This window comes from Kitasatospora sp. NPDC043949 (assembly GCF_056435365.1).
The window spans coordinates 1-57,671 of sequence record NZ_JBWKEQ010000042.1 but is presented as its reverse complement, the minus strand read 5'-3'; the positions used below and the strand labels follow the sequence as shown (position 1 = coordinate 57,671).

Annotated in this window: 34 protein-coding genes (1 of these 34 running past the window's edge); 17 read left to right on the top strand and 17 right to left on the bottom strand. The window is 74.9% G+C overall.

The genetic code is table 11. The features are described from left to right. The 11 genes from AC07AL_RS28570 to AC07AL_RS28520 all read left to right on the top strand — a co-directional run. Window positions 1-2,539, top strand: partial view of an amino acid adenylation domain-containing protein gene (locus tag AC07AL_RS28570; RefSeq protein WP_478318712.1) — the 3' portion only. Its footprint begins 2,258 nt before the window's first position; 2,539 of the gene's 4,797 nt are visible here — the last part of the coding sequence; the start codon falls outside the window, past its left edge; it ends in the stop codon at window positions 2,537-2,539. Between the two features lie 32 nt (window positions 2,540-2,571). Continuing rightward, entirely contained in the window at window positions 2,572-7,053 is a 4,482-nt protein-coding gene (locus AC07AL_RS28565; RefSeq protein WP_478318710.1) for an amino acid adenylation domain-containing protein, read from the top strand. Window positions 7,054-7,062: 9 nt separating this feature from the next. Further along, the gene (locus tag AC07AL_RS28560; protein ID WP_478318708.1) at window positions 7,063-8,820 is read left to right on the top strand and encodes a non-ribosomal peptide synthetase; all 1,758 of its coding nucleotides are present in this window, start codon (window positions 7,063-7,065) and stop codon (window positions 8,818-8,820) included. Next, the gene (locus AC07AL_RS28555) at window positions 8,817-9,614 is read left to right on the top strand and encodes a thioesterase II family protein (protein WP_363586025.1); all 798 of its coding nucleotides are present in this window, start codon (window positions 8,817-8,819) and stop codon (window positions 9,612-9,614) included. The genes AC07AL_RS28560 and AC07AL_RS28555 overlap by 4 nt, the downstream gene beginning before the upstream one ends. A 2-nt stretch (window positions 9,615-9,616) precedes the next feature. After that, window positions 9,617-10,801, top strand: coding sequence for a cytochrome P450 (locus AC07AL_RS28550; RefSeq protein WP_363586026.1), 1,185 nt, complete (start codon window positions 9,617-9,619; stop codon window positions 10,799-10,801). A 119-nt stretch (window positions 10,802-10,920) separates the two neighbouring features. Then, on the top strand, window positions 10,921-11,133 hold the full coding sequence (locus tag AC07AL_RS28545; RefSeq protein ID WP_063350320.1) for an MbtH family protein: 213 nt from the start codon (window positions 10,921-10,923) through the stop codon (window positions 11,131-11,133). An 8-nt stretch (window positions 11,134-11,141) separates the two neighbouring features. Further along, complete coding sequence (locus tag AC07AL_RS28540; RefSeq protein WP_363586027.1) at window positions 11,142-12,137, top strand: TauD/TfdA family dioxygenase; 996 nt, start codon at window positions 11,142-11,144, stop codon at window positions 12,135-12,137. A gap of 45 nt (window positions 12,138-12,182) precedes the next feature. Then, on the top strand, window positions 12,183-25,442 hold the full coding sequence (locus AC07AL_RS28535) for a non-ribosomal peptide synthetase (RefSeq protein WP_478318706.1): 13,260 nt from the start codon (window positions 12,183-12,185) through the stop codon (window positions 25,440-25,442). Between the two features lie 6 nt (window positions 25,443-25,448). Then, entirely contained in the window at window positions 25,449-26,771 is a 1,323-nt protein-coding gene (locus tag AC07AL_RS28530; protein ID WP_478318704.1) for an MFS transporter, read from the top strand. Between the two features lie 92 nt (window positions 26,772-26,863). Then, window positions 26,864-27,676, top strand: coding sequence for a dimethylargininase (ddaH, locus tag AC07AL_RS28525; RefSeq protein WP_400985934.1), 813 nt, complete (start codon window positions 26,864-26,866; stop codon window positions 27,674-27,676). Window positions 27,677-27,811: 135 nt separating this feature from the next. Continuing rightward, complete coding sequence (locus tag AC07AL_RS28520) at window positions 27,812-28,048, top strand: hypothetical protein (protein WP_363621049.1); 237 nt, start codon at window positions 27,812-27,814, stop codon at window positions 28,046-28,048. 83 nt (window positions 28,049-28,131) lie between these two features. Here the strand turns inward: AC07AL_RS28520 and AC07AL_RS28515 are convergent, their stop codons facing one another. After that, a complete protein-coding gene (locus AC07AL_RS28515; RefSeq protein ID WP_478318702.1) occupies window positions 28,132-31,308 on the bottom strand; it encodes an AfsR/SARP family transcriptional regulator in 3,177 nt (1,058 codons plus the stop codon). 257 nt (window positions 31,309-31,565) lie between these two features. Here AC07AL_RS28515 and AC07AL_RS28510 point away from each other — a divergent pair, with 257 nt between their 5' ends. After that, entirely contained in the window at window positions 31,566-32,639 is a 1,074-nt protein-coding gene (locus AC07AL_RS28510; RefSeq protein WP_478318700.1) for a hypothetical protein, read from the top strand. 38 nt (window positions 32,640-32,677) lie between these two features. Here the strand turns inward: AC07AL_RS28510 and AC07AL_RS28505 are convergent, their stop codons facing one another. The 5 genes from AC07AL_RS28505 to AC07AL_RS28485 all read right to left on the bottom strand — a co-directional run bounded on the left by AC07AL_RS28505 (window position 32,678) and on the right by AC07AL_RS28485 (window position 38,183). Next, entirely contained in the window at window positions 32,678-33,673 is a 996-nt protein-coding gene (locus AC07AL_RS28505; protein ID WP_478318698.1) for a 2-hydroxyacid dehydrogenase, read from the bottom strand. Window positions 33,674-33,797: 124 nt separating this feature from the next. Further along, on the bottom strand, window positions 33,798-34,823 hold the full coding sequence (locus AC07AL_RS28500; protein WP_350886672.1) for a 6-phosphofructokinase: 1,026 nt from the start codon (window positions 34,821-34,823) through the stop codon (window positions 33,798-33,800). Between the two features lie 355 nt (window positions 34,824-35,178). Then, the gene (locus tag AC07AL_RS28495) at window positions 35,179-35,907 is read right to left on the bottom strand and encodes a type 1 glutamine amidotransferase (protein WP_363589322.1); all 729 of its coding nucleotides are present in this window, start codon (window positions 35,905-35,907) and stop codon (window positions 35,179-35,181) included. A gap of 46 nt (window positions 35,908-35,953) precedes the next feature. Continuing rightward, on the bottom strand, window positions 35,954-37,216 hold the full coding sequence (locus AC07AL_RS28490) for a MurT ligase domain-containing protein (protein ID WP_350886666.1): 1,263 nt from the start codon (window positions 37,214-37,216) through the stop codon (window positions 35,954-35,956). Window positions 37,217-37,478: 262 nt separating this feature from the next. Next, window positions 37,479-38,183: a GNAT family N-acetyltransferase gene (locus AC07AL_RS28485; RefSeq protein WP_363589324.1), complete on the bottom strand. Its 705-nt coding sequence runs from the start codon at window positions 38,181-38,183 to the stop codon at window positions 37,479-37,481. A gap of 273 nt (window positions 38,184-38,456) precedes the next feature. Here AC07AL_RS28485 and AC07AL_RS28480 point away from each other — a divergent pair, with 273 nt between their 5' ends. Next, entirely contained in the window at window positions 38,457-38,699 is a 243-nt protein-coding gene (locus AC07AL_RS28480) for a hypothetical protein (RefSeq protein ID WP_363589325.1), read from the top strand. Between the two features lie 116 nt (window positions 38,700-38,815). On the opposite strand, the gene AC07AL_RS28475 is transcribed toward AC07AL_RS28480, so the two are convergent. The 5 genes from AC07AL_RS28475 to AC07AL_RS28455 form a co-directional block, all read right to left on the bottom strand. After that, entirely contained in the window at window positions 38,816-40,033 is a 1,218-nt protein-coding gene (locus AC07AL_RS28475; protein WP_363589696.1) for a sensor histidine kinase, read from the bottom strand. Continuing rightward, window positions 40,030-40,815, bottom strand: a complete 786-nt coding sequence (cseB, locus tag AC07AL_RS28470) for a two-component system response regulator CseB (RefSeq protein ID WP_478318694.1) — start codon at window positions 40,813-40,815, stop codon at window positions 40,030-40,032. The genes AC07AL_RS28475 and cseB overlap by 4 nt, the downstream gene beginning before the upstream one ends. Further along, window positions 40,812-41,696, bottom strand: coding sequence for a hypothetical protein (locus AC07AL_RS28465; RefSeq protein ID WP_363589698.1), 885 nt, complete (start codon window positions 41,694-41,696; stop codon window positions 40,812-40,814). The genes cseB and AC07AL_RS28465 overlap by 4 nt, the downstream gene beginning before the upstream one ends. A 175-nt stretch (window positions 41,697-41,871) precedes the next feature. Then, the gene (locus AC07AL_RS28460) at window positions 41,872-42,681 is read right to left on the bottom strand and encodes a class F sortase (protein ID WP_363629421.1); all 810 of its coding nucleotides are present in this window, start codon (window positions 42,679-42,681) and stop codon (window positions 41,872-41,874) included. A gap of 79 nt (window positions 42,682-42,760) precedes the next feature. Further along, window positions 42,761-43,252, bottom strand: a complete 492-nt coding sequence (locus AC07AL_RS28455) for a sortase-dependent protein (protein WP_363629420.1) — start codon at window positions 43,250-43,252, stop codon at window positions 42,761-42,763. Window positions 43,253-43,663: 411 nt separating this feature from the next. Here AC07AL_RS28455 and AC07AL_RS28450 point away from each other — a divergent pair, with 411 nt between their 5' ends. Beyond that, window positions 43,664-44,398: a DUF2306 domain-containing protein gene (locus tag AC07AL_RS28450; RefSeq protein ID WP_363629418.1), complete on the top strand. Its 735-nt coding sequence runs from the start codon at window positions 43,664-43,666 to the stop codon at window positions 44,396-44,398. A 96-nt stretch (window positions 44,399-44,494) separates the two neighbouring features. Here the strand turns inward: AC07AL_RS28450 and AC07AL_RS28445 are convergent, their stop codons facing one another. The 4 genes from AC07AL_RS28445 to asnB form a co-directional block, all read right to left on the bottom strand. Then, window positions 44,495-45,016: a hypothetical protein gene (locus AC07AL_RS28445; RefSeq protein ID WP_478318693.1), complete on the bottom strand. Its 522-nt coding sequence runs from the start codon at window positions 45,014-45,016 to the stop codon at window positions 44,495-44,497. A gap of 76 nt (window positions 45,017-45,092) precedes the next feature. Next, window positions 45,093-46,517, bottom strand: coding sequence for a pyridoxal phosphate-dependent decarboxylase family protein (locus AC07AL_RS28440; RefSeq protein WP_478318691.1), 1,425 nt, complete (start codon window positions 46,515-46,517; stop codon window positions 45,093-45,095). A 161-nt stretch (window positions 46,518-46,678) separates the two neighbouring features. Beyond that, entirely contained in the window at window positions 46,679-47,797 is a 1,119-nt protein-coding gene (locus AC07AL_RS28435; RefSeq protein ID WP_400807765.1) for a hypothetical protein, read from the bottom strand. A 239-nt stretch (window positions 47,798-48,036) separates the two neighbouring features. Then, window positions 48,037-49,887, bottom strand: a complete 1,851-nt coding sequence (gene asnB, locus AC07AL_RS28430) for an asparagine synthase (glutamine-hydrolyzing) (RefSeq protein ID WP_363585840.1) — start codon at window positions 49,885-49,887, stop codon at window positions 48,037-48,039. Between the two features lie 204 nt (window positions 49,888-50,091). On the opposite strand from asnB, the gene AC07AL_RS28425 reads away from it, so the two are divergent. Together AC07AL_RS28425 and glmS are read left to right on the top strand one after the other, a co-directional pair. Further along, window positions 50,092-50,367, top strand: a complete 276-nt coding sequence (locus AC07AL_RS28425; RefSeq protein WP_478318690.1) for a hypothetical protein — start codon at window positions 50,092-50,094, stop codon at window positions 50,365-50,367. A gap of 82 nt (window positions 50,368-50,449) precedes the next feature. Next, window positions 50,450-52,276 (top strand): glutamine--fructose-6-phosphate transaminase (isomerizing), encoded by a 1,827-nt coding sequence (gene glmS, locus AC07AL_RS28420; protein ID WP_363629411.1) that lies wholly within the window; start codon window positions 50,450-50,452, stop codon window positions 52,274-52,276. A gap of 74 nt (window positions 52,277-52,350) precedes the next feature. Here the strand turns inward: glmS and AC07AL_RS28415 are convergent, their stop codons facing one another. Together AC07AL_RS28415 and AC07AL_RS28410 are read right to left on the bottom strand one after the other, a co-directional pair. Further along, window positions 52,351-53,709, bottom strand: coding sequence for a lanthionine synthetase LanC family protein (locus AC07AL_RS28415; RefSeq protein WP_478318688.1), 1,359 nt, complete (start codon window positions 53,707-53,709; stop codon window positions 52,351-52,353). Further along, window positions 53,706-57,176, bottom strand: a complete 3,471-nt coding sequence (locus tag AC07AL_RS28410; protein ID WP_478318686.1) for a lantibiotic dehydratase — start codon at window positions 57,174-57,176, stop codon at window positions 53,706-53,708. The genes AC07AL_RS28415 and AC07AL_RS28410 overlap by 4 nt, the downstream gene beginning before the upstream one ends. Window positions 57,177-57,431: 255 nt before the next feature. Between AC07AL_RS28410 and AC07AL_RS28405 the strand changes: the two genes are divergently transcribed. Beyond that, complete coding sequence (locus AC07AL_RS28405; RefSeq protein ID WP_363629406.1) at window positions 57,432-57,563, top strand: hypothetical protein; 132 nt, start codon at window positions 57,432-57,434, stop codon at window positions 57,561-57,563. Window positions 57,564-57,671 lie beyond the last annotated feature (108 nt).

Below are 57,671 nucleotides of genomic sequence, written 5' to 3'. Positions count from 1 at the left end.
GTACGCCGCGGCGGCCGAGGGGCGCCCGGCCGAGCTGCCGGAACTCGCCGTCCAGTACGGCGACTACGCGGCCTGGCAGTACCAGGACGACACCGCCGAGCAGCAACTCGATTACTGGCGCGAGCAGTTGGCCGACGTTCCGGACGTCGACGCGCTGGCGCCGGACCACCCCCGCCCCGAGGAGCAGGCCTTCCGCGGCGCGTTCCACCGCTTCGCGATGCCGGATCCGGTGGCCGGGGCCGTCCGGGCGCTCGCCCGCAGCGAGGACGCCACCCCGTTCATGGTGCTGCTCGCCGGGCTGGCGCTCACCCTGCACCGCCGCTCCGGGCAGCGCGACCTGGTGCTCGGCTCGCCGGTGAACGTCCGTGGCCGGGCCGAACTCGACGGCCTGATCGGCTACTTCGTCAACCTGCTGCCGCTGCGCCTGAAGGTCGAGGAGGGCGTCTCCTTCCGCGAACTGGTCCGGCACGTGCGCGAGGTGTCGATCGGTGGCTACCGGCACCAGGAGGTGCCCTTCGACGACATCGCGAACGCGGTGCTGGAGGAACGCCCCGAGGACCGCAACCCGCTGTGCCAGGTGCTGCTGGAGCTGCACCCGCTGGACACCCGCCCGCTGACCGTCGGCGGGTGCGAGGTCACCCGCGATCTGCACTCCAACCCCGTCTCCCGCTTCGACCTGTCCGTCTCGGTGGACGACCGCGGCACCGGCTTCACCGGCCGCTTCGAGTACGACAGCGACCTCTTCGAGGCCTCCACCATGGCCGGCCTGTGCGAGCAGTGGCTGGGCACCCTGGCCGCCGCCCTGGAGGTGCCGGGGCACGCCCTGTTCGAGGCGCAGGCCGCCCGGGCCCCGCAGGCCACCGCCCTGATCTCCGGTGAACGGACCGTCCCGTACGGCGAGTTGAACGCCGCCGCGAACCGGCTGGCCCGCCACCTGGTGGGCCTCGGCATCGGCCGCGGCGACACCGTCGCCGTACTCGCCGAGCGCGGGCCGGAGATGGTCACCGCGCTGCTGGCCGCACTCAAGACCGGCGCCGCCTACACCCTGCTGGACCCGGACTTCCCGGCCGAGCGGCTGGCCGGCGCGGTCGCCGACACCGGCGCCGCCACGGTGATCACCCACCGCCACGCCACCGTGCCGTTCGCCGTCCGGCGCCAGGTGGACCTGGACGCCGCGGCCGCCGAGCTGGCCCGGTACGCGGCGCACGACCTCGGCCTGCCGGTCGACGGCGCCGATCTCGCCTGCGTGATGTTCACCTCCGGCTCCACCGGCCGCCCCAAGGGCGCGGCCGTCCCGCACCGCGCGCTCACCACCACCTACCTCGGCCAGGACTACGCCCGCTTCGGCCCGGACGAGGTCTGGCTGCAGTGCTCGCCGGTCTCCTGGGACGCCTTCGCGCTGGAGCTCTACGGCGCGCTCTGCTTCGGCGGCGCCTGCGTCCTGCAGCCCGGCCAGCGCCCGGACCCGCAGACCATCGCCGAGCTGACCCGCCGCCACGGCGTCACCGAACTCCAGCTCTCCGCCAGCCTGTTCAACTTCCTGCTGGAGGAGCTCCCGGAGACCTACGACGGCCTCAAACTGGCCATCACGGCCGGCGAGCGGGCCTCCGTCACCCACGTGGCCAAGGCCCTGGAGAACCACCCGGGCCTGGTGGTCGCCAACGGCTACGGCCCGGTCGAGAGCCTCGGCCTGACCACCTGCCACCAGGTCGGCCCGGAGGACGTCACCGGCAGCTCCGTCCCGATCGGCGTCGCGCTGAACGGCAAGGGCATCCTCGTCCTGGACGAGCTGCTGCGCCCCGTCGAGCCCGGCGTGATCGGCGAGTTGTACGCCTCCGGTGGCGGTCTCGCCTACGGTTACCTCGGCCGGCCCGGCCTCACCGCCGAACGCTTCGTCGCCTCCCCGTTCGGTGTCCCCGGCGAGCGCCTCTACCGCACCGGAGACCTCGGCTACGTCAACGCCGGGGGCCTGCTGGAGGTCACCGGCCGGATCGACGACCAGGTCAAGATCCGCGGGTTCCGGGTCGAGCCCGGCGAGATCGAGGACGCGCTCACCCGGCACCCCGCCGTCCAGGAGGCCGCCGTCACCGTCCACGAACCCGCCCCGGGCGACCACCGCCTGGCCGCCTACGTCACCGTCGGGGCCGACGCACCGGACCCGGAGGTGCTCCTCGACCACCTGGCCGGCCTGCTGCCCGAGCACATGGTGCCCGCCACCCTGGACGTCCTGGACGCCCTGCCGCTCAACCACAACGGCAAGGTCGACCGGAAGGCACTGCCCGCCCCCGCCGGGCGCCGGGCCGCCGCCCGCGACCCGCTGACCGAAGCCGAACGGCTGGTCGCCGAGGCCATGTGCGAGGTCCTCGACCTCACCGAGGTCGGCCGGGAGGACAACTTCTTCCGGATCGGCGGCAACTCGCTGGCCGCCGTCCGGGTCGCGATGCGGCTGTCCCGGGAGACCGGCACCCGCGTCCCCCCGCAACTGGTGTTCCGGGCCAGGACCGTGAGTGCCATCGCCGAACGGCTGGCCGCCCGATGACGGGCCGCACCGCACACGAAGGGAACGAGGCCGTGAGCCCGTCCGACCACCCGGCGCGCACCGCGCCCGCCTCGGGGCTGCAACGCGGCCTCTGGTTCCTCGACCGCCTCGATCCGCGGCAGGTCACCTACTGCACGCCCTGGACGGTCGACGTCACCGGCCCGCTCGACCTCCCGCTGCTCCAGCGCGCGCTGGACGCCCTGGTGGCCCGGCACGAGGTGCTGCGCACCACCTTCGCGCTGCACCCCGACGGCCCGCGCCAGCAGGTCCACCACACCCTCGCCGTGCCGCTCGCGGTGACCGACCTGCGCCCGCAGGGCGGCCCCGAGCAGGCCGGACGCCTGGAGGAACTGCTCACCGCCCGCTGCGCCGAACCCTTCGACCTGGCCGCCGGACCGCTGCTGCGCGCCGAGGCCTTCCAACTGGCGGACGAGCGCACCACGCTGCTGTTCACCGTCCACCACATCGTCTGGGACGGCTGGTCCGCCGAGGTCTTCGAGCGCGAACTCGCCGACCTGTACGGCGCCGCGGTGCAGGGCCGGGCCGCCGACCTGCCGGAACTGACCGTGCAGTACGCCGACTACGCGGTGGAGGAGCTCGACACCTCCTTCGAGGAGCACCTGACCTACTGGAAGGAGCAGCTGCACGGCGCACCCGCCCTGCTGGAGCTGCCCACCGACCGGCCCCGTCCCGCCGAGCGCGGCGCGGCGGGACGGACCGAGGAGTTCGGGCTCGCCCCCGGCACGGCGGCGAAGGTGCGCGCCCTGGCCGAGGCGGAGGGCGTCACCCCCTTCACCGTCCAACTGGCCGCCTTCGCCCTGCTGCTGAACCGCTGGACCGGCGCCGACGACCTGGTGATCGGCACTCCCGTCACCACCCGCAACCGGCCCGAACTGGAGCACCTGCTCGGCTACTTCGTCAACCTGCTGCCGCTGCGCCTGCGGCTCGCACCCGGGCTGAGCTTCCGCGCCCTGCTGGAGCACGTCCAGGACGTCGCCTTCGAGGCCTACGGCTACCTCGACGTGCCCTTCGACCAGCTGGTCGACCAGCTCGGCACCGCCCGCACCGCGCAGCACCCGCCGCTGGTCCAGGTGGTGTTCGGCGCCCACGGCGAGGACCGCACCCCGCTCGTGCTCGGCCGGGCCACCGCCGAGAGCCGGGTGCGCTCCAACGGCACCAGCAAGTTCGACCTCACCTGGTCCGTCTTCGACAGCAGCGGGACCGGCAGCGGGACGGGCGGCGACCCCGGCGACCCCGGCGGCGAACTGCGCGGCGAGGCCGAGTACCGCAGCGAGCTGTTCGACGCCGGGACGGTGCGCCGGCTGGCCGCCGACTTCGGCGCCCTGCTCACCGCGGCCCTGGACGAGCCCGACGCCACCGTGCTGCGGCTGACCGGCCGCACCGCCGGGGCCGAGGCCGTCCGGGCCACCGACACCCCCGGCCACTGCCTGCACCGGCTGTTCGAGCAGGCCGCCGACGCCCACCCCGACCGGCCCGCCGTCAGCGACTCCGGCCACACCCTGAGCTACGCCGAACTCGACCGCCGGGCCAACCGCCTGGCCCATGCCCTGCGCGCCCGCGGGGCCGGCCCCGGCGACCGCGTCGGAATGCTGCTGGACCGCACGGCCGACGTCCTGGTCACCGTCCTCGGCGTGCTCAAGACCGGCGCCGCGTACGTGCCCGTCGACCTCGCCGCCCCCGCCGACCGCGCCGCGCTCGTCTTCGCCGACGCCGACGTCACCCTCGTCGTCACCGACCGCCCGGACCGGGCCCCCGAAGGCCCCTGGCAGGCCTACGACCTGACCGCCGAGGCCGCCGACCTGGCCGCCCGGCCGGACCACCGCCCGCCGGCCGCCGGGCGCCCCGGCGACGTCGCCTACATCATCTTCACCTCCGGCTCCACCGGCCGCCCCAAGGGCGTCGCCGTCGCCCACGAGCACGTCAGCCGGCTCATGGCGGACGGCGCGGAGCACTTCGGCTTCGGCCCGGAGGAGACCTGGACGCTCTTCCACAGCTACGCCTTCGACTGGACGGTCTGGGAGATGTGGGGCGCCCTGCTGCACGGTGCCCGCCTGGTCGTCGTCCCCTACGTCACCAGCCGCTCGCCGGAGGAGTTCGCCGAACTGCTGGAGCAGGAGCGGGTCTCCTTCCTCTGCCTCACCCCCTCGGCGCTGCGCCAGCTGGAGCCCGTGCTGCGGCGCGGCCCGCGCGACCTGTCCGCGCTGAAGTGGATCATGCTCGGCGGGGAGGCGCTGGACCCGGGCGTCGTCCAGCGCTGGTTCGAACTCGACCCGCCGCCCCCGGCCCGGCTCTGCAACCTGTACGGCATCACCGAGACCACCGTCCACGTCACCACCCACGACCTGGCCGGCAGCGCCGGCTTCGAGCGCAGCCTGATCGGCGCGCCCATGCCGCACCTCACCGCCCAGGTCCTGGACGACTGGCTGCGTCCGGTGCCACCCGGCGCGGCCGGCGAGCTGTACATCGGCGGCGGCAGCCTCGCCCACGGCTACTGGGGCCGCCCCGGCCTCACCGCGGGCCGCTTCGTCGCCGACCCCTACGGCCCGCCCGGGGCGCGGCTCTACCGCACCGGCGACGTCGCCCGGCGTCTGCCCGGCGGCGGTCTGGAGTACATCGGACGCGCCGACTTCCAGGTCAAGCTGCGCGGCTTCCGGATCGAGCTCGGCGAGATCGAGAACGCGCTCGCCGCCCACCCGGACGTCGACGCCTGCGTCGTCACCGTGCACGACGACCGGCTCGCCGCGTACGTCACCGGGCGCGAGCCCGCCGACGTCCGCGCCTTCCTCGGCCGCTCGCTGCCCCCGTACATGGTCCCGGCCAGCTTCACCGTCCTGGAGTCGCTGCCGCTCACCGTCAACGGCAAGGTGGACCGCGCCGCGCTGCCCGCCCCCGGCCAGCGCAGCACGGCCACCGGAGGCCGCCACGTCGAGCCGCGCACCCCGGAGGAGGAGGCCTTCGCCGCCGTCTGGACGGAGGTCCTCGGGGTGGACGGCATCGGCGTCCACGACGACTTCTTCCACCTCGGCGGCGACTCCATCCGGGCCGTCCAGCTCGCCGGCGCGCTGCACGAGCGCGGCTGGGGGGTGAGCCTGCGGGACGTCTTCAACGCCCCCACGGTCGCCGCCCTGTTGCCGCTGGCCGAGCCCGTCGCCGAAGGCCCGGCCGATCACGAGCCCTTCTCCCTGATCACCCCGGAGGACCGCGACGACCTGCCGCCCGGCCTGGCCGACGCCTACCCGATGGTCTCCATGCAGCTCTCCATGGTCTTCCACATGGAGATCGCCGGCGGCACCGACAGCTACCACAACGTCAACTCCTACCGGATCTCGGGCGACCTCGACGAACAGGCCTTCCGCCGCTCGGTCGCCGAGGCCATGGAGCGCCACGCGGTGCTGCGCACCGGCCTCGACCTGTCCGGCTACGGCGAACCGCTCCAGCTCGTGTACGGGCGGCTGCCCGCGCCCGTCGAGTTCACCGACCTGCGCGGCGAGCCCGACCAGGACACGGCGGTCCGCGAGGTGTTCGACACCCACCGGTGGACGCCCTTCGACCTCACCGCCCCGCCGCTGTTCCGGATCACCGTGCAGCGCCTGGCCGAGGACGCCTTCCAGCTCACCATCTCCGAGCACCACGCCATCCTCGACGGCTGGAGCTTCACCTCGCTGTTCACCGAGATCCTGGAGCGCCACACGGCCCTGGCCGCCGACCCGCTCGGCGCCCCCACCCCGCCGCCGCGCACCGCCTTCCGCGACTTCGTGGCCGTCGAACGGCAGGCCGCCGGGGACGAGCGCTCGCTCGCGTACTGGCGCGACCGGCTGTCCGGCGTCAGCGGCCAGTCCTTCCCCGGCAGCGAGGACGTGCACGAGGCGCCGCGCACTGTCGAGCGGGTGCTGCCCGAGGCGCCCGAGCAGCTGCGGCGGGTCGCCGACGCCCTGGCCGTGCCCCTCAAGTCGGTCGCGCTCGCGGCCCACCTGCACGCCCTCGCCGCCGTCACCGGGCGACGGCGCGTCACCACCGGCCTCGCCGTGAACGGCCGGCTGGAACGGCTCGGCGGTACCGAGGTGTACGGGCTGTTCCTCAACACCGTCCCGCTGAGCTGCGAGCCCACCGACGACCTGCTCGCCCTGGTGCGCGAGGTGCACCGGGAGGAACTGGACATGATGCCGCACCGCCGGGTGCCCTTCGCCCGGCTCGCCCGGCTGATGACCGACACCGCGCTGGACAGCCAGTTCGGCTACCTGCGCTTCCACGCCCTGGGCCGGCTCAGCTCCGCCCGCATCGTGGACGGCCGGATCGGCTGCGAGCCGACCCTGCGCCACGAGCCCAACAGCTTCGCGTTCGGCGCCTCGCTGATCCAGGACCCGGTTTCGCAGCGCGTGCTGCTGGCCGTGGACCACCAGCGCTCCCTGGTCACCGACACCACCGCCGAGCAGTTCATCGACACCTACACGGCAGCCCTGCACGCCATGGCCGCCTCCGTCCGAGAGTCCTGAGGAACCGTCATGACCGACCTCCTGCACCGCCTGCGCGATGCCGTCGCCGCCCACCCCGAGCGCACCGCCGTCCTCGCCGGAGCGGCCCGCCTGGACTTCGCCGAACTCGACCTGCGCACCGCCGCGCTGGCCCGCGCCCTGCGCGCCCACGGCGTCGGCCGCGGCGACCGGGTCGGCGTCCACCTCGCCCGCACCGCCGACCTGCCGGTCGCCCTGCTCGCCGTCTGGCGGGCCGGCGCCGCCTACGTCCCGCTCGACCCGGCCTACCCCGCCGAGCGGCTGGCCTTCATGGCCGCCGACGCGCGGCTCGCGGCCCTGATCAGTACGGGCGGCCTCCCGGCGGCCCAGGGCGTGCCGGTCCTGCGCCCGGACGCCGCCGCCGGCGGGCCTGATCTGCCGGAGGCGGCCGACCCGCTCGACCCCGCCTACGTCATCTACACCTCCGGCTCCACCGGGCTCCCCAAGGGCGTCGAGGTGCCGCGCGGCGCCGTCGCCGCCCTGGTGGAGGCACTGGAGGCCGCCGGCGCCTACCGCGCCGAGCCCGGGGTGGTCGGCTGGAACGCCAGCGTCTCCTTCGACGCCTCCGTCCAGCAGTGGGCCCGGATCTGCCGCGGCGACACCGTCCTGGTCATCGGCGACGAGCACCGCGCCGACCCGGCCCGGGTGGCCGCCCTGCTGGCCGAGCACGCCGTCGCCGACCTCGACCTGACCCCCTCGCACTGGGAGCTGCTGCGCGAGCCGCTCACCGGCGCCCGGGTGCCGCGGCTGTTCATGGGCGGCGAGCCCGTCCCCGAGCACACCTGGCGGGAGCTCGCCGACGGCGGCATCGACGCGCTCAACCTGTACGGGCCCACCGAGTGCACCGTCGACGCCGTCACCACGTCGATCAGCGGCCCCGGTCCGCACCTGGGCGAGCCGCTGCCCGGCGTGCGCCTCCACCTGCTGGACGAGAAGCTCGCCCCGGTCGCCGACGGCGTCGTCGGCGAGCTGTACCTCGCCGGGCCCGGGCTCGCCCACGGCTACCCGGGCCGCCCCGGGCTGACCGCCGGACGCTTCGTCGCCGACCCGACCGCCCCCGGCGAGAGGATGTACCGCACCGGCGACCAGGCCCGGCGCGGCGAGGGCGGCCGGCTGGAGTACGTCGGCCGGGTCGACCGCCAGGTCAAGCTGCGCGGCTACCGGATCGAGCTCGGCGAGGTCGAGCACGCGCTGGCCCGGCTGGACGGCGTCCAGGCCGCCGCCGTCACCGTCCACGAGCCCGCCCCCGGCGACCGCCGGCTCGTCGGCTACGTCACCGGCGCCGCCACCGCCGCCGAACTGACCGAGCGCCTGCGGGCCACCCTGCCCGCGCACCTGGTGCCCTCGGCGATCACCGTGCTGGACGCCATGCCGCTCACCCCGAACGGCAAGGTCGACCACGCGGCCCTGCCCGCCCCCGCGGCGCAGCCCGCCCCCGCGGCCGAGGAGGCGCCCGCCGAGGGCCCCGGCGGGCTGGCGGAGCAGGTCGCCGAGGTCTGGCGCACCGTGCTCGGCCTGACCGGCGTCACGCCCACCGACGACTTCTTCTCGCTCGGCGGCCACTCGCTCGCCGCGCTGCGCGTCGTCCACCTGCTGCGCCGCCGGCTCGGCATCGAGCTCCAGCTGCGCCACCTGCTGGACTCGGCCGACCTGGCCGCCTTCACCGCCACCGTCGGGAAGGCCGTCGAGGCCGGCACCGCCGCCCCCCGGCCCGCCCTGACCGCCCGCGCCCGGGTCAGCGGCGCATGACCACTGCCACGCGGGTGCGCCCCCGCGTCGAGGGGGACTGGCTGCTCGTCCCCGCGCCCCAACCGCACCGCCCGTTCCGGCTGTTCTGCTTCCCGCACGCCGGGGGCGACGCCACCGCCTACACCCCGCTCGCCCGCGCCCTCGCCCCGACCGCCGAGGTCTGGGCGGTGCGCCCGCCCGCCCGCGGCGGTCGCCTCGGCCACCCGATGCCCGCGAGCTTCGACCTGCTGGTCGACGCCGTCGTGGACGCCCTCACCCCGCACCTGACGGGCCGGTTCGGCTTCTACGGGCAGAGCTTCGGCGCCCTGCTCGGCTACGAGGTCGCCCGGGCGCTGCCCGCCGAGCGGCGGCCCGAACTGGTGGTCGCCGCCTCCGCATCGCCGCCTGCCACCTGGGCCGGCCGGGACCGCCCGCAGCACACCGCAGACGACCTGCTGCGCCTGGCCGGCATGGGTGAACTCATCGAGGGCGACTCGGAGTTGAAGGAGCACGCGCTTCAGGGCATCCGTACCGACCTGGCCGTGGTCGCCACCTACCGCCCCCGCCCGCACCCGCCGATCGGCTCCGACCTGCACACCGTCGCCGGCGCCGACGACCCGATGCTCGGCTCCGCCGGACTCCAGGGCTGGGCCGTCCACACCCGTGGTGCCAGCGGCCACCACATCGTCCCCGGCGGCCACCTGCTCGCCACCGTCGACGGGCCCGGCCCGGTCGACCTGCTGACCTCCCTCATCGAGCGACCGGGCCCGGGCCACCGGGCCGGCGCCGCCGCCGACCAGTCCACGACGGAGTAGCCATGCTGACCACCACCGCGGTCGACCTCACCGACCCGGGCCTGTGGGCCCGCCCCGACACCCCCGCCCTGGTCGCGGAACTGCGCCGGGAGGCCTCCGTCCACCGCACCGACACCGTCGACGACGGGCCGATCTGGTCGGTGCTCTCCTACCGGCACTCCGCGGAGGTGCTGCGCAACGCCACGCTCTACAGCTCCGAGCAGGGCTCGCTGCTCGGCGCCGGCGAGGGCAACGTCCCGGTCGGCTCCGGCCGGATGATGGCCCTCACCGACCCGCCCCGGCACCGCGAACTCCGCGCGCCCGCCAACCCGTTCTTCGCCCCCGGCCCGGTGCGCGGAGCGTCCCGCGGCATCACCGAACTCGCCGCCTCGATCGTCGACCGGGCCGTCGAGCTGGGCGAGGTCGACCTCGTCGACGCCGTCTCCGCCCTGCCGCTGTCCGTCATGTGCGACCTCCTGGACGTCCCCGAGAAGGACCGCGAGATGGTCGAGCGGGTCTGCGACGTCGCCTTCCTCGGCCGCACCCCCGAGGAGCGCCGGGCCGGCCACCAGCAGCTCATCCCCTACCTGCTGCACCAGGTGATGCTGCGCCGCACCGACCCGCGCGACGACCTGATCAGCAAGATGGCCACCTACCGGGTCGGCGGCAAGCTGCTGCCGATCGAGGACGTCGTCCTCAACCTGGACAACATCGTGGTCGGCGGTGTCCAGACCGTCCGTCACACCGCGGCCATGGGCCTGCACACCCTCGTCCAGCACCCGGAACTGTGGCGGCAGTTGCAGCGGGGTGAGGTCGGCATGGACTCGGCGCTGGACGAACTCCTGCGCTGGACGTCCGTCGGGCTGCACACCCTGCGCACCGCGAGCCGGGACACCGAGCTCGACGGCCGCACCATCCGGCGCGGCGACCGGGTCGCGGTCTGGGTGTGGTCCGCCAACCGGGACCCGGAGGCCTTCGACCGGCCCGAGGAGATCCTGCTCGACCGCGCCCCCAACAAGCACCTCGCCCTCGGCCTCGGCGCCCACTACTGCATCGGCGCGCCGCTGGCCAAGGCCGAACTCGGCGCCCTGTTCGCGGCGATGCTGGAGCGCGTCGCCGTGATCGAACCGACCGGGCCGGTCGTCCACAACCGCTCGATCATCAACTTCGGCCTGGACCACTTCCCGGTGCGCCTCACCCCGCGCTGAACCGGCCCGCCGCGGACCGCCGACGGGCGCCCGAGCCGAACTGCCGCGTTCCTGCCGCGACTCCTGCCGTTGCGCCCCCCGGCCCGCCCCTACCTTCGAAGCAACCCAAGGAGGACACCATGAGCAACCCGTTCGAGGACGACAACGCCGGCTACCTGGTGCTGGTCAACGACGAGAACCAGCACTCGCTGTGGCCGGTCTGGATCGACGTGCCGGCCGGCTGGACCACCGTCCACGGCGAGGACACCCGCCAGGGCTGCCTCGACCACATCGAGGCCAACTGGACCGACATCCGGCCCGCCAGCCTGACCGCCTCCCTCGCCCGGCAGTGAGCGCGACCATGCTGACCTGGGAACTGAACCCCGGCCGTCCGGCCCTCGCGCACGCCCCGCGCACCGCCGACATCGGCGAGGCCCGCGCATGGCTGCGCGAGAACGAGGCCGAGCTCACCGAAGCCCTGCACCGGCACGGCACGATCTTCCTGCGCGGCCTGCCGGTCGCGAGCACCGAGGACGTCGCCGCCGTGCGCGACGTCCTCATCCCCGAGCGCACCCCCTACCGGGAGAAGGCCACCCCGCGCAGCGACTACGGCAACGGCGTCTTCTCCTCCACCGACCTGCCGTCGCCCCAGCCGATCCGGATGCACAACGAGAACAGCTACACCCTCACCTTCCCGGGCCGGCTGCTCTTCGCCTGCCTGACCGCCCCCGAGGAGGGCGGCGCCACCCCGACCGCCGACTGCCGCCAGGTGCTCGACCACCTGCCCGCGCACCTGGTCGAGCGGATGCGGACGTCCGGCTGGACGCTCACCCGCAACTACTCGGACTACGTCTCCCTGGGCTGGCGCACCGCCTTCGCCACCGAGGACCGGGCCGAGGTCGAGGCCTACTGCCGGGAGAACGGCATCACCTGGGAGTGGCTGCCGGACGGCAACCTGCGCACCGGCCAGCTGCGCCCCGGCACCATCCACCACCCGGCGACCGGCGAGGAGGTCTGGTTCAACCACCTCGCCTTCTGGAGCGAGTGGTCGCTCGACCCGGACATCCGCGAGGCGATGACCGACGAGTTCGGCCCGGACGGCTTCCCGTTCAACACCGGCTTCGGGGACGGCGAACCCCTGGAGCGCGCCGACGTCGACGCCCTCAACGAGGCGTACCACGCCGCGACCGTGCGCGAGCGCTGGCAGGTCGGCGACGTGATGCTGGTCGACAACGTGCTGTGCGCGCACGGCCGGGACCCGTACCGCGGCGACCGCAGGATCGCCGTCGCGATGGGGCAGCCCCTCGACGTCCTGGACTGCCGGCCCAGCGTCCGGCCCACCCTGGCCGTCGCCTGACCGTCCCAGACCACCCCGTGCCGTGACGTGAGTAGAGGAAGCACCGTGATCCCGGTTTCGTACGCACAGCAGCGTCTCTGGCTGATCGACCAGATCGAGGGGCCGACCGCGCTGTACAACCTTCCGTTCGCCCTGCGCCTGCGCGGCGAGCTCGACACCGCCGCGCTGCGCGCCGCGACGGTGGACGTGGTCGCCCGGCACGAGGCCCTGCGTACGGTGTTCCCGGTGGCCGGGGGAGTCCCGGTGCAGCAGATCCTGCCGGCCGAGGAGGCGCAGCCGCGCTTCCTGGTCGTGGACTGCGCACCGGACGACTACCCCGCCCGCCGGGACGCGGCCGCCGCCGAGACCTTCGAGCTGAGCCGCGAACTGCCCATCCGGGTCACGGTGTTCACCCTCGCTCCGACCGAGCACGTGCTGCTCGTCGTCCTGCACCACATCGCCGGCGACGGCTGGTCGCTCGGCCCGCTGCTGCGCGACCTCGCCACCGCCTACCGGGCCCGGCTCGTCGGCCGCGCCCCCCACTGGGAGCCGCTGCCCGTCCAGTACGCCGACTACGCGCTCTGGCAGCGCGACCTGCTCGGCGACGAGCGCGACCCCGAGAGCCTGCTCGCCCGCCAACTCGACCACTGGCGAACCGCGCTGGCCGGCCTCCCGGAGGAACTGGAGCTGCCGACGGACCGCCCCCGGCCGCCCGCCCCCACCGGCGCCGCCGACTCCGTCGACCTCACCTGGGGCGCCGACCTGCACAGCGCCCTGCTCGACCTCGCCCGCGCGCACCGCACCACCCTGTTCACCGTCCTCCAGGCCGGCCTGGCCGCACTGTTCACCAGGCTCGGCGCCGGCACCGACGTCCCGCTCGGCACCGGCCTCGCCGGCCGCGCCGACGAGGCCCTGGACGACCTGGTCGGCTTCTTCGTCAACTCCCTCGTGCTGCGCGCCGACACGTCCGGCGACCCGAGCTTCGCCGAGCTGCTCGGCCGCGTCCGGGAGGCCCAGCTCGACGCCTTCGCCCACCAGGACATCCCCTTCGAGCGCCTCGTCGAGGAGCTCAACCCGACCCGCGCCCTCGGCCGCCACCCGCTGTTCCAGACCCTGCTGGTGCTCCAGAACCACGGACAGGACGCCGAACTCGACCTGCCCGGGCTGGAGTCCGCACCCGAACCGATCGGCCTGCGGGTCGCCAAGTTCGACCTCAACATCGGCATCGCCGAACGCCACGGCCCCGACGGCGCCCCCGCCGGGCTCACCGGCTCGATCGAGTACGCCGCCGACCTCTACGACCACACCACCGTCGCCGCCCTGGCCGACCGGCTCGGCCTGCTGCTGACCGGTGCCGCCGCCGACCCGCACGCCCCCATCGCCACCCTCGACGTCCTCGCCCCCGAGGAGCGCACCCGCATCCTCACCGAGTGGAACGCCACCGGCGCCCCGGGCCGGCCCGGGACCCTCGCCGAGTCCTTCGAGCGCCAGGCCGACCGCACCCCGCACGCCACCGCCCTCGCCCACGACGGCGGCACCCTCGGCTACGCCGAACTCGACGCCCGGGCCAACCGCCTCGCCCACCACCTGATCGCCCTCGGCGTCGGCACCGAGACCCCCGTCGCGATGCTGATGGAGCGCTCCGTCGACGTCGTCGTCGCCACCCTGGCGATCCTCAAGGCCGGCGGCTGCTACGTGCCCATGCACCCCGGCCTGCCGCCCGAGCGGATGACCGACGTGCTCGCCGACACCGGCGCCCCCGTGCTGCTCACCGACCGCGCCGACCCGGGCTTCCCGCACCGGGCCGTGGTGGTCCGCCCCGGCGACGAGGCGGCCGCCCCCGCCCACCGCCCCGGCGTGCCCGTCCACCCGGACCAGCTCGCCTACGCGATGTACACCTCCGGCTCCACCGGCCGCCCCAAGGGCGTCGCCGTCCGCCACCGCGACGTCCTCGACCTCGCCGCCGACCGGCGCTGGCAGGACGGCCGGCACGAGCGGGTCCTGCTGCACTCCCCGCACGCCTTCGACGCCGCCACCTACGAGATCTGGACGCCCCTGCTGGCCGGCGGCACCGTCGTGGTGGCCCCGCCCGGCGCCCTCGACGCCACCTCCCTGCACGCCGTCACCACCCGCCACGACGTCACCGCCGTCTTCCTCACCAAAGCCCTGTTCGACCTCGTCGCCGAGCAGGCCCCGCAGACCTTCGCCGCCCTGCGGGTCGTCTGCACCGGCGGCGAGGCCGCCTCCGGCACCCTGATGCGGCGCGTCCTGGACGCCTGCCCCGACCTGCTGCTCGCCCACGTCTACGGGCCCACCGAGACCACCACCTTCGCGACCCACCACCCGCTCGTCCACGCCGACCTCGACGGCCCCCGGGTGCCGATCGGCGGCCCGCTCGACGCCATGCGCAGCTACGTCCTCGACGCCCGGCTGTGCCCCGTCCCGCCCGGCGTCCCGGGAGAGCTGTACATCGCCGGTGCCGGGCTGGCCCGGGGCTACCTGAACCGTCCGGGCCTGACCGCCGAGCGGTTCGTCGCCTGCCCGTACGCGCCCGGGGAGAGGATGTACCGCACCGGCGACCTGGTGCGGCTGCGCGCCGACGGCGCCGTGGAGTTCCTCGGCCGGATCGACGGCCAGGTCAAGCTGCGCGGCTTCCGGATCGAACTCGGCGAGATCGAGGCGGCGCTCTCCCGCCACCCCGCCGTGCGCCAGGTCATCGTGATCGCCCGTGAGGACCGCCCCGGCGACACCCGGCTGGTCGCCTACTGCACCGCCGACGCCTCGCTCACCCCGGCCGAGCTGCGCACCTTCGCCGGCACCACGCTGCCCGGCTACATGGTCCCCGCCGCCGTCGTCCTGCTCGACGCGCTGCCGCTCAACGCCAACGGCAAGGTCGACCGCCGGGCCCTGCCCGCCCCGGACGTCGCTGCCGACGGCACCGGCCGCGAGCCCCGCGACGAGCGCGAACGGGCTCTGTGCGAGCTCTTCGGCGACCTGCTCGGCATCGACGACATCACCATCGACGACGACTTCTTCGCCCTCGGCGGCCACTCGCTGCTCGCCACCCGCCTCACCGGGCGGGCCCGCGCCGAACTCGGCATCGAACTCGCCATCGGCGACCTCTTCCAGGCCCCCACCGTCGCCGGGCTCACCGACCGGCTCGCCGACCGCGCGGCCGACGTGCCCGCCCCGGCCCGCCCGGCGCTGCGGCCCGGCCCCCGGCCCGACCGGGTGCGGCTCTCCTTCGCCCAGCGCCGCCTCTGGTTCCTCGCCCAGGCCGAGGGCCCCGCCGCCACCTACAACGTGACCCTCGCCCTGAGGCTGCGCGGCCCGCTCGACCCCGCCGCCCTGGCCGACGCCCTCGGCGACACCGTCCGGCGGCACGAGGCCCTGCGCACCGTCTTCGCCGTCCACGACGGCACCCCCCACCAGCACATCCTCGGCGGGCCGACCGCCCCGCTGCTCACCACCACCGACCGGCCGGTGGACGAACTCGCCCGCCACACCTTCGACCTGGCCGCCGACCTGCCCCTGCACGCCTACCTGCGGCCCGAGGGCCCGGACGAGCACGTCCTGGTCCTCGTCCTGCACCACATCGCCGGGGACGGCGCCTCGCTGGGCCCGCTCTACCGCGACCTCACCGACGCCTACCGGGCCCGGCTCGCCGGCCGCGCCCCCGACGGCGAGCCGCTGCCCGTCCAGTACGCCGACTACGCGCTCTGGCAGCACGCCCTGCTCGGCGACGAGGACGACCCGCAGAGCCTGGCCGCCCGCCAACTCGCCTACTGGCGGGACGCGCTGGCCGACCTGCCGGAGGAGCTGCCGCTGCCCGTGGACCGCCCCCGGCCGCCGGTCGCCACCCACCGCGGCGCCGTCGTCCCGCTGGAACTCGACGCCGAACTGCACGCCCGCCTCGGCGAGCTCGCCGCCCAGCACGGCGCGACCCTGTTCATGGTCCTCCAGGCCGCCTACGCCACCCTGCTGCACCGCTTCGGCGCCGGTACCGACCTGCCGATCGGCACTCCGGTCGCCGGCCGCCTCGACGAGGCCGTCACCGACCTGGTCGGCTACTTCGCCAACACCCTGGTGCTGCGCACCGACCTCTCCGGCCGGCCGGGCTTCGCCGAACTGCTGCGCCGCGTCCGGGACACCGACCTCGCGGCGTACGAGCACCAGGACACGCCGTTCGAGCGCCTCGTCGAGGAGCTCAACCCGGTCCGCTCGCTGGCCCGGCACCCGCTGTTCCAGGTGATGCTGACCTTCGCCACCGCCGCCGAGGCCGGACCGTCCTTCCCCGGTGTGGCGGCGGCGGAGGAGCCCGTCGACTACGGCACCGCCAAGTTCGACCTCAAGCTGTCGCTGACCGAGCGCCACCGCGCGGACGGGACCCCGGGCGGGCTCGCGGGCGGGCTGGAGTACGCCACCGACCTGTTCGACCGGGAGACGGCGGAACGGCTGGGCGCCGCGCTGGTCCTGATCCTGCGGCAGGCCGCCGCCGACCCGGACCTGGCCGTCACCGCCGCCGAGGTCCTGCCCGAGGCCGAGCGGGCCGCGCTGACGGCCGGCCCCGCGTCGGCCGGGGAACCGCCGCTGCTCCCGGCCGTGTTCGAGGCCCGGGCCGCGGCCACCCCGGAGGCGGTGGCGCTGGTCCACGCGGGCACCGCGCTGACCTTCGCGGAGCTGAACGCGCGGGCCAACCGGCTGGCGCACCGGCTGATCGCCGCCGGGGTGGCCCCCGGATCGGTGGTGGCCCTCGCCCTGCCGCGCTCGGCGGAGACGGTGGTCGGGCTGCTGGCGGTGCTCAAGGCCGGCGGCGCCTACCTGCCGCTGGACGCCGAGTACCCGGCGGAGCGGACGGCGCACATGCTCGCGGACGCCGCGCCCGCCCTGGTGCTGACCGACGCCCGCTGGCCGCTGCCCGAACTGCTGGCCGCCCTGCCCGTCCTGGACGTCACGGACGAGCCCGGCCCGGCCCAGGACCCGAGGCCCCGCCTGCACGCGGCGGACGCCGCGTACGTGATCCACACCTCCGGCTCGACCGGCCGCCCCAAGGGCGTGCTGGTGCCGCACCGCAGCCTCGCGGCCCTGCTGGCCGGCCACCGGGCCACGATGATCGCGGACGCCGAGGCGGCGCACGGCCGGCTGCGGGCCGCGCTGACCGCGTCGCTCTGCTTCGACGCCTCGCTGGAGGTCGTGCTCTGGATGGTCGCCGGGCACGAGCTGCACCTGATCGGCGACGAGGTCCGCCGGGACGCCGCCCTGCTGGTCCGCCACGTGCGCGAGACCGGGATCGACACGCTGCACGTCACCCCCTCGTACGCCGAGCAACTGGTCGAGGAGGGCCTGCTGGAGGAGCCCGCGCCGAAGCTGCTGCTGCTCGGCGGGGAGGCCATCGGCCAGGGCCTGTGGAGCAGGCTGTGCGCGTCCCCGCTGACCGCCGGCCACACCATGTACGGCCCCACCGAGTCCACCGTGCACGCCCTCACCCGGCCGCTCGACGGCACCCAGCGGCCGGTGCTCGGCCGGACGGTCGCCGGGACCGCCGGGTACGTGCTGGACGAGTACCTGAACCCGGTGCCGGTCGGCGTCCCCGGGGAGCTGTACCTGGCCGGGGCCGGGCTGGCCCGGGGCTACCTGAACCGGCCGGGGCTGACCGCCGAGCGTTTCGTCGCCAGCCCGTTCGCCGAGGGTACGAGGATGTACCGCACCGGGGACCTGGTCCGCCGCACCCGCGACGGCGAGCTGGAGTACCTCGGCCGCACCGACCACCAGGTCAAGGTTCGCGGCTTCCGGATCGAACTCGGCGAGATCGAGAGCGTCCTGGCCGCGCACCCGCAGGTGCACCGGGCCGCCGTCCTGCCCGACGACAGCGGCCTGCGCCTGGTCGCCTACGTGGTCGCCGACGGCCCCCTCGACCCGGCCGGACTGCGCGCCTTCGCCGCGGAGACACTGCCCGGCTACATGCTCCCGGCCGCCATCGTGCCGCTGCCCGCCCTGCCGCTGAACGCCAACGGCAAACTGGACCGTGCCGCGCTCCCGGCCCCGGACTTCGCCGCCCTCGCCGGCGGCCGGGCCGCCCGCACCCCGCAGGAGGAGATCCTCTGCGGCCTGCTCGCCGAGGTGCTCGGCCTGGACGCGGTCGGCGCCGACGACGACTTCTTCGCCCTCGGCGGGCACTCGCTGCTCGCCACCCGGCTGCTGAGCCGGGTCCGGGGCGCGCTGGGTGCGGAGTTGGGTATCCGGGACGTCTTCGAGGCGCCGACCGCGGCCGGGCTCGCCGGCCGCCTTGACGCGGGCTGCGACCGGCTCGCGCTGAGCGCCCGGGCCGAGCGGCCCGAGCGGGTGCCGCTGTCCTTCGCGCAGCAGCGGCTCTGGCTCATCGACCGGATGGAGGGCCCGAGCGCCCTCTACAACTCGCCGCTGGCCCTGCGGTTGGCCGGGGAGCTGGACGCCGCGGCCCTGGAGCTCGCCCTCGGCGACCTGGTGGCCCGGCACGAGAGCCTGCGCACGGTGATCGTCGAGACCGACGGCGAGCCCCACCAGCTGATCCGCCCGGCCGACGCGGCGGCGGTGCCCTTCGACGTCCGGGACTGCCCGGCCGACGAGGTCGCCGAGGCCGTCGACGCGGCCTCTCGCCGGGCCTTCGACCTGGCCACCGAACTCCCGCTCCGGGCCGTCCTGCTGCGCACCGCCGACCAGGACCACGTGCTGGTCCTGGTACTGCACCACATCGCGAGCGACGGCTGGTCGACGGGCCCGCTGCTGCGCGATCTCGCCGAGGCCTACGAGGCCCGGGCGGCGGGCACCGCGCCCGATCGGGCGCCGCTGCCGGTGCAGTACGCGGACTACGCGCTCTGGCAGCAAGAGCTGCTCGGCGAGGAGGTCGATCCGGAGAGCCTGGCCGCCCGCCAACTCGCCTACTGGCGGGACGCGCTGGCCGACCTCCCGGAGGAGCTGACGCTGCCGGCGGACCGCCCCCGGGGCGCCGTCGCCAGCCACCACGGTGACCGGGTGTCGCAACTCCTGGGTGCCGAACTCCACCGCGAACTGGTCGCGTTGGCGCGCTCGCAGCGGGTGACGGTGTTCATGGCCCTCCAGGCCGCCCTCGCCGCCCTGCTCACCCGGCTCGGCGCGGGCACCGACGTGCCGATCGGTTCGGTGGTGGCCGGGCGGTCCGACGAGGCGCTGGACGACCTGGTCGGCTTCTTCGTCAACACCCTGGTGCTGCGCACCGACACCTCGGGCGATCCGAGCTTCACCGAACTGCTGGCCCGCGTCCGGGAGACCGACCTCGGTGCCTACGCGCACCAGGACGTGCCGTTCGAGCGGCTGGTGGAGGAGCTGAACCCGGCCCGCTCGCTGGCCCGCCACCCGCTCTTCCAGGTCATGCTGGTGCTCCAGAACAACGAGCAGGCCGACGCGTCGCCCACCGGCCTGTGGGGCGAGGCGCTGCCGGCGGCCACCGGAGTCGCCAAGTTCGACCTCAACCTGATCGCCCAGGAGTCCTTCGACCCGGAGGGCGAACCCGCCGGGATCGACTGCGCGCTCGACTTCGCGACGGACCTCTTCGACCGGGAGACGGCCGAGACGGTCGTCCGCCACTTCGCGCGGCTGCTGACGGCGGCCGTCCAGCGGCCGGACACCCGGATCGGGCTGCTCCCGTTGATCACCCCGGTCGAGCGGGCCGAACTGCTGGGCGGGGTGGTGCCGTTGGCGGCGGAGGTGCCGTTGGTTCCGGCCGTGTTCGAGGCTCAGGCCGTGGCGACTCCGGAGGCGGTGGCGCTGGTCCACGGGGGCGTCGCGTTGACCTTCGCGGAGCTGGACGCGCGGGCGAACCGGCTGGCGCACCGGCTGATCGCCGCCGGGGTGGTCCCCGGGTCGGTGGTGGCGTTGGCGCTGCCGCGTTCGGTGGAGTCGGTGGTGGGGCTGCTGGCGGTGTTGAAGGCCGGTGGCGTCTACCTGCCGCTGGACCCGTCGTACCCGGCGGAGCGGACGGCGTACACGCTGGAGGATGCGGCGCCGGTGCTGGTGCTGAGTGACGGGCGCTGGCCGTTGCCGGAGGTGCTGGCGGGGCTGTCCGTTCTGGATGTCACGGATGTGCCCGGTCCGGAGGGGAGTCCGAGCCGTCGGCTGGGCGCGGCGGATGCGGCGTACGTGATCTACACGTCGGGCTCCACCGGTCGCCCCAAGGGCGTGGTGGTGTCGCACGGGAGCCTCGCGGCGCTGCTGGCGGGCCACCGGATGGAGCTGATGGCGGGTGAGGAGCGGCGGAGGGTCGCGTTGACGGCCTCGCTGTGCTTCGACGCTTCGTGGGACGGCGTGCTGTGGATGGTCGCCGGGCACGAGCTGCACCTGATCGGCGACGAGGTCCGCCGGGACGCCGCCCTGCTGGTCCGCCACGTGCGCGAGGCCGGAATCGGCGTCCTGGAGGTCACCCCTTCGTACGCCGAACAGCTCCTGGCAGAAGGACTGTTGGAAGCACCGGCGCCGGGCCTCCTGCTGCTGGGCGGTGAGGCCGTGGGCCAGGCGCTGTGGACGCGGTTGCGGGAGGCGCCGGGGACCCGGGCGTACAACCTGTACGGTCCGACGGAGTGCACCGTGGACGCGCTGGTGCAGCCGCTCGACGGCGCGGACCGGCCGGTGCTCGGCCGGACGGTCGCGGGGACCGCCGGGTACGTGCTGGACGAGCACCTGAACCCGGTGCCGGCGGGTGTTCCGGGGGAGTTGTACCTCGCCGGGGCCGGTCTGGCCCGGGGCTACCTGGGTCGCGCGGCGCTCACGGCGGAGCGTTTCGTCGCCAGCCCGTTCGCCGAGGGTACGAGGATGTACCGCACCGGGGACCTGGTCCGTCGTACCCGCGACGGTGGGATCGAGTACCTGGGCCGCACCGACGACCAGGTGAAGATCCGTGGCTTCCGGATCGAACTCGGCGAGATCGAGCAGGCGTTGACCCGCCACCCCGCCGTCCGCCAGACCGTGGTGACCGTTCGGGAGAGCAGCGAAGGAGACCGCCGGCTGGTCGCCTACTGCGCGGTGGACGGCGCCGCCGCCCCCGAACTCGCCCACGCGCTGCGCCGGTTCGCCGGCGAGTCGCTGCCCGGCTACATGGTGCCCGCCGCCGTGGTGCCGCTCGACGCCCTGCCGCTGACCGGCAGCGGCAAGGTCGACCGCCGTGCTCTGCCCGCCCCGGACTTCGCCGCCCTGGCGGCGGCCGGCGGCCGGACGGCCCGTAGCCCGCAGGAGGAGATCCTGTGCGGCCTGCTCGCCGAGGTGCTCGGCCTGGACGCGGTCGGCGCCGACGACGACTTCTTCGCGCTGGGCGGGCACTCGCTGCTCGCCACCCGGCTGCTGAGCCGGGTCCGGTCCGTGCTGGGTGTGGAGTTGGGTATCCGGGACGTCTTCGAGGCGCCGACCGCGGCCGGGCTCGCCGGCCGCCTCGACGCGGGCTGCGACCGGCTCGCGCTGAGCGCCCGGGCCGAGCGGCCCGAGCGGGTGCCGCTGTCCTTCGCGCAGCAGCGGCTCTGGCTGATCGACCGGATGGAGGGCCCGAGCGCCCTCTACAACCTGCCGCTCGTGCTCCGCGTGACGGGCGAGCTGGACGCCGCGGCCCTGGTGCTCGCCCTCGGCGACCTGGTGGCCCGGCACGAGAGCCTGCGCACGGTGATCGAGGAGGAGGACGGAACCCCGTACCAGCGGATCCGACCGGCCGAGGCGGCCCGCGTCCCCGTCGAGCCGCTGCCCGGCGGCACCGCGCCGGAGGCCTGCACCTCGCGCCCGTTCGACCTCGCCGCCGAACTGCCGATCCGGGCCCACCTGATCCCGGCCGGCCGGGACGAGCACCTGCTCGTCCTGGTGCTGCACCACATCGCCGGTGACGGCTGGTCGATGGGCCCGCTGCTGCGCGATCTCGCCGTGGCCTACGCGGCGCGGGTGGCGGGCGCCGCGCCCGAGCAGGCGCCGCTGCGGGTGCAGTACGCGGACTACGCGCTCTGGCAGCGTGAGCTGCTCGGCGAAGGCGAGGGCGAAGGCGAAGGCCAGGCCCAGGGCTGCCTCCTCAGTCGCCAACTCGCCTACTGGCGGGACGCGCTGGCCGACCTCCCGGAGGAGCTGGCGCTCCCGGCGGACCGCCCCCGGGGCGCCGTCGCCAGCCACCGCGGCGACCGGATCGTCCATCCGCTGGGCGCCGAACTCCACCGCGACCTGGTGACGTTGGCGCGCTCGCAGCGGGTGACGATGTTCATGACCGTCCAGGCCGCCCTCGCCGCCCTGCTCACCCGGCTCGGCGCGGGCACCGACGTGCCGATCGGTTCGGTGGTGGCCGGGCGGTCCGACGAGGCGCTGGACGACCTGGTCGGCTTCTTCGTCAACACCCTGGTGCTGCGCACCGACACCTCGGGAGATCCGAGCTTCACCGAACTGCTGGCCCGCGTCCGGGAGACCCAACTCGACGCGCACGCACACCAGGACGTGCCGTTCGAGCGGCTGGTGGAGGAGCTGAACCCGGCCCGCTCGCTGGCCCGGCACCCGCTCTTCCAGGTCATGCTGGTGATGCAGGGCGACGGCGACGCGGCGCCGCTCGACGCGGCCGGTCTGGACGTCTCCGTCGAGCCGTCCGGTGGCGCGGTCGCCAAGTTCGACCTGAGCGTCGGCATCGGCGAGTCCTTCGACGCGGACGGCGCCCCGGCCGGCCTGGAGTGCGTGATCGACTTCGCCACCGACCTCTTCGACCGGGAGACGGCCGAGGCGATCGCCCTCCGGCTCGGCCGGCTGCTGGCGGCCGTGGCGGCCGAGCCGGACCAGCCGATCGGTCGGGCGGAGCTGCTGTCCCCGGTCGAGCGGGTCGAACTGCTGGGCGGGGTGGTGCCGTTGGCGGTGGAGGTGCCGTTGGTTCCGGCTGTGTTCGAGGCTCAGGCCGTGGCGACTCCGGAGGTGGTGGCGCTGGTCCACGGGGGCGTTGCGTTGACCTTCGCGGAGCTGGACGCGCGGGCGAACCGGTTGGCGCACCGGCTGATCGCCGCCGGGGTGGTCCCCGGGTCGGTGGTGGCGTTGGCGCTGCCGCGTTCGGTGGAGTCGGTGGTGGGGCTGCTGGCGGTGTTGAAGGCCGGTGGTGTCTACCTGCCGCTGGACCCGTCGTATCCGGCGGAGCGGACGGCGTACACGCTGGAGGATGCGGCGCCGGTGCTGGTGCTGAGTGACGGGCGTTGGCCGTTGCCGGAGGTGCTGGCGGGGTTGTCCGTTCTGGATGTCACGGATGTGCCCGGTCCGGGCGGGAGTCCGAGCCGTCGGCTGGGCGCGGCGGATGCGGCGTACGTGATCTACACGTCGGGTTCGACCGGTCGCCCCAAGGGGGTGGTGGTGTCGCATGGGAGTCTCGCGGCGCTGCTGGCGGGCCACCGGATGGAGCTGATGGCGGGTGAGGAGCGGCGGAGGGTCGCGTTGACGGCCTCGCTGTGCTTCGACGCTTCGTGGGACGGCGTGCTGTGGATGGTCGCCGGGCACGAGCTGCACCTGATCGGCGACGACCTGCGCCTCGACGCAGCCGCCCTGGTCCGCCACGTCGGCACGCACGGCCTCGACGTGGTGAACTCGACCCCGTCCTTCGCGGCCCAACTGGTCGAGGAGGGACTGCTCGACGCCCCCGCCCCGAAGCTCGTGCTGCTGGGCGGTGAGGCCGTCGGTCAGGCGCTGTGGACGCGGTTGCGGGAGGCGCCGGGGACTCGGGCGTACAACCTGTACGGTCCGACGGAGTGCACCGTGGACGCGCTGGTGCAGCCGCTCGACGGCGCGGACCGGCCGGTGCTCGGCCGGACGGTCGCCGGGACTGCCGGGTACGTGCTGGACGAGCACCTGAATCCGGTGCCGGCCGGTGTTCCGGGGGAGTTGTACCTGGCGGGGGCCGGTCTGGCCCGGGGCTACCTGGGCCGCGCGGCGCTCACGGCGGAGCGTTTCGTCGCCAGCCCGTTCGCCGAGGGTACGAGGATGTACCGTACCGGGGACCTGGTCCGCCGCACCTGCGGCGGCGAGCTGGAATACCTGGGCCGCACCGACGACCAGGTGAAGATCCGCGGCTTCCGGATCGAACTCGGCGAGATCGAGCAGGCGTTGACCCGCCACCCGGAGGTCGCCGCAGCCGTCGTCCGACCGGACGACAGCGGCACCCGGCTGGTCGCCTACCTGGTCACCGACCGTCCGCTCGACCCGGCCGGGCTGCGGGCCTTCACCGCCGAGTCCCTGCCCGCCCACATGGTGCCCGCCGCCTTCGTCGCGTTGCCCGCCCTGCCGCTGACCGGCAGCGGCAAGGTCGACCACCGCGCTCTGCCCGCACCGGACTTCGCCGCCCTGCCGGCCGGCCGCCCGGCCCGCACCCCGCGGGAGCGCCTGCTGTGCACGCTGTTCGCCGAGACCCTCGGCCTGGAGCGGGTCGGCATCGACGACGGCTTCTTCGACCTCGGCGGACACTCCCTGCTCGCCATGAAGCTGCTCTCCCGGATCCGCACCGCCCTCGGCGTCGACCTCGGCATGCGGGCGCTGTTCGAGGCGCCGACCGTGGCCGGGCTCGACCGCCGGCTTGACCAGGGCCCGGCGGCCGACGCCCTGGACGTCCTGCTGCCGCTGCGCACCGGCGGCGACCGGGCCCCGCTGTTCTGCGTCCACCCGGCGGCCGGCATCAGCTGGGTCTACTCCGGGCTGCTGCGCCACCTCGACCCCGAGCTGCCGATGTACGGCCTCCAGGCCCGTGGCCTGCGCGGCGGGGCGCCGGCGAGCGTCGCCGAGATCGCCGAGGACTACGTGCGGCAGATCCGCGCGGTGCACCCGTCCGGCCCGTACCACCTGCTGGGCTGGTCCTTCGGCGCGGTGGTCGCCCAGGAGATGGCGGTCCGGCTGCGGGCCGAGGGCGCGCCGGTCGGCCTGCTGGCCCTGTTGGACGGCGCCCCGGCGGTTCGCACGGACGCCGCCCCGCCCACCACCGAACCGGCCGACACGCTGGCCGAGTTGCTGCGCTCGCTGGGCTACGACCCGGCGGACGGCAGCGGCCAGGCCGACCTGGCGGCCGTGCTCGGCGAGGCCGCGGACGTCCTGCCCGAGGTGTTCGACCGGCACCGCAAGCTGATGGCCGAGCACCTGCCCGAGCAGTACCGGGGCGACGCCGTGTTCTTCGGCGCCACTCTCGACAAGCCCGCCGACTGGCCGTACGAGCAGGCTTGGCGGCCCTACCTGGACGGCCGGATCGAGAGCCACCGCCTGGCCTGCGGGCACGGCGACCTGACCCGTCCGGAGTCCCTCGCACGGATCGCCGCCGTGCTCGCCGAGAAGCTTGGAGTGTGATCCACGATGACCACCACCGTCCCCGCACCCGCCGCACCGCCGACCGGACCGCCCCGCGGCCGGTGGGGCCTGTGGGCCCACGGCGACTTCCGCCGGCTCTGGATCGGTGAGACCTCCAGCGGTCTCGGCACGGCCGTCGGGAGCGTGGCACTGGCCCTGGTCGCCGTCGTCACGCTGGACGCCGGCCCGCTCGCGGTCGGTGTGCTGAACGCCGCCGCCTGGCTGCCCTGGTTGTTCCTCGGCCTGCCGGCCGGCGCCTGGGTGGACCGCTGGCCGCGGCTGCGGGTGATGCTGGTCTGCGACCTGCTGCTGCTCCTGCTGTTCGCGAGCGTCCCGGTGGCCGGCTGGCTGGGCGTGCTCGGCATGCCGCAGCTGGTGGTGGTGGCCCTGCTCACCGGAGCCGTGAAGGTGTTCTTCTCCACCGCCTACGGGGCCGTGCTGCCGACCCTGGTCGGCAAGGAGGACCTGCTGGAGGGCAACGTCAAGCTGCGTTCCGGCGCCTCCGCGGCCGACATCGCGGGGCCGGGCGTGGCCGGTCTGCTGGCGCAGGCGTTCGGCGCGGCCAGCGGGCTGCTCGCGGACTCCGTCAGCTACGTGGTCTCCGCGATCTGCGTCAGCCGGATCCGGACGGTCGAGCAGCCGCCGCCGCGGTCCGCGCGGCGCGGCCTCCTGCGGGAGATCGGCGACGGGGTGCGCTTCCTGGTGCACGACCCGTACCTGCGGACGCTGGCGCTGTTCGGCGCCGTCGGCAACCTGGGGCTGAACGGCATCCAGGCGGTGCAGACGGTGTTCCTGATCCGGTCGGTCGGCGTCGAACCGGGCGCGGTGGGCATGGTGTTCGCGGTGGTCAGCGTCGGCGGTCTGGCCGGGGCGACGCTGGCCCGGCGGATCGCCCGCCGGCTCGGCAGCGCGCGCGGACTGCTGCTCTGCGAGCTGGTGGTGGCGCCGTTCATCCTCCTGTTGCCGCTCGCGGGGGAGCGGCTGCCGCTGGCGGTGTGCGCGCTCGCCTGGGCCGTCGCGGTGGGCGGGGTGATCGCCGGGAACGTGCTGGCGGGAAGCTTCAACCAGGCCTACTGCCCGCCGGAGATGATCGGCCGGATCCGGGCCAGCGCGGCGACCCTGAACTACGGTGCGATCCCCGTCGGCGCCCTGGCCGGCGGCTGGCTCGGCGAGGCGCTGGGCGCCCGCACCACCATCTGGATCATGGCGGGCGTGCTGCTCTCCGCCGGAGGGGTGCTGCTGGCGAGCCCGCTGCGGAGCCTGCGCGACTTCCCCGAGCGGCCCGAGTTGCCCGAGCTGCCCGAGCGCCCCGGGCGTCCCGTCTCCTGACCGGACCGCCGCAGCACCCGAACCGCCAGCCCTGCCCGTACCTGACCTGACCTGACCTGCCTGACCTTCCCTCCCGACCCATGGAGCCTCCCATGACCCGCACCGCCCGCCCGCGCCACTACCTGATGTGCCGTCCGACCCACTTCGAGGTCACCTACGCGATCAACCCGTGGATGGACCCGGCGAAGCCGGTCGACACCGACCTCGCCGTCGCCCAGTGGGAGCGGCTCCACGCCCTCTACGGCGAGCTCGGCCACCGGGTCGACCTGATCGACCCGCTGCCCGGCCTGCCCGACATGGTCTACGCCGCCAACGGCGCCACCGTGGTGGACGGCAAGGTGCTCGGCGCCCGCTTCCGCAACGCCGAGCGGGCCGCCGAGGGCCCGGCCTACCTGGAGTGGTTCCGCGCCCGGGGCTTCGAGACGCGCGATCCGGAGCACGTCAACGAGGGCGAGGGGGACCTGCTGCTGACCGCGAGCTCCGTGCTGGCCGGGCGGGGCTTCCGCAGCGTGGCCGACGGGCACGCGGAGGCCCAGGAGTTCTTCGGGCGCCCGGTGATCGGCCTGGAGCTGGTCGACCCGCGCTTCTACCACCTGGACACCGCGCTGGCCGTGCTGGACGGCGACGAGATCATGTACCACCCGGAGGCCTTCTCGGCCGGCAGCCGTGCCGTCCTGCGCCGGCTGTTCCCCGACGCCCTGCTGGTGGACGGCGCCGACGCGGCGGTGTTCGGCCTCAACGCCGTGAGCGACGGCCTGCACGTGGTGCTGCCGGAGGCGGCCGTCGGCCTGGCCGCGCGGCTGCGGGAGCGCGGGTTCCGGCCGATCGGGATGGACCTCAGCGAGCTGCTCAAGGGCGGTGGCAGCGTCAAGTGCTGCACCCTGGAGATCCGCGCGGCGGCCTGAACGACGGCCTCGACGGGAGGCCGTGATCAGTGGTGCTCGGCTGTAGATCCGCCGTTGAACGCTCCCGGCCAGACTGGTGGCACACCACGACGGAAGCCCTTCCCACCGGGGAAGCGAGCCAAGGGAGCACCAGAGATGACGCAGCGTCCGGCCACCGCCCCCACCCGCCTCCGGCTGTTCACGGTCGGTCTCGGGGTGGTCGTCGCCCTGGGCGCCGGCCTCTCCGCCACGGCCGCCGTGGCGGAGACGGCCGGCACCGGGACGGCGACGGTGGTGAGCGGCGACGCGACGCCGACGCCCACCCCCGCCCAGCCCAGCCCCACCGGCACCGTCCACGGCAGCACCGGCGACTGGAACAGCACCGGCTCCTGACCGCACCAGTTCCTGACCGCACTGGCTCCTGACCGCACCGGAAAGCGGCAGGATCGATTCTTCAGTGACCGGTCATCAGCTCGTCAGCGGCCCGGCCCGCAGCTCGTCACCGGAGCGCCCGACGCCCCCCGGCCACCGCCCCGACGCCCGTCCGGGACGGACGGAGCCGACGACGTCGACGGAGCCGAAGAAGCCGAAGCAGCCGTAGCGGCCGAAGCGTTCGGACCCTCCCCCCGGGGCAGCAGCCCCGCCACCTCCTCCGCCTCCGGCAGCCCCAGCCGGACGAAGATCCGATGCGCCTCCCGCAGCCGGCCCCACGCCTCGGCCTCTCGCCCGAGGTCCGCCAGCGTTCGGCCCAGCACCACCAGCGCCTGGCCCTGGTCCCGCTCGGCCCCCAGCTCCTCGCACAGCGTCAGCGCCTGCCCGGCGTGCTCCAGCGCCTCGTCCGTCCGACCCAGCGAGCGCAGACTGTCCGCCATCCGGTAGCGGGCGTGCGCGGCCCGGGCCCGCAGCCCGGCCGCCGAGGCCACCGCCAGGCACTCGCCGAACCAGGTGACGGCCTCCTCGTGCCGCCCCAGCCCGTGCAGCGCCAGCCCCAGCACGTACAGCGTGTACGCCCGGCCGGGATCGTCGTGCCGGGTCCGCAGCTCGGCCAGCGCCTCGTGGCAGATCGGCACGGCCTCGGCGGCCCGCCCGCTGCGCACCCGGGCCAACGCGGCGTTCACCGTCGTCACCAGCGCCCCGGAGCGGTGGCCGAGTTCGCGGGCCAGCAGCAGCGCCTCGTCGTAGTGCCCGACGGCCTCGTCGTAGCGGCTGAGGAACTGGCAGACCAGGCCGAGGTCGTTCAGCGCCTGGCGCAGGATCACCGTGTCGCCCGCCGAGCGGGAGGCGGCCACCGCCAGCCGGGAGGCCGCCTCGGCCTCCTCCAACCGGGTGGCGGCCAGGGCGACGTTGCCGCGGAGGAAGTGCGCCCGACCAGCTGCCCGGTGGTCGGCGTGGTGGTTCGCGGCGGCGGCCAGGGCCTCCGCCGTACTGGCGAGCTGGCGGCTGGGCGGGGCGAGGACGAACGGCGTCAGCGCGATCAGCAGGTCGATCGCGGCGCGCAACGGGTCCGGTGCCGCGCCGTCGGCCGGGGCCGGCGCGGCGTCGTCCGCGACGGTCCAGCACGCCACCTGGGCGGCGAGCGCGATCGCCCCGGAACCCTCCGCCTCGGCCCAGGCCCGGGCGCCGTCCGGGCCGCCGAGGTCCACGCCCGCGCTGCGGGCCGGCCCGAGCGCACCGGCGGCCGGATCTCCCGGGACGGCGTGCTGGAAGGCCGCGCACGCGGTGGCCAGCAGGTGGTCCAGCAGCCGGTCACGGGCCTCCACGGCCGCGCCCGGGTGGTCCGGGCGCCGCCGGGCGAAGGCGCGCAGCAGGTCGTGGTAGCGGTAGCGGCCGGGGAACGGCGACTCCATCATCGCCACGTCCACCAGAGACTCCAGCAGGTCCTCGGCGTCGTACTCGTCCAGGTCCAGCAGGGCGGCCGCGGCGGGCAGCCCGATGTCCGGGCCGTCCACCGAGGCGGCCAGCCGGAACGCCCGGGCCTGGGCGGGCGTCAACTGGCGGTAGCTCAGTTCGAAGGCGGCCTCCACCGCCAGGTCGCCGATGCGCAGCTCGTCGATCCGCCGCCGTTCGACCGCCAGCCGGCGGCCCAGCGTCTGGACCGTCCAGCTCGGCCGGGCGGCCAGCCGGGCCGCCACGATCCGCACCGCGAGCGGCAGGTGGCCGCAGACGAGCAGCAGCTCCCGGGCGGCCTCCGGCTCGGCGGCCAGCCGCTCGCCGCCGATCGTGCGGCCCAGCAGTTCGAGCGCCTCCGCCGGCTCGAACACGCCGAGGTCGGCCTGGACGGACGCGGGCAGGCCCGAGAGCCGGGTACGGCTGGTGGTGAGTACGGCGCAGCCGACCGCGCCCGGCAGCAGCGGTCTGATCTGCGCGGTGTCGTGGACGTTGTCGAGCACCAGCAGCAGCCGCCGGCCGTCGACCACCGAGCGGAACAGCGCCGAGCGGGCGTCCAGCCCCTCGGGCACCCCGTCGGCCGGCACGCCGAGCGCCACCAGGAAGCTGCTGAGCACCGCCTCCGGGTCGGCCGGCGTGGTGTCGGCGCCCCGCAGGTCGACGTAGAGCTGCCCGTCGGGGTAGGCGTCGCGGGCCCGGTGGGCGACGTGCAGGGCCAGCGCGGTCTTGCCGACCCCTCCCATGCCGACCACGGTCGCGATCACCAGCGCCTGCTGGTCCGGGGCGCCGAGGGCCTCGCCCAGCCGCTCGACCAGGACGGTGCGGCCGGTGAAGTCCGCCGCGTCGGGCGGCAGCTGGGCCGGTCTGGGCGACGCCGTGGTGGTGCCGGCGGGCGCGGCGGGCGCACCCGCCGCCGCGGGGCCGTCCGGCGGATCCTGCGCCTCGGGCCCGGGCCCGGCCGGCTTCACCGGGCTGGAAAGCAGCGCCACGGGCGGCGCCGGGGCGGCGAGCGACAGGTCGCCCTCCAGGATCCGCCGGTGCAGCTGGTCCAGGTCGGCCCCGGGCTCCACCCCCAGCTCGTCCAGGAACAACTGACGCACGCCCCGGTACACCGCCAGCGCGTCCGCCTGCCGCCCGGCCTGGTACAGCGCGCGCATCAGCAGCCCGTACGCCCGCTCGTGCAGCGGGTGCTCGGTGGTCAGCGCGGTCAGCTCCGGGATGCACCGGGAGAAGCGGCCCAGCGTCAGATCCAGGGCGATCCGTTCCTCCAGCAGGGTCAGCCGGAGCTCCTGCAACCGCTGGCGCTGCCGCTGCGCGAACGGGCCGGGGATGCCGGCCAGCGGCTCGCCCTGCCACAGCTCCAGCGCCTGGTTCAGCAGGTCACGCGCCTGCTGCGGCTGTCCGGCGGCCGCCGTGCGCTCGGCCTGCGCCGCCAGTTCCTCCCCTTGCGCCGCGTCCACGGAGTGCTTGGGCAGCACCAGCCGGTAGCCGTCCCCGACCGAGGTCAGCACGGTCGGCGCGTCCGGCTCGTCGCCGTGCAGGATCTTGCGCCACCGCCAGGCGTACGTCCGCACCGTCGTCACCGCGGTGCTCGGCGGCTCCTCACCCCACAGGGCGTCGATCAGGTCCGTGGCGCTCGCGCCGTGCCCCGGCCGGAGCAGCAGCACCGCCAGCATCGCCTGCTGCTGGGGACTGCCGACCTTCAGCACGGTCGTGCCGCGCTGCGCTCTCATCAACCCCAGCACCGAGAACCGGAAATCACCCATTCGTGCACCTGCCCGCTTCATGTGCCCGCCCCCGCCCACGCACGCGTCTGCCCCCCGATTGATGAGTCACTATCAACCCACGCCAGCCGGTGGGCTGTCGAGGGATCGTCGACCCCGTAGTGATCCGGTGTTGATCGCCCACCGTCACAATCACTGGTGTGGCCCCAGCCGTCGGCCCGGTACGACCCGCCGGGCCCGCCACACCCCCCGGGTGTCGCCGCCCGGGCGACCACCACGTCTCTCGGAGGCCGACGCCAGTGAACACCGACCTGCTCTACCGGTTGCTCGACGTCGACCCGGTCGCCGGACCGGTCGAACTGCTCCACCGCGCCCGCGGCGCCCGCGACCTCCCCTACCTGGTGCTCGCCGCGCTCGTCCGGGAGGACGTCCGGATGGGCGAGCACGCCCGCGCCGAACTTCAGCGCGCCCGCGACCGGGCCGACTGTTACGCCCGGATCGCCCGCGACCTCGCCGACGCCACCGGGGTGCGCCCGATCCGCGACCTCCCGCTGGCCGGCTACTACCCGTCCGACCTGCCCCGGCCGCTGGGCGAGCTCACCCTCGTCAGCCCCACCGAGGCCGCGCTCTGGCAGGCCGTCAGCCGGCTGGTCACCGAACACCCGGTGGAGTCCGTGGAGGTCACCCTGATCGGCGAGCGCCCCCGGCACACCTCCGTCACCCTGCGCTGGCCGGCCGAGGACCCGCTGCTCGACCCGTGGTACCAGATCCGGCTCGGCACCGCCGCGCTCACCGGCGACCTCGCCACCGTCCCGGTCCGGCCCTACCTGGCGGCCGACGACCACGTCGAGTGCCTGATCGCCCTCGCGGAGGAGGGACTCGGCCGCGCCTTCCGGGCGGGTGACGTGATCGACGTGGCCCGCCTGGGCCGGCAGTCCTTCGAGCCCGTCGAGACCGCCGCCGTGGTCGCCGCCTACCGGCTCGCCCCGGAGGCCGTCGCGCTGCTCGACCTCGCCGCCGAACACGTGCCGCTGGGCTCCCTGGGGGGCGTGCGTACCGTCCTGGAGGCCGAGGTCGCCCCCGAACTCCGCCGCCGCGAATCCCTCGCCCGCCCGCTCCGGCCGCGGCACGGCACCCTGCTGCGCCGCACCGTCATCCGGCACCAGTGGGACGAGGCCCGCCTCCTCCCGGCCGGACCCGCCACCCTGCTGCTCACCCCGGTCGCCGACTTCCTGCTCGCCCCGGAGGGCGTCCGCCCGACGGCCCCCGCCCGCGCCGCCGCCCTCACGGCCCTGCGGGCCTGGGACACCACCGCCCCCGACACCCCGGACGGCGCCCCCTGCGCCCGCCTGCCGGAGTCGAAACACGGCTGAACACGCCCGATCCCCGGGCCGCCCTCTTGGACGACGGGTCAGTTCCTCGGTACGAGGGTGTTCTCGTTGGTGCGTCCGGCGGCGTAGTCGTCGATGTTGCGGGCGGTGGCGTCGATGATCTGGCCGACGGCGGTGTGGGTGAAGTAGGCCTGGTGGCTGGTGACGAGGACCTGGGGGAAGGTGACGAGGCGGGCGAGGACGTCGTCGGTGATGCCTTCGATGGAGCGGTCGGTGAAGAAGACGCCGGTTTCCTCCTCGTAGACGTCGAGGCCGACGCCGGACAGGCGCCCGGCGCGCAGGGTCTCGACGAGGGCGGCGCTGTCGATGAGGCCGCCGCGGCTGGAGTTGACGAGGATGGCGTCGTCCTTCATCCGCGCCAGCGCTGCGGCGTCGATCAGGTGGTGGGTGGCGGGGAGCAGGGGGACGTGGAGGCTGATGAGGTCGGCGCGGGTGAGGAGTTCGGGCAGTTCGGTGTAGGTCATGCCGAGGTCGAGGCAGGCCGGGTTCCGGGCGATGTCCCAGCCGAGCAGTTCGGTGCCGAAGCCGGCCGCGATGCGGGTGAAGCACTCGCCGATCTTGCCGGTGCCGATGACGCCGACCGTCATCCCGTGGACGTCCCGGCCGAGGAGGCCGTCGAGGCGGAAGTCGAACTCGCGGCTGCGTCCAGCGGCCCGGACGATCCGGCGGTTGACGGCCAGGGCCAGCGTCCAGGCGTGTTCGGCGACGGCGTAGGGGCTGTAGTAGGAGACCCGGGCGACGGTGAGGCCGAGGTCGGCGGCGGCGTCGAGGTCGATGTTGTTGAAGCCGGTGGAGCGTTGGGCGATCAGCTTGGTGCCGCCGGCGGCGAGGACGGTGAGGGTCTCGGCGTCGAGGACGGCGTTGACGCTGCTGCTGACGGCCGGGTAGCCGGCGGCGAGTGGGGCGGTGTCGCGGTTGAGGAACATGCTCAGGCAGCGCAGCCCGTGCCGGCCGGCGAAGGCCTGTTCCAGCAGCGGCCGTTCGTCGGCCTGCACCCCGTACGCGAGGATCTCCATCGGTTGCCCTTCCGCGAGTGGTCCGCTCCACCGGCCACGCTAGCGGGGCCGTCGCAGGGGCGCCCGTCGGACGCACGAGGGCCCGGACCGGTAGCGGTCCGGGCCCTCGACGGGGTGGGGGAGGTCAGATGACCGTCTCCGCCTCCAGGTAGCGCTCCTGCGGGACGGTCTTCAGCTCGGCGACGGCCTCGGCGATCGGCACCAGGTTGATGTCGGTGCCCTGCAGCGCGGTGATGTGCCCGAACGCGCCCTTGTGGACGGCCTCGACGGCGTGCCAGCCGAAGCGGGTGGCGAGCACCCGGTCGTACGCGGTCGGGGTGCCGCCGCGCTGGGTGTGGCCGAGGATCACCGGGCGGGCCTCCTTGCCGAGCCGGTGCTCCAGCTCGCGGGAGAGCTGGGTGGCGATGCCGGTGAACCGCTCGTGGCCGTAGATGTCCTTGGTGCCCTCTTCCCAGTGCATGGTGCCGGGCTCGGGCTTGGCGCCCTCGGCGCAGACCACGATGGCGAACTTCTTCTGCCGGTCGAAGCGTTCGCGGACGACGGCGGTCAGCTTGTCGATGTGGAACGGACGCTCCGGGACGACGATGGCGTGCGCGCCGGCCGCCATGCCCGCGTTGAGCGCGATCCAGCCGGTGTGCCGGCCCATGACCTCGACGACCATGACCCGCTGGTGGGATTCGGCGGTGGTCTTCAGCCGGTCCAGCGCCTCGGTGGCGACCGAGACGGCGGTGTCGAAGCCGAAGGTGACGTCGGTGGAGGCGATGTCGTTGTCGATGGTCTTCGGGACCCCGACCACCGGCAGTCCGGCGTCGCTCATCAGCTTGGCGGCCTTCAGGGTGCCCTCGCCGCCGATCGGGATCACCGCGTCGATGCCGAGGTCCGCGCACAGTCGCTTGGCGCGCTCGACGCCGTCGCGCAGGTGGCTGGGCTGGACCCGGGACGAGCCGAGGATCGTGCCGCCCTGGGCCAGGATGCCGCTCACCGAGTCGAGGGTGAGCGGCCGGTGGACGCCCTCCAGGAGACCGCGCCAGCCGTCCTGGAAACCGATGATCTCGTCGCCGTGGTCGACCACCCCCCGGTGGACCACGGAACGGATCACCGCGTTCAGGCCGGGGCAGTCACCGCCGCTGGTCAGCACTCCGATACGCATTAGCTTTGCAACTCCCGAGCAGAACCGAGGAACGGCCGGACTACAGGCTGGGACGACGAGCCGTCACCGTAGCGGGGCGCTCCCACGCCGGAGTGGCGGGGAGGTGGCCGCGGGGTGAAGGACCGGCCGATCCGGACAGAACGCCCGAAAACGGCCGCGAAGTCGAGCATACGGCCCCTGGTCCGGCCGGGCAGGAGCCGACGCGGGAGCGGCGCCGTCGGCGCCCCCGCGCGGAAAGTGCAGCCTGCTGCCGAGGAGGGTGTGCAGTAGGCAGCCCCATTGTGGTACGTCCGGGGCCGCCCCTGAACCGGGTGACCGCATCGCGGGCACCCGGGCGTCGGGGCGGACGGACGTACTACGCGGGGCGCGTCGTGGCGGCGATGCGCTCGGCGCGCAGCGCGTCGTACCAGGTGGTGTCGGCCGGCGGCAGGGCGTTGACGTCCAGCGCCAGCTTGATCAGCATGTCGGCCACGGCGGGGTTGCGGGCCAGCACCGGGCCGTGCAGGTAGGTGCCGAACACGGTGTCCCGCCAGGCGCCCTCGGTGCCGTCGCCGGTGCCGTTGCCCCGGCCGGCGACCACGGTGGCCAGCGGCTGGACGCCCTGGCCGAGGTGGGTGACGCCCTGGTGGTTCTCGAAGCCGGTCAGCTGCGGCAGGCCGAGGCGCGGGTCGACGTCGGCGAGGACATCGCCGACGCAGCGGGCGCCGTCGCCGCGGGTGGTCCAGACGTCGAGCAGGCCGAGGCCCGGCTCGCGCTCGCCGAGGTCGTTGACGAACTCGTGGCCCATGATCTGGAAGCCCGCGCAGACGCCGAAGATGATCGCGCCGTTCTCGGAGGCCCGGATCAGGCCGCTGTCGTTGCGCAGCCGCTCGGCGGCGAGCCGCTGCGGACGGTCCTCGCCGCCGCCGATCAGGTAGATGTCGCCGCTGGTGGGGACCGCCTGGTCGGAGCGGACGTCGATCCGGGTCACGTTGAGATGGCGCTGGCGGGCCCGGCGCTCCACGACCAGGGCGTTGCCGCGGTCGCCGTAGGTGCTGAGCAGGTCCGGGTAGACCCAGACCACGCGCAGGCTGCTCTCACTCATCCTCGAAGGCCTTCCGTCACGATCAGATGGGGCTGCAGGCGCGGCATCAGCCGGCCACGACCTTCCGCAGCTGCTGGAAGGCGGTGTAGTTGGCGATGGCCTCGATCCGGCCGGGCGGGGCCATCCGGACGGCCTGCTCCAGCGTGTCCACCACGTGGAACTGCAGTCCGGCGACCTCCAGGCGGACGGCCAGGTCCAGCTTGCGCTGCCCCATCACGAACACCGGGTGCCCGGCGAGGCGCTCGTAGTCGACGTCCCACAGCCAGGAGGTGTCCGTGCCGTCGGCGTCGAGCGCGTTGACGGACAGGATCACCGGCGCGGGCGGGCCGTCGATCAGCGAGAACGTCTCCAGCCAGCCGGCCGGGTTCTTGGCCAGCAGCAGCCGGATGTCCCGGCCCTGGTACTGGACCACGTCGTAGCGGCCGGCCACGGCCGTGACCGAGCGCATCCGCTCCAGCGCGACCTGCGGGGAGACGCCGAACACGGCGGCGACGGCGGCCGAGCTGGTGGCGTTGGCCAGGTTGGCCCGGCCGGGCAGCTGGAGCTGGATCGGCCAGGCGCCGCGCTGCGGGTCGATCACGTGGGTGCCCTGGAGCGCCCAGTGCGGGTTGGGGCGCCGGAAGCCGCACTCCTGGCAGAACCAGTCGTCGCCGGGGCGCTGCATCACACCGCCGCAGGCGGGGCAGGACCAGGCGTCCTCCTTCCAGGCCTGCCCGGCGGCCACCCAGACCACCTTCTTGCAGGACGAGGCGGCCCAGGTCACCAGCGGGTCGTCGGCGTTGGCGATGACCACGGCCTCGGTGTCCTGAAGGCCCTCGCGCCACTTCTCGGCCATCATCCGGGTCTCGGCGGCGCGGTCGAGCTGGTCGCGGGAGAGGTTGAGCAGGGCGATCGCCTTGGGGCGGGTGTCGCGGGCGACGCCCGCCAGGTACTTCTCGTCGACCTCGATCACGCCGAAGCGGGCGTCCGAACCACCGGCCAGGGCGGAGGTGATGCCGGCCGGCATGTTGGCGCCCAGGGCGTTGGAGACCACCGGGCCGGCGGCGCGCAGCGCCTCGGCGATCAGGCGGGTCGTGGTGGTCTTGCCGTTGGTGGCGCTGACCAGGACGACGTCGAGGTGGTCGGCGAGGGTGGCGAGCAGGTCGGGGTCGAGCCTCAGGGCGACCTTGCCGCCGATCACCGAGCCGCTTCCGCGTCCGGCCTTGCGGGACACGGCGGCAGCGACCCGACCGGCCGTGACCGCGATCTTGGCGCGGGCCGGCAGCGAGGCGTCGCGTGCGCCTGTGGGCTCCGATTCGGTGCCTGCCATGCTCAGTGGTTCCTCCTTGCTGCGGCACCACCCGGGTCCGGATCAACGGGCCGTCGGGCGGCGGGGACGGGGCCAGCCTACCGACTCCGCCGCCCGGCTCGACGATCCGGACCCCAGGCAGCCTGCTGCGACACGGCCGGAGGCGCCGCCTCGGGCGTCCTGACGGATCGTCGGGGAAGACGGTGTACGGAGGGGGCCTTCGCCGCTTGGGACGCTCTCCGGGCTCTCGGGGTTCCCGGGTGAGGATGTGGTGAAGAAAAGATCAGCGGCCCGGGCGGGCGCAGGAGACCGGCTCGTCCGCGGCCAGCGTGGCGGTGATCACCAGGGTGCCGTCCTCGGCCCGGAAGTCCAGCGGCGCGGCCAGCCGGCGCATCGCGGTGATCAGCCCGGTGTTGGAGGCGTGGGTCACCGCGTACACGGTCGTGACACCGGCCGCCCGGGCCGCCGCCGACAGCTGCCGCAGCAGGGCCGGACCGAGTCCGCGCCGCTGCCAGGCGTCCTCGACCAGCACCGCCAGCTCCGCCTCGTCGTCGTCCCACATCAGGTGCCCGAGGGCGACGATCCGCCCGTCGGCGGCCGTCGCGGCGAGGCTGTGGCCGTGCCGGGCGTCCAGCAGGTGGTCCAGGTAGCGGCCGGCGTCGCGGACCGGCCCGTGGTAGCGCAGCCGCAGCGAGGCGGGGGAGCAGCGGAGGTGCATCGCCAGGGCCGCGGCCCGGTCGGCCGGTCCGGCGGGGCGCAGCGTCAGCGCCGTCCCGTCCGCCAGCGTCAGCCGGGACGGCGCCTCCCGGTCCGGGTCCGTCACGGCTCGCGGCCGGTCGACCGGGGGGTGCGGGCGGGCGGACCGCAACGGGCCCCCGGTGAGCGCGGGCAGCCGGGCGGCCTGGCCCTCGGGCGCCGCGCACCTGCGCTCGGACCTGCGGAAAGGCCGGTGCCAGAGCCGTTCGGGGCGAGTGCGTGATGCCGTCATGCCGCCGACGCTACCGACGCCGCGCTTCCGGCCGGTTACGTGATCGTGAACGCAGGAATGACCTGGGCGGTTCCGGAGCGTGACCATGTTTCGGGGGGCTCGGCCGGGCTCGGGCACCAGGGTGGCCGACGGGCCCGGGGCGATCGCCCGGCCCCGACCGGACCATTGACCTGGACACGCTCACGGATGGCGCAGAATCCGGGAACGGGTGAGCCCCTTCGGATAGGGATGGCTCGGCTTTTCGCCGATCCCACCTCCCCCGAAGGGGCTCACATGTCCTTCCCGTCGTCCTTCCTGAAGAAGTCCGCCCTCGTGCAGCGGTCCGTACTGGGCGTGGCGTGCTGCGCACTGCTGCTGGCCGCGCCGATCGCCCTCGCCCAGCCGGCCGCCGCCGCCGACGGGCCCAAGACGCCCCAGGAGGCTGCCGCCTGCAAGGCTGTCGTCTCCACGCTGCTCGGCGGCTTCGGGTCGATGCTCGCGAACTCGGCGTGCGTCGTCCAGCCGAGCGACAGCTGAGCGGCGACTGAGCGGCGGCCGTACGGGGGCCGCCCTCAGGCCCCGGCCGCCGTGTGGCAGCCGCTGCTCCAGCGGCTGCCACACGGCGGCCATGTCTCACGGCTGCGGTCGAGCGGTCAGGGGTGGGACGGGTCGTCGGGCAGGGTGAGGGTGGCGAGGGCGCCGCCGTCGGGGTGGTTGGTGAAGGTGAGGCCGGCGCCGATGACGCGGGCGTGGCCGGTGGCGATGGTGAGGCCGAGGCCGTGGCCGCGTCCGCGTTCGGGGGCGTTGGTGCGGAAGCGCTGGGGGCCGCGGGCGAGGAGGTCGTCGGGGTAGCCGGGGCCGTGGTCGCGGACGGTGATCCGGTGGCCGTCGACGTGCAGCCGGATCGGCGCGGTGCCGTGCCGGTGGGCGTTGATCAGCAGGTTGCCGAGGATGCGGTCGAGGCGGCGCAGGTCGGTGCGGACCTGGCGGTCGGCGGCCACGTCCACGTCCACGTCGACCTCCAGGCCGGTGAGCGTGACGGTGCGGCGCACCGCCCGCTCCAGCGGGACGGGGGCGAAGTCCGGGATCTCGGCGTCGGCGTCGAGGCGGGAGACCTCCAACAGGTCCTCGACCAGCGAGCGCAGGGCCTGTACCCGGTTCTGGACGAGCTGGGTGGGGCGGCCGGGCGGGAGCAACTCGGCGGCGGTGACCAGGCCGGTGAGCGGGGTGCGCAGTTCGTGGGCGACGTCCGCCGTGAAGCGCTGCTCGTCCTCCAGCCGCTGGTGCAGGGTGCGGGACATCAGGTCGACGGCGGCGGCGAGGTCGGCGACCTCGTCCTTCCCGTCGACGAGCTCGCCGATCCGGGTGTCCGTCCGGCCGGCGGCGATGCCCCGGGCGGCCGTCGCCGCGGTGCGCAGTCGGCGGCTGATCCGGTCGGCGACCAGGACGCCGGCCAGGACCGTGGTGAAGACGGCGGCGACGACGGTGATCAGGATGATCCGGTCGAGGTCGGCGATCGCCTGCCGGTCCTGGGTGAAGTCCACCCGCACGGAGAGCACCCCGGTCTGGACCGGTCGGGCCGCCCACATCGACTCGCCCTGCGGACCGCCGGCGAGCAGCGAGCCCTCGCGGCCGCCGGCCGCGAGCGTCCGCAGCCCCTCGGGCAGCGCCGGGTCGTCCAGGGCGAACCGGTCGGTGACCTCGCCGCGCTTGTAGGTGTCCACGGCCGAGCCGAGCGCGGCGAGCGCGGCGGCGCGGGCCTGGTCCACGTGCTGACGGATCATCGCCTGGTGGACCAGCAGGCCGACGGCCACCGCCACCAGGACGGCGATGGCGGCGACGGCGGTGGCGATCTGACGGCGCAGGGTCATGCCGGACGCCGCAGCTTGTAGCCGAACCCGCGGACGGTCTCGATCCGGCCGGAGCCGATCTTGGCGCGCAGCCGCTGCACGTGGACGTCCACCACCCGGGTGTCGGCGCCCCAGTCGTAGTCCCAGACGCGTTCCAGCAGGGTGGAGCGCTCCAGCACGATGCCGGGCGCGGCGGTGAACTCCAGCAGCAGCCGCAGCTCGGTGGGGGTGAGCGGGACGAGGTGGCCGTCGACGCGCACCTCCATGCTGTCGGTGTCCACCTGCATGCCGTCGAAGCTGCGCAGCGCGGGGGAGGGGGTGTCCGCGGGAACGGCGGTGGCGGGGACGGCAGCAGGCGCTGCGACGGGGACGGCGGGGTCCACCGGCTCCTCGGGCAGCGCGGGTTCGGCCGGGACCACCCGCACCCGGCGCAGCACGGTGCGGATCCGGGCGACCAGCACGGCGCTCTCGAAGGGCTTGACGACGTAGTCGTCCGCCCCGGCCTCCAGACCGGACACCACGTCGACCGGGTCGGTGCGCGCCGACATCATCAGGATCGGCAGCTGGCTCTCCTCCCGGATCCGGCGGCAGAGGCCGACCCCGTCGAGGAGCGGCAGCATGACGTCCAGCAGGAGGAGGTCGGGGCGCACGGCGTGGAAGGCCTCCAGACCCTCCAGGCCGTCGGCGGCCGTGGTGACCGGGAAGCCGTAGCGCTCCAGGGCCATCCGGGTGGCCTCCCGGATCACCTCGTCGTCCTCGACGAGCAGGATGTGCGGGTGGGCGGGCGCGGCTGGGGGGTTCATGGCTTCGCTTCCGAGGGAGCCGAGGACGGGCGGATGGGGACCGGGACGGCCGTCCTCGGGGAGGAGACGCCCGCGCCGGCGCCCGGCTCGGGTATGGCGGGCTTCGGTTGGGCGGATGCGTGGCCGTCGTGCGGGGAGACGGCGGGGCCGGCGCTGGGCGTGCTGGTGGGTGTCTGTGCACTGCCGTTCGCGGGTCCGCCGCCCGGGCCGGCGATCGGGCCGGTGTCCTCGACCTTCCGCTCCAGCAGGCCGAGCCGGACGCCGTCCCACTGGTAGTGGCTGCTGGTCCGGACGAACGCGCCGGTCGGCTCGTAGAGCCACAGGTCGGATCCCACGGTCGCGGCGCTGAACCCCTTCAGCACCTCGACCTGGAGGATGGGCAGCAGCCGGTCGTCGGCCAGCAGGTAGACGTGCAGGACCACGGGCCCGGGGGTGACGACGGCGACGACCAGTTCGTCCCGCCCGTCGCCGGTGAGGTCACGGAACTCGGGGCTGCGGACGTCGCAGGCGGGGCAGGAGTCCAGGGCGCGCCGCTCCTCCGGGCCCACCGTGGAGTCCTTGGCGAGGACGGTGCGGACGTCGACCGTCCTGATGTCGTGCCCGGGGACGGTCACGTCCGGGACGGGTTGCGGCGCGGCCTGCGTGGCGGCCCCGGCGCCGGTGGCGGGAGGGCGCGGCGGCGGGGAGGCCGCCAGGTCGGGCCAGAGCGGCTGGGCCACCAGCGGCGGTGCCACCGGCTGGGTGGCGCCGTGGTCCTGGAGCCCGCCGGGGGTGGCACGGCCGAGGGCCAGGGCCGCGAGCGTCACGAGGACGGCCAGGGCGGCGAGGGCCGCCACCGGCACGGCGACGGGCCGGCGGCGGGGTGGGGATGCTGCTGCCACGGTCGGTGCTCGTCCTCCTGGTCTGCGGCGATGCGCCGGTTCGTCCCCGCACGGGCCTCGGTGGTAGGTCGCGTGGACGGCGGTCGGTGGTTCCCGTCCCGCCGTCCCGGCCGCCGCGCCGGTTCGACAGTCGAAACGACCCGACGGCCGGGACGACCGGGGCGGCGCGGCGGCTTCAGCCGGTCGCGCCGCCCGGACCGGCCAGGTCCGCCAGGACGATGATGTTGTCCGTCCAGTGCCCGTCCGAGCCGATCCGCCCGCCGCAGGTGATGAGCCTGAGAGCGGGTTCGGGAGTGTCACCGTAGACCGTTTCGGTCGGGAAGCGGTCCTTGGCGGCCTGGAGCAGCGAGCGGACCTTGAAGTCCACGGTGCTGCCGTCCGCGCGCCGCACCTGGATCAGGTCGCCCGGCCGCAGCTTCGGCACGCCGTGGAAGACCGCCGGGCCGTGCGCGGTGTCGTAGTGCCCGATGAGGACGGCGGGGCCGGCCTCCCCGGGCGTCGGCCCGTTGCGGTACCAGCCGACCTCGTCGGCCCGGTCGGCGGCCGGCACCTCGACCGTCCCGTCGGGATTCAGCCCGAGGCCGGTCACGGGGGCGTCCACCCCGGCGGCCGGGACCAGCAGCCGGGTCGGCGCCGAGGCGGCGAACGGCTTCGGCGCGCCGGCCGGACTCCCGGTGCTCCCGGCCGTCCCGGTGGTTCCGGGGCCTCCCGAGGGCGCGGCCGCCGGGTTGTCGGTACTGCCGTGCACCGAGGGCTCGACCCGCACCACCGGGGTCTGCTGGCCGGACAACGCCACGGTGGTGCCCAGCACCAGGCAGGCCAGGCCCGCCGCGCCGAACGCCGTCCGGCGCAGTGTGCCCGGGCCGGGGGAGGCCTTGCGGCGCCGCCGGCTGCGGCCACCGCGCGGGCGGCCGTGGCGGGCCGGCTCGTCGGCGCCGGGCGTGCTGTCGGGCTGCCCGCCGCCCGCCGGGGCCCCGGTACCCACCGGGCCCCCGGCGCCGCCTCCCCGCCCGGTCAAGGGCGGGGAGGCGGCGCCGGGGTGCCCGGCGGACTCGGGGCCGGTGTCAGCCGCGCGCACCGGAGCGGCGGCGCAGCATCGCGAAGCCCAGCGCACCGGCGCCGACGGCCGCGACGGCCCCGCCACCGGCCAGCATCAGGCCGTTGCTGTCGGTCTCGCCGGACCCGTCGCCGGCCTGGGCCGCGCCCTTGGGCACCTCACGGACCTGGGCCTTGCCGTCACTGGAGACTCCGGCGCCGCCGGCGGCGGGCTGCGCCGTGGGCGCGCCACTGACGGCGGGCTGCGCGCTGGGCTTCGCCGTGGGCGTGGTCGAGGCGTCCTTGCCCGCGACCGAGGGGGCGGCCGGGGCGGGGCGGGCCGGGGTGGGCGTAGAGGTGGGGGCGGCCGACACGCCGGCACCCGCAGCAGGCGCGGCGGACGGGGTCCCGTCGGCGAAGGCCTGTCCGCCGGTGACGACGGTCAGCAGCGCGCCGCCGGTCAGGGCGCAGACGGCCAGCACGCGGCGGGCGGGGGAGCGGTGGGTACGGCTCCTGCTCATACGGTGTTCTCCTTCGTCATGGACGCCTCCCGGCCGGGGTGGCCGGTGCGTCGTCCATGACGGTAGGAGGCCCGTGTCGCGGTCCCCGGCCGGTCGTGTCACGGCCGCCCATCGGCTGCGTAACGAACCCCGGGGCCCGTTGCGGTCAAGCTGGCGGCGGCGGTGCCCGTGCGGTGGGAGGCCGTCCGGTTGACGTCGCGTCGGGTCGTGGGGGTAACCCCCCTCCCGGCCCGGGGGGCCGCTCCATGGCCCGGGGCCGCGGGCCCGGCCACACTGGCTGCGGTTCGAACAGCGTGGTGGTAGACCCCAGTTCCGGGGTGGTGGTGGGCGCCGCGAGCAGAGCGCCGGCCGACCGCGCGACGCGCACCGTGCACGTGATGCCGTCCCACCTCCAGCCGATCGGGGTCACCGATGACCAGTACCGCCGCCCGCGCCGCGACCGCCCCCGCCCCGACGAGCAGGAGGGGAGGGCGCGTCCGCTGGGCCGTCGTCCTGCTGACCTCGCTCGCGATCGTCGGGTACGCCGTGGGGACGTACGCCCAGGCCGGCCTGCCCATCGCCGCGTCGGAGGGCGGCGTGTCCGCCACCTACGCCGAGCGCCCGACGGCCGTCCAAGTCACCTTCTACGTCCACATCGTGACGGCCGCGCTGGCGCTGCTGGTCGGCCCGTTCCAGTTCTCCACCACGCTGCGCCGGCGATCCCCCGCCGTCCACCGCTGGACCGGCCGCGTCTACGTCTTCGGGGTCGCGGTGGGATCCCTGGCCGCGTTCGTCATGGCGTTCTTCAACTCCGCCGCCTTCAACGGCTTCTTCGGCTTCGGCGGGCTCGCCCTGCTCTGGGCCTGGACCACCTGGCGCGGCTACCGAGCCGTCCGCGACCGCGACCTGCCGAGCCACCGCGCCTGGATGATCCGCAGCTTCGCCCTCACCTACGCCGCCGTCACCCTCCGGTCCTGGCTCGGCGTCCTCATCCTCCTCCAGACGCTCACCGCCCAGGGACACGTCGACGGCGAGCGCTTCTTCGACAACGCCTACGCCGCCGTCCCGTTCCTCAGCTGGCTGCCCAACCTGATAGTCGCCGAATTCCTCATCCGCCGCCGGGGCCTGCCCGCCTACCGTCTCACTCCGGCCGCCCCGCAGTCCTGAGCCAGACGCGGCGGGCGGGCTCGCGGGAGGGGCGTCGAACCCCCTCCTGCGTAGCGGTGTCGGGGAACCCGCTGCGTCGCCGTGGTCGCGCCGCGGTCAGCCGATGCGGGTGGGGGTGTCGAGGAGGGGGTGGCCGGTGGTGGCGAGGAGGGTGGTGAGGTCGGTGGGGGTGAGGGTGTGGGGGGCGCGGAGGTAGAGCTCGTCGACGGTGGTGCCGGGGACGGGGTGGGGCTGGCGGGAGAGGACGGCGACGTGCTGGTCGGCCAGGGCGGTGTGGACGCGGGCCAGGTCGTCGGGGGTGCTGCGGGCGGCGGTGCGGACGCGCCACAGGGTGGTCGGGGGCGCGGGGGAGTGGGGGTGGTGGCGCTGGGACCACCAGGTGTGGAAGAGGGCGGTGGCGAGGAGGGCGAGGGCGGCGGCGGCGAGGACCACCGGGCCGTCGGGGCCGCGGACGACGATCTTGGCGACCAGGTCGGCCGCGGTGACCGAGACGAAGACGGCGGCGAGTTCGACGCTGTCGCGGCGCCAGCGGTGGGTGCCGGCGCCGCGTCGTCGGGCCCGGGGGAGGGTGGGCGTCGGCTGCATGGTCGGGTGCTCCGTGTGCTCCGTCTGCTCCATGACAGCACCCTGCCCGACGGGTGTTTCCTGTCCACGAACCCGCCGTGACCTGGTGGTTAAGGTCGCCGGGCCCGCGTTACGGTTGCAGGTCCGCAGCCGCCGCCTTGACCTCCGCGAGCAGGAGCTCCAGGTCGGCCTCGGTGGTGGCGGCGTTGAGCAGGCAGGCGCGGAGCATCTCGCGGTCGCCGAGGCGGGCTCCGGTGACGAAGACCCGGCCGCGCCGCTGGACGACGGCGGGGAGTTCGCGGTTGAGGGCGTCGACGGCGGCCTCGTCGTGCCCGGGGGTGCGGTGGCGGAACGCGACGATGGAGGTCTGGACCTCGGCCAGCAGCTCCAACTCCCCGTCTGCCTCGATCAGTTCGCCGAGGCGGCGGGCGAGGGCGGTGCAGCGGGCGATGTCCCGGGCGATGCCGTCGCGGCCCTTGTGGGCGATGGTGGCCCAGACCTTGAGCGCGCGGAACGGGCGGGTCTGCTCGGTGCCGTACTCGGAGAACCAGCCGAGCGCGCCGGCCGCCTCGTCGCGCAGGTAGGAGGGGACGAGGCTGAAGGTGGCACGCAGTTCCTCGGTGTCGCGCACCAGCGCGCAGCCGCAGTCGACGGGCACGCCCAGCCACTTGTGCGGGTCGAGGGCGAGGGAGTCGGCGCGCTCCAGGCCGGCGTAGCGGTGGGCGATGGCCGGGTCGAGCCTGCCGAAGGCCCCGTACGCGCCGTCGACGTGCAGCCACAGGCGCTGCTCGGCGCAGAGGTCGGCGATCGGGCCGAAGTCGTCGACGGCGCCGGTGCCGACGGTGCCGGCCGAGGCGACGACCAGGAAGGGCAGCAGTCCGGCGGCCCGGTCGCGTTCGACGGCGGCCCGCAGTTCGGCGGGGTCGAGGCGGCCGTCCGGCCCGGTGGCGACGGTGCGCAGGTGCCGGCTGCCGAGGCCGAGGAGTTCGGCGGCCTTGCGGACGCAGGAGTGGGTCTCGCCGGTGACGTAGCCGACCAGCGGCGGCAGGCCGGCCAGGCCGTCCTCGCGGACGTCCCAGCCGGCCCGGCGGGCGGCGCGGTTGCGGGCGGCGGCCAGGCACACGATGGTGGCCATCGAGGTGCCGGAGGTGAGCAGGCCGCCGCCGGCCGGGTGTGGGAAGCCGACGAGTTCGGCGATCCAGCGGACCACGGCGCGTTCCAGGTGGACGTCGGCGTGGTCGCCGCCGGCCGAGCTGGGGTTCATGGCGGAGGCGGCGAGGGTGGCGAGGACTCCGGCGGGGGCGGGGGCGGAGTTGACCCAGCCGAAGAAGCGGGGGTGGCCGTTGCCCATCGGGTGGGGGAGGACGTCCTGCCCGATGGCGGTGAGGAGGTCGGCGAGCGGGCGGCCGGCGGCGGGCAGCGGGGCGTCGAGCAGGGCCCGGCGGGCGGTGTCGTCCATCGGCTGCCAGACCGGGCGCCCGGGCAGTTCGGCGAGGTAGTCGGAGACGAGGTCGGCGGCGGTGTGCGCGGCGGCGCGGAAGTCCTCGGCGGTCATGATGGCGGCTCTCCAGGGGCGGGGGAGGCGCGGCGTCCTCGGCGCACCCTGATCGTCCGGTCCGGTGGACCGGTCGGCCGATCCTACGGAAAGGGCCCGCGCCGTGCGGCGCGGGCCCTCCAGGTGAGACGGGGCGGTCGGTCCCGGTGGGACGGGCGAGGTCAGTCGAGCGAGCTGGACAGGCCGCTGGCGGAGCGGCAGTAGCCCTGCATCTCCCTGTCGGTGATCTTGGCGCAGAGCCGGCCGGCCGCGCCGTCGTCGGTGTAGTTCACCGTGTAGTAGCTGACCAGGCCCTCGGCGCAGGCCTTGCGCTGCCAGCCGTCGGCGGCGGTGCCGCACTGCTGGGCGGCCCAGTCCTCGCGGTCGAGGTTGTACTTCATCGTCCGCGAGCCGACGCCGCGGCTGCAGTCGGTCGCCCCGCCGCTGGCCTTGCCGCTGAGGCACCACTTGAGGGCGTCGGCGTAGACCTCGGGGTGGTTCGGGTAGTCGTGCGAGGAGAGGTAGAAGGTCGGGGCGTAGAAGAAGCACGCGGACTGGAACAGGCCCGGCTGGTCCTTGCACGGGTACAGCGGGTCCTGGGCGAGCTTGTCGGCGGGCAGGTTCGCCTTGGCCTTCTCGTCCTCCTCGTCCGGGCCGAAGAGCTGCATGAACAGCCCTTCGGAACAGCGGATCTTGTTCTGGTCGCTGGGGAACTTGCTGCACAGCTCGCGCGCCTTGGGGACGTCCTGCTTGGCGACGAACATGGTGCCGTGGCCGACGCCGTGGATGCACGGGCCGGTGTTCTTGGGCGCGCAGAGCTTGAGCAGGTCCACCTCGGGCTGGGCGGAGGCGTTGAGCATCTCCTCGACCGCGCCGTGCAGGTAGCCGGCCGCGCAGGTCTCGTGCGGGAAGGAGATGACCTTCTGGAAGTCGGCGTTGAAGCGCTTGACCGCCGCGTGGCCGAGCTCGTGCGCGATCGGGTGGCAGAAGCGCACGGTGTACGGCTTCTCCTTGGTGATCTTGTCGAGGTCGGCGAGCGCGACGCCGGGGTCGCTGGCGTCCATCTCGGCCATCAGCTTGTTGCGCAGCGTCGAGCGGGTCCACACCGCCGGGTCGCCGGTCGGGGTGGCGCTCGCGGCCGCCGGTGCGACGCCGGGCGCGGCGGCGCCGGAGCCCGCGGTGGCGGCCGGGGTCGTCGCCACGGTGGCGGTCGCGGGCGACCAGTCGGTGACGGCCACCGACCCGAGGCCCAGGACGCCCAGGAGCAGGGCGGTGAGAATCGCGAATACCCGCGGTTGCATGAGGTGATCCCCCGGCGGATCGAGGTGGACGGTTCGCTCCCATCCTGACGGCACGGCGGCGGGAATCCGCGTTATCGCCCGCCATTCGGGAGGTGTCGGCGACGCTACCGCACCGTCCGACGCCCGGGCGCGGCGGGTTGGTTCCGGATGATCACCCGGGATTCGTCACCCGGATCAATCACCCGAACGGCGCAGCGGCCCGCCGTCGAGGCCGCCGCGCCGCCCGGGGCGGCCCGCCGTCAGATGTCCAGCGTCACCTGGTAGTCCGTCAGCCAGGTGTGCAGTTCGAGCGCGAAGTCGACGGCCAGCCGGACGGACTGCGGGTCGGTGCCCGGATCGAGCGCGTCGGCGAGGCGCCGCCGGTCGAGCAGGGCGAGCGCCGGGGACTTCTGCTCGGCGGCGAGCCGGGCGAGCTCGGCCCGCAGCAGCGCCGGGTAGTGCGGGTCCTCGGTGACCGGGTACGGGCTCTTCACCCGGTCGGCGACGGCGTCCGGCAGCACGTCCCGGACGGCGGCGCGCAGCAGGCTCTTCTCCCGGCCGTCGAAGTGCTTCATCGCCCACGGCGTGTTGAAGACGTACTGGACCAGCCGGTGGTCGCAGAACGGCACCCGCACCTCCAGACCGTTGGCCATGCTCATCCGGTCCTTGCGGTCGAGCAGGATGCAGACGAAGCGGGTCAGGTGGAGGTACGAGATCTCGCGCATCCGCCGTTCCAGCGGATCGGCGTCCGGCAGGTGCGGGACTTCGGCGAGTGCCTCGTGGTAGCGGGCCCGCCGGTAGCCGGGCAGGTCGAGCTCGGCGAGCAGGCCGGCGTCGAGCAGGTGTTCGCGCGGCCCTGTGCCCTGGCCGCCGAGGCCGGTCAGCGAGACCGCCCAGGGGAAGTCGTCGGCGGCGACGGCCTTCGGGTCGTGGAACCAGCGGTAGCCGCCGAACAGTTCGTCCGCGGACTCGCCCGACAGGGCGACGGTGGACTGGCGGCGCACGCCCTGGAAGAGCAGCAGCAGCGAGATGTCCATGTCGCCGAAGCCGCCGGGCAGGTCGCGGGCGCGCAGGACGGCGTCCCGCTGGGCGAGGTCGGTGAGCGCGGCGGCGTCCAGCTCGATCACGTTGTGGTCGGCCCCGACGTGCTCGGCCAGCAGCCGGGCGTACGGGCCGTCCAGGGTCGGCCGGACCTCGCTGGCGTGGAAGTTCTCGCTCTGGCCGGCGAAGTCGACGGCGAAGGAGCGCACCGGGCCGGCGCCCTCGGCCCGCAGGACCCGGGCGGCGAGGGCGGTGACGGCGCTGGAGTCCAGGCCGCCGGAGAGCAGCGAGCAGAGCGGGACGTCCGAATCGAGCTGGCGGTGGACGATGTCGTCCAGTAGGGCCCGGACGGTGGCGACGGTGGCCTCGAGGGTGTCGGTGTGCTCGCGCGCCTCCAGCGCCCAGTAGCGGCGCACCGACACGCCCTCGCGGCGGACCCGGACGACGTGCCCGGGCCGGACCTCGACGATGCCCCGGTAGGGGGTGATGCCCGGGGTGCGGGTGAAGGCGAGCAGTTCGCGCAGCCCGTCCAGGTCGACCACCGGGCGGACGGCGGGGTGGGCCAGGATGGCCTTCACCTCGGAGCCGAAGATCACGCCGTCGGGGGTGAGGTGGTAGTGCAGCGGCTTGACGCCCATCCGGTCGCGGACCAGCAGCAGTTCCTCGCTGCGGGCGTCCCAGATCGCGAAGGCGAACATCCCGTTGAGGCGTTCGGCCAGGCCCTCGCCCCACTCCAGGTAGGCGTGCAGCACGACCTCGGTGTCGCTGCGGGTGCGGAAGCGGTGTCCGGCCGCCTTCAGTTCCGCGCGCAGCTCGCGGTGGTTGTAGACCTCGCCGCTGTAGGTGAGCGCCGCCAGCAGCCGGCCGTCGTGCTCGACGGTCATGGGCTGGACGCCGCCCTCCAGGTCGATCACCGCGAGGCGGCGGTGGCCGAGGGCGGCGTGTCGCTCCAGGTGGACGCCGCCGGCGTCCGGGCCGCGGCAGATCTGGGTGGCCGTCATGGCGTCGACGACGGCCCGTTCGGCGGTGAGGTCACGGTTGAAGGCGACCCATCCGGTGATCCCGCACATCAGCAAGCCTCCGGTCTTCCGCTACGTATGCGGAAAATGACGCTACGTGTCGGAGGGGTGCGGCTACAAGGGTGCGTCGGGAAGGAGTCGGAAGGGGCTCGGGAGGACGATGTGACTGGTTGTTTGAGCTGAAAGTCGTAAAGTCTGCCCGATTTCGGGCAGGATTCTTGGCCCCAGAGGCGGCGCGGCCTAGGCTCCTCACTCGTGCCGAGCTCACCCCACCCTCACGACGACCTCCTCGCCCACCTCACCCGGGCCAGCCCGCTCGGGCCCCGGGAGGCGGCGCGGGTCGTGGCGGAGGTGCTGGCGTACTTCTCCGAGAGCACCGAGGAGTACGTCCGCCGCCGCCACGGCGAGCTCCAGGCACGCGGACTGACCAACGAACGGATCTTCACCCGGCTCGCCGAGGAACTCCCCGCCCGCCGGGTCGCGGCACCCGAGCTCTCGGCCCGCCAGCTGCGCCGCATCGTCTACGGCTGAGCGCTGCCGGGGCGGGGGGCACGGCACTGGCGCATTCACGGCACTTACGGCACTCACGGCATTCACGAAGAGGAGACCACGCATGTGCGGAATCGTGGCCTACATCGGCCCCAAGGACGCGACCCCCTTCCTGCTGGAGGGCCTGGCCCGGCTGGAGTACCGCGGCTACGACTCGGCCGGCGTGGCCGTCACCGGGCGCACCGGCGGGCTCAAGGTCCGCAAGGTCAAGGGCCGGGTCGCCGACCTGGCCGCCGCCGTCCCGGCCCGGTTCAAGGGCGGCACCGGCATCGGCCACACCCGCTGGGCGACCCACGGCGTGCCCAGTGACGCCAACGCCCACCCGCACCTGGACGGCGCCGAGCGGATCGCCGTCGTCCACAACGGCATCATCGAGAACGCCGACGAACTGCGCGCCAAGCTCACCGCCGACGGCGTCGTGTTCCGCTCCGAGACCGACACCGAGGTGCTCTCCCACCTGATCGCCGCGCACGTCGGCGAGGGAGTCGAGCTGGAGGACGCGGTGCGCGCCGCGCTCGCCCGGGTGGTCGGCACCTACGGCATCGCGGTGCTCGACGCCGAGCAGCCGGACCGGATCGTGGCCGCCCGCAACGGCAGCCCGATAGTGCTCGGCCTCGGTGAGAAGGAGATGTTCGTCGCCTCCGACGTCTCCGCCCTCGTCCGCTACACCCGCCAGGTCGTCCACCTGGAGGACGGCGAGCTGGCCACCGTCCGCGCCGACGGCTTCCGCACCTTCACCACCGACGCCCGCACCACCCACCACCAGCCGTCCACCGTGGACTGGGAGATCGACTCCTACGACACCGGCGGCTACGAGCACTTCCTGCTCAAGGAGATCCACGAGCAGCCCGGCTCGGTCGAGCGCACGCTCAGCGGCCGGCTCGACGAGCGCTTCTCCACCGCGCACCTCGGCGGCCTCAACCTGGACGCCCGGGAGCTGCGCGAGATCCGCCGGGTGAAGATCCTCGGCTGCGGATCCGCCTACTACGCCGGCGAGATGGGCGCCCAGCTGATCGAGGAACTCTCCCGCATCCCCGCGCACAGCGAGCCCGCCTCCGAGTTCCGCTACCGCAACCCGGTGATCGAGGCGGACACGCTCTACATCGCGGTCAGCCAGTCCGGCGAGACCTACGACACGCTGGCCGCCGTCCAGGAGATCAAGCGCAAGGGCGGACGGGTGCTCGGCGTCGTCAACACCGTGGGCAGCGCCATCGCCCGAGAGTGCGACGGCGGCATGTACCTGCACGCCGGGCCGGAGATCTCGGTCGCCTCCACCAAGGCCTTCACCTCCACCGTGGTCGCCTTCGCGCTGCTCGCCCTGCACTTCGGCCGCATCCACGACCTGTCGCCCGCCGACGGCCGCCGGATCGTCGCGGCCCTGAAGGCGCTGCCGGACCAGATCCGCGAGGTGCTCGCGCAGACCGAGGCCATCGCCGAACTCGCCGCCGAGTACGCCGGATCGGCGGGCATGATGTTCATCGGCCGGGTCCGCGGCTACCCGGTCGCCCGGGAGGGCGCGCAGAAGCTCAAGGAGATCTCCTACGTGCACGCCGAGGCCTACCCGGCGAGCGAGCTGAAGCACGGTCCGCTGGCGCTGATCAGCCCCGAACTGCCCACCGTCGCACTCGTCCCGGACGACGAACTGCTCGACAAGAACCTCACCACCCTCGGTGAGATCAAGGCCCGCTCCGGCCGCGTGATCGCCATCGCGCACCGCCGCCCCGAGGACAAGCTCGCCGACCACTGCGTCCTCGTCCCCAAGAGCGAGCCCGAGCTCGACCCGCTGCTGCTCAACATCCCGCTCCAACTCCTCGCCTACCACGCCGCCGTGGCCCTCGACCGCGATGTCGACAAGCCGCGCAACCTGGCGAAGAGCGTGACGGTGGAGTAGGGCGCCCCCGAGAAGTGACGGCCCGGCGGGTGGGACGGCTTTCCTGATGCTCAGCAGCTCAGCAGCTCAGCAGCTCAGCAGATCAGCAGGAAGGCGTCCCACTCCTCGGCGGCGTCGCCGGTGCCCGCCGAGGACGCCTGCGCAGCGGTACGGGCACGGGCACGGGCGTGGGCGTGCAGGGCGAGGGCAGCGCCTGCCGTCCCCTCCAGGAGGCCGGGCGGGTCTCCGGCGCCGAGTGCCGTGTCGAGCCGGCTCGCGACGGTGGCGGCGAGCGCGGGCAGACGGGCGGTCAGTTCGGCGGAGCCGGAGTCCTCGGCCATCCGCTGGGCGATCCGCAGCAGGCCGCCGGTGCCGTGGCAGAGTCCGGGGCCCTGGAGGTTCCAGCCGGCGGGGTCGCGCAGCGTGTCGGTCAGCGCCGCGACGGCGGTGGTCCGCCAGTCGGAGCGGCCGTGGGCCGCGCCCGCAAGGAAGAGCGCGCGGGCCGCACCGGGGGTTCCGTAGCACCAGGCCGCCCGCGTCGGCTGGTCGGCCGGCAGCCGGCCGGCCTCCTCGTCCTCGACGCGCACGGTCATCGGCCAGGACCCGCCCACGCCGGGCCGATCCCCGGCCGGGTCGGGGCCCATGGGCACCGGCTCGGTCGGGACGGGCCTGTCCGGGTCGACCGGGCCGGGGATCCGCCGGGCGGCGAGCCAACTCGCCAGCGCCTCGATCGCCTCGTCCTGCCCGGGCACCTCCACACCGCGCAGCCGGGCCAGCGCCAGGAGGGCGAGCGGGCCCGGGACCCCGTGGGCCAGGCCCAGGTTGAGGTGCCCCCGGGGGAACCCGGGATCCGCGCCGGGCAGTCCCGGTCCACCGGCGGTCCACCAGCGCGGCAGCACACCGCCGGTCGGCTCGGCCAGCGCGACCAGCGCGGTGAGCAGATCGGCCAGTGCCGGTCCGGCCGGCTCCAGCGCGAGCAGCAGCCGGCCCAGGCCCGCCGCGCCCGAGACGGCGTCGAAGGTGTGTGCGCGCAGGCCCGTGCCGACGGCCAGATCGGCGCGCAGGTCGGCGACGCGCCCGGCCGCGGCCTGCCGGACCCGGGGCGTCAGCCCGTCGAGCAGCGTGCGGTACTCGCCGGGGCGCCGCGCCATGGTGCGGGCGGCGAAGGCGATCGCGGCGGCGCCGGAGAAGAGTCCGCCGCCCCGCATCGCCCCGGGGGCTTTCACGGCGGCCGTGAGGTGCCCGTGCGCGGCGCGGCGCAGCGCGGCGTCGTCCTCGCGGTCGGCCAGTACGGCGAGCGCGAGCGCGGCGCCGCTGCGGCCGGCCCCGAGCGCGTGCGCCGCTGGGGGCGGCGCGGACGCCGAGGGCGTCGTGGTGTCGGCGGCCGGTTCTTCGAGCGCACCGGGCCTGCTGAGCAACTCGGCCACGGCGCGGATCGGATCCGTCGTGTTCATCGCCCCTCCCGCGGGCTGGAGCGGCGGGCCCGGTGGGCCTCGACAGCGCCTCGGGCCAGTGCGTAGGCCCGGCGTTCGGCCTCGCGGTCGATCCCGATCAGCCGGTTGTGGCCCATGTGCAGCAGCGAGGCCAGCACCGGGTCGGCCGACGACGGCTCCACCCGGGACGCGTACCGCGCGAGTGCGACGGCCCGCTGCCGCCAGGCGTCGGCCAGCGCGGGGTCGGCGGGCAGCAGGCCGCCCGCCGGGACGGTCGGCCCGTCGGGGCCGATCGCCCGCAACGCGGCCGCGCGCTGGGCCCGGAACGCCTGGTGGTGGCGCTCCGACTTCGGATACACCCCCGCCAGCCAGGCCCCGACCGAGGGCACGCCGGGGACGGTCGGCGCGACGGCCTGCCGGTCGGTGGGGAGGCCGGCGGGGAGGTCGGCGGAGAGACTGGTGGGGAGGTCGGTGCGGCCCTCGGGCCCGTCGTCAGGAACGCGGTCTCCCACCGGCTGCCCCGCTGGCTGCCCCGCCGACTGCCCCGCGCGGCCGGCCAGGAAGGCCTGCGCGGTGCCGGCGAGGTTCACGGCGGCGAGCAGGTCCCGGGAGAGCGAGCGCTCCGCCCGGGCCAGTCGCAGCGCCGCCAGCGCGACCAGGCTGTCGGCCTGGAAGACCCGTTCGGCGTCGGCGAGCACCTCGGCGCCGCCGTAGCGGTCGGTCTCCGGCGCGTACCCCTCCAGGCGCAGGTCGGCGGCGAGCCCGGCCCGGTGCAGCTCCCGCACCCAGTCGTGCACGGTGGGCAGCAGTCGGGCGGCGAGGACCGGCGGCGCACCGTGGAAACGCAGCCGCAGATGCGGCGCGGAGTCCTGATAGCGGATGAAGAACCAGCGGTCCACGTCGGCGGGCAGGGCGTCGAGCAGCCGGGGCAGGTGTTCGACCAGGATCTCCTCCTGGCGCGCCTCGGTGGCCGCCAGCCGGGCGAACAGCCAGGATCCGCCGGGGAGTTCGACGGTCCGGTCGCGCCGGGCGGGCAGCGGGCGGCGAGGTCCGGACGCGGTCGGCCCGGTCGTGCTGCGGCGCAGCGGGACCACCAGTTCGGCGGTCCGCGCACCATCCGGTCCGCACAGCCAGCCGCCGTCGCCGGCCGGGTTGGGGTCCTCCTGGAGCACGGTGGGCTCGGCGGACCGCGCCTGGCTGTGCAACAGCCGCCGGTGCCACGGGAGGTCGAGGTCCAGGCTGATCCGCTGGTCGCCGCTGATCAGGCGGACGGCGGCCGGCACTCCCCAGCGTCGGCGCCAGCGGGCCAGGCCCTCGTCCCACTGCTCGAACGGGGCGGAGGCCGCCGGGACGGGCGCGGTCAGCCGCCAGGTGGCCGGGGCCAGCACCACCCGGCCCCGGCGGACGCGCGGCAGCACGGGCGCGCTGCTCGCCGCCCCCCAGTCCCAGGGCTGCCAGGGCCGTTGCCCGGTCAGCGTCACCTCCTGGAGGAAACGGGCCGCGTTGGGCGCACCGCTGCGCAGGTTGAGCACGTGATGGGTGGCGACGCGGACCTCGCGGCCGAGGCGGCGGGAGTACACCGCGAGCCGGTCGGGGTCGGCCAGCACGACCAGGTCGTCCAACGGAAGTACGGAGGGGCCGCCCGGGTCGGCGAAGGCGCTGACCACCACCCGGTGGTCGAGCCAGCGCGGGGTCAGGGCGATGTTGGCATGGCGCGCGCGGTACGGGGTGAACTCCAGGTGCGCTTCGAGTGCGCCGTGGTCGCCGGATCCGGTGGGCCCAGCGGACTGCACGGACCCGGCGGCCTCGGCCAGCAGTGCCCCGCCGGCCGCCGCGGGGTCGTCCGCCGACCGGCCCGGGTCCGCGCCCGGTTCGGCACCCGGGCCGCGGTCGCCCCCCGCACCCGCGAGCAGGGTGGCGAAGCGGCCGAAGGTGGCTCCGGCGCGGTCACTGCCGGCGACAGGGGAGAGCACGAGTCGGAAGTCCCCGGCGTCCAGCGCCTCCAGGGAGTCCGCCGCCAGTTCGGCGTACAGCTCCAGGGATGCGGGCGGGGTGTCGACGGCGCCGCCCGCCTCGTCGCGCGGCGGGGCCAGCCGGGCCAGCAGGTCGTCGTCCAGGAGCACTTCGGGCAGCGCGCCGTCCGGCTCCCGGTCGGCGAGGGCGCCCGCCGCCAGTTCGGCCAGCAACCGGTCGCGGGCCGCGTCGGCGTCGGTGCGGGCCCGGGCGGGCTGGGGGTTGGCCGTGCCGCGGGGGCCGGCCGGGCGCCGGTAGCCGGCCGGCGGGCCCAGGCCGGTGTCGGGGTCGAGCAGTTCGGCCAGCGGGACGGGGCTGTCCGTGCCGTACCGCTCGACGAACTCCGCGTGGTACGCGCGCAGGTGCTCGGGCCCGGGGGCCGGCGGCGACAGGCGCCAGAGGAGCGCGGCGGTCCTCTCCAGCTCGGTGCGGACCTGGTCCGGCAGGACCACCTCGGCGTCCAGGGCGAGATCCGCGTGGAGCGGGCGGTCGGCCGGGGCGAGCCGGGTCATCCGGGTCCGGAGTTCGCGCAGCAGGTCGGTGGCCTGCCCGCCGGGCAGGGCGGCGGCCTGCGCCAACGCGCTCCGGACGGCCGCCAGTTCGGGGTGCACCGGGTGGTCGGCGGGTATCCGGTCGAGCACATGGCCGAGCAGGTCGGTGCTGTCCGCCGGAGGCGTCAGGTCGGTGAGCAGGAAGCCCTGGCCGACCAGCGAGCGGACCAGGGCCGCGACGGCCTCGGCCGGGGCCGTGGGGAAGTCGGCGGTCAGCGCGGCCAGCAGGTCGCAGTGCCGGACCGGCTCGGCGGCGGTCCGGATCGCGGCCCGGACGACGGCGGTGGCCCGTACGGTCCGTTCGGCGACCGGCTCCGCCTCGGCACCGGCGGCGGCGGGCCGACGCTCGGGCAGGTACGGCAGCACCAGGCGACCGCCGCGCAGCCGGGCCTGCTGGTCCACGGCCAGCCGCAGGCCGGGCAGCACCGCAGGGTCGGTCCGCAGTCGGTCGAGCAGCGGGAGCAGCCAGCCCAGGTCGGGCCGCAGGGCGCGGCGGTCGGCCCCGCCCCAGCGGACCTTGGCCGCCGCGCCGAAGCGCGCCGGCACCACCGCGGCCATCAGCCCGAACGGCGTCGGCCGGGTGGCCATCCGCAACCGGTAGCGGCTGACCGCCTCGGCCGCCCGGCGCAGCGCGGCCGGGCGGGGCACGGTGCCTGCGGCGACCTGGTCGAGCAGGTCGGCCAGGGAGGGGCTGGAGAGCTCGATCGCCTCGCGCAGGGCCGGGTCGGCGGCGGCCTCGGCGAGGTACGTCAGGAGCGCGGTCTCGGCGGACCCCGGCGCGGTCTCGGCGGACCCCGGCGCGGGGTGCGCGGGGTCGGCCGGGACGGTGTGGCGGTGCGAGCGCGGCAGCGCGGGTGTCCGCAGCAGGACCGGGCCGGTCGCGGTGAAGAGTCCGTCCTGGGGCGCTCCGTGCGTCTCGACCACTGTGCTCCTCGTGCCTCGGTGCCTCATGCCACACGCCCCGTACCGATGCCGCCACGCGGCTCGCACTCCTGACGGCGGGTCGGGTCGTGTCTACCTCGGCGATCGAAAACTGTCCACCATCGATCGAACTGTTTCGATTTTTGGCTGAGTTAATCCATTCATCCGTGCAGAACCATTGCTGGGCCCATGCAGGAGTGCCTAACGTCCGCTGCAGTCCGCCGCGGTCAACCGTGGCACTGACGAAGGGAGGCCCTCATGGCCGACAACATGCTGGAGCTGTTCGACCTTGACGTGCAGGACCTGGTCTCGACCGAGCTCGGCGAGCAGGAGGAGTCCGCGTTCAGCATCTCCTGTGAGGGGTCCTGCACCCGTCCGTGGTGCATCTAGTCCGGTAGCAGTACCGGCACTACGGGGCGGGGGGGGGGGGGGGGGGGGGGGGGGGGGGGGGGGGGGGGGGGGGGGCGTCTTTCCTCACCCCACCTTCCCCACCGCCGC

Bases quoted from the DNA above. Each gene is read 5' to 3' on its own strand.
- AC07AL_RS28520 (WP_363621049.1), top strand. From the start codon at position 27,812: ATGACGCAGCGTCCGGCCACCGCCCCCACCCGCCTCCGGCTGTTCACG.
- AC07AL_RS28555 (WP_363586025.1), top strand. From the start codon at position 8,817: ATGACCACTGCCACGCGGGTGCGCCCCCGCGTCGAGGGGGACTGGCTG.
- AC07AL_RS28490 (WP_350886666.1), bottom strand. From the start codon at position 37,216: ATGGCAGGCACCGAATCGGAGCCCACAGGCGCACGCGACGCCTCGCTG.
- AC07AL_RS28495 (WP_363589322.1), bottom strand. From the start codon at position 35,907: ATGAGTGAGAGCAGCCTGCGCGTGGTCTGGGTCTACCCGGACCTGCTC.
- asnB (WP_363585840.1), bottom strand. From the start codon at position 49,887: ATGTGCGGGATCACCGGATGGGTCGCCTTCAACCGTGACCTCACCGCC.
- AC07AL_RS28435 (WP_400807765.1), bottom strand. From the start codon at position 47,797: ATGCAACCGCGGGTATTCGCGATTCTCACCGCCCTGCTCCTGGGCGTC.
- AC07AL_RS28485 (WP_363589324.1), bottom strand. From the start codon at position 38,183: ATGACGGCATCACGCACTCGCCCCGAACGGCTCTGGCACCGGCCTTTC.
- AC07AL_RS28500 (WP_350886672.1), bottom strand. From the start codon at position 34,823: ATGCGTATCGGAGTGCTGACCAGCGGCGGTGACTGCCCCGGCCTGAAC.
- AC07AL_RS28475 (WP_363589696.1), bottom strand. From the start codon at position 40,033: ATGACCCTGCGCCGTCAGATCGCCACCGCCGTCGCCGCCATCGCCGTC.
- AC07AL_RS28550 (WP_363586026.1), top strand. From the start codon at position 9,617: ATGCTGACCACCACCGCGGTCGACCTCACCGACCCGGGCCTGTGGGCC.
- AC07AL_RS28545 (WP_063350320.1), top strand. From the start codon at position 10,921: ATGAGCAACCCGTTCGAGGACGACAACGCCGGCTACCTGGTGCTGGTC.
- AC07AL_RS28560 (WP_478318708.1), top strand. From the start codon at position 7,063: ATGACCGACCTCCTGCACCGCCTGCGCGATGCCGTCGCCGCCCACCCC.
- glmS (WP_363629411.1), top strand. From the start codon at position 50,450: ATGTGCGGAATCGTGGCCTACATCGGCCCCAAGGACGCGACCCCCTTC.
- AC07AL_RS28455 (WP_363629420.1), bottom strand. From the start codon at position 43,252: ATGAGCAGGAGCCGTACCCACCGCTCCCCCGCCCGCCGCGTGCTGGCC.
- cseB (WP_478318694.1), bottom strand. From the start codon at position 40,815: ATGAACCCCCCAGCCGCGCCCGCCCACCCGCACATCCTGCTCGTCGAG.
- AC07AL_RS28415 (WP_478318688.1), bottom strand. From the start codon at position 53,709: ATGAACACGACGGATCCGATCCGCGCCGTGGCCGAGTTGCTCAGCAGG.
- AC07AL_RS28450 (WP_363629418.1), top strand. From the start codon at position 43,664: ATGACCAGTACCGCCGCCCGCGCCGCGACCGCCCCCGCCCCGACGAGC.
- ddaH (WP_400985934.1), top strand. From the start codon at position 26,864: ATGACCCGCACCGCCCGCCCGCGCCACTACCTGATGTGCCGTCCGACC.
- AC07AL_RS28445 (WP_478318693.1), bottom strand. From the start codon at position 45,016: ATGGAGCAGACGGAGCACACGGAGCACCCGACCATGCAGCCGACGCCC.
- AC07AL_RS28480 (WP_363589325.1), top strand. From the start codon at position 38,457: ATGTCCTTCCCGTCGTCCTTCCTGAAGAAGTCCGCCCTCGTGCAGCGG.
- AC07AL_RS28405 (WP_363629406.1), top strand. From the start codon at position 57,432: ATGGCCGACAACATGCTGGAGCTGTTCGACCTTGACGTGCAGGACCTG.
- AC07AL_RS28540 (WP_363586027.1), top strand. From the start codon at position 11,142: ATGCTGACCTGGGAACTGAACCCCGGCCGTCCGGCCCTCGCGCACGCC.
- AC07AL_RS28530 (WP_478318704.1), top strand. From the start codon at position 25,449: ATGACCACCACCGTCCCCGCACCCGCCGCACCGCCGACCGGACCGCCC.
- AC07AL_RS28515 (WP_478318702.1), bottom strand. From the start codon at position 31,308: ATGGGTGATTTCCGGTTCTCGGTGCTGGGGTTGATGAGAGCGCAGCGC.
- AC07AL_RS28505 (WP_478318698.1), bottom strand. From the start codon at position 33,673: ATGGAGATCCTCGCGTACGGGGTGCAGGCCGACGAACGGCCGCTGCTG.
- AC07AL_RS28440 (WP_478318691.1), bottom strand. From the start codon at position 46,517: ATGACCGCCGAGGACTTCCGCGCCGCCGCGCACACCGCCGCCGACCTC.